Origin of the sequence: Natrinema sp. DC36, assembly GCF_020405225.1 — an archaeon.
Taxonomy (GTDB): Archaea; Halobacteriota; Halobacteria; order Halobacteriales; family Natrialbaceae; genus Natrinema.
In genome coordinates this window covers 948,096-1,005,766 of the sequence record NZ_CP084472.1, presented here as the reverse complement: position 1 = coordinate 1,005,766, position 57,671 = coordinate 948,096, and the positions used below count along the sequence as shown (strand labels likewise).

General features: G+C 64.2%; 51 protein-coding genes and 1 pseudogene (1 of these 52 only partly in view). 28 read left to right on the top strand and 24 right to left on the bottom strand.

Going from position 1 to position 57,671, the window contains the following annotated elements; genetic code table 11:
* Positions 1 to 251: 251 nt before the first annotated feature.
* The 11 genes from LDH74_RS05410 (at position 252) to LDH74_RS05360 (ending at position 11,633) form a co-directional block, all read left to right on the top strand.
* Positions 252 to 1,142, top strand: a complete 891-nt coding sequence (locus LDH74_RS05410; protein WP_226041503.1) for a helix-turn-helix domain-containing protein — start codon at positions 252 to 254, stop codon at positions 1,140 to 1,142.
* 92 nt (positions 1,143 to 1,234) lie between these two features.
* Positions 1,235 to 1,456 (top strand): hypothetical protein, encoded by a 222-nt coding sequence (locus tag LDH74_RS05405; RefSeq protein WP_226041502.1) that lies wholly within the window; start codon positions 1,235 to 1,237, stop codon positions 1,454 to 1,456.
* A gap of 181 nt (positions 1,457 to 1,637) precedes the next feature.
* The gene (locus tag LDH74_RS05400; RefSeq protein WP_226041501.1) at positions 1,638 to 2,231 is read left to right on the top strand and encodes a CPBP family intramembrane glutamic endopeptidase; all 594 of its coding nucleotides are present in this window, start codon (positions 1,638 to 1,640) and stop codon (positions 2,229 to 2,231) included.
* 404 nt (positions 2,232 to 2,635) lie between these two features.
* Positions 2,636 to 3,529 (top strand): 1,4-dihydroxy-2-naphthoyl-CoA synthase, encoded by an 894-nt coding sequence (locus tag LDH74_RS05395; protein ID WP_226041500.1) that lies wholly within the window; start codon positions 2,636 to 2,638, stop codon positions 3,527 to 3,529.
* Positions 3,530 to 3,575: 46 nt separating this feature from the next.
* Positions 3,576 to 4,799 carry an iron transporter gene (locus tag LDH74_RS05390; RefSeq protein WP_226041499.1) on the top strand — a complete coding sequence of 408 codons (1,224 nt, stop codon included), beginning with the start codon at positions 3,576 to 3,578 and terminating at the stop codon, positions 4,797 to 4,799.
* 73 nt (positions 4,800 to 4,872) lie between these two features.
* Entirely contained in the window at positions 4,873 to 5,817 is a 945-nt protein-coding gene (locus tag LDH74_RS05385) for a 1,4-dihydroxy-2-naphthoate polyprenyltransferase (protein ID WP_226041498.1), read from the top strand.
* Positions 5,814 to 6,926 (top strand): o-succinylbenzoate synthase, encoded by a 1,113-nt coding sequence (locus tag LDH74_RS05380; RefSeq protein ID WP_226041497.1) that lies wholly within the window; start codon positions 5,814 to 5,816, stop codon positions 6,924 to 6,926. The genes LDH74_RS05385 and LDH74_RS05380 overlap by 4 nt, the downstream gene beginning before the upstream one ends.
* A complete protein-coding gene (locus LDH74_RS05375) occupies positions 6,923 to 8,458 on the top strand; it encodes a class I adenylate-forming enzyme family protein (RefSeq protein ID WP_226041496.1) in 1,536 nt (511 codons plus the stop codon). Before LDH74_RS05380 ends, LDH74_RS05375 begins: the two co-directional genes overlap by 4 nt.
* Positions 8,459 to 8,748: 290 nt before the next feature.
* Entirely contained in the window at positions 8,749 to 10,338 is a 1,590-nt protein-coding gene (locus tag LDH74_RS05370; RefSeq protein WP_226041495.1) for a BCCT family transporter, read from the top strand.
* A gap of 53 nt (positions 10,339 to 10,391) precedes the next feature.
* Complete coding sequence (locus tag LDH74_RS05365) at positions 10,392 to 11,210, top strand: NRDE family protein (RefSeq protein ID WP_226041494.1); 819 nt, start codon at positions 10,392 to 10,394, stop codon at positions 11,208 to 11,210.
* Between the two features lie 72 nt (positions 11,211 to 11,282).
* Positions 11,283 to 11,633, top strand: coding sequence for a MarR family transcriptional regulator (locus LDH74_RS05360; protein ID WP_180841169.1), 351 nt, complete (start codon positions 11,283 to 11,285; stop codon positions 11,631 to 11,633).
* A 156-nt stretch (positions 11,634 to 11,789) separates the two neighbouring features.
* Here LDH74_RS05360 and LDH74_RS05355 read toward each other — a convergent pair whose 3' ends face one another.
* From LDH74_RS05355 to gatC, 4 genes are all read right to left on the bottom strand, one after another.
* Complete coding sequence (locus LDH74_RS05355; protein ID WP_226041493.1) at positions 11,790 to 12,569, bottom strand: formate/nitrite transporter family protein; 780 nt, start codon at positions 12,567 to 12,569, stop codon at positions 11,790 to 11,792.
* A gap of 212 nt (positions 12,570 to 12,781) precedes the next feature.
* Positions 12,782 to 13,195, bottom strand: a complete 414-nt coding sequence (locus tag LDH74_RS05350) for a hypothetical protein (protein ID WP_226041492.1) — start codon at positions 13,193 to 13,195, stop codon at positions 12,782 to 12,784.
* Positions 13,196 to 13,323: 128 nt separating this feature from the next.
* A complete protein-coding gene (gene gatA, locus LDH74_RS05345; RefSeq protein ID WP_226041491.1) occupies positions 13,324 to 14,595 on the bottom strand; it encodes an Asp-tRNA(Asn)/Glu-tRNA(Gln) amidotransferase subunit GatA in 1,272 nt (423 codons plus the stop codon).
* A gap of 2 nt (positions 14,596 to 14,597) precedes the next feature.
* Positions 14,598 to 14,876: an Asp-tRNA(Asn)/Glu-tRNA(Gln) amidotransferase subunit GatC gene (gene gatC / locus LDH74_RS05340; protein ID WP_098727167.1), complete on the bottom strand. Its 279-nt coding sequence runs from the start codon at positions 14,874 to 14,876 to the stop codon at positions 14,598 to 14,600.
* A 342-nt stretch (positions 14,877 to 15,218) separates the two neighbouring features.
* Between gatC and LDH74_RS26430 the strand changes: the two genes are divergently transcribed.
* Entirely contained in the window at positions 15,219 to 15,344 is a 126-nt protein-coding gene (locus LDH74_RS26430) for a hypothetical protein (protein WP_255680957.1), read from the top strand.
* A 96-nt stretch (positions 15,345 to 15,440) separates the two neighbouring features.
* Complete coding sequence (locus LDH74_RS05335; protein WP_226041490.1) at positions 15,441 to 16,361, top strand: alpha/beta hydrolase; 921 nt, start codon at positions 15,441 to 15,443, stop codon at positions 16,359 to 16,361.
* A 236-nt stretch (positions 16,362 to 16,597) separates the two neighbouring features.
* On the opposite strand, the gene nirK is transcribed toward LDH74_RS05335, so the two are convergent.
* The 5 genes and pseudogenes from nirK to LDH74_RS05310 form a co-directional block, all read right to left on the bottom strand.
* Positions 16,598 to 17,695 (bottom strand): copper-containing nitrite reductase, encoded by a 1,098-nt coding sequence (nirK, locus tag LDH74_RS05330; RefSeq protein ID WP_226041489.1) that lies wholly within the window; start codon positions 17,693 to 17,695, stop codon positions 16,598 to 16,600.
* 254 nt (positions 17,696 to 17,949) lie between these two features.
* Positions 17,950 to 18,060 (bottom strand): annotated as a pseudogene (locus LDH74_RS05325) (UbiA family prenyltransferase); the annotation flags it as partial.
* Positions 18,061 to 18,212: 152 nt separating this feature from the next.
* Positions 18,213 to 18,506, bottom strand: coding sequence for a DUF2249 domain-containing protein (locus LDH74_RS05320; protein ID WP_226041488.1), 294 nt, complete (start codon positions 18,504 to 18,506; stop codon positions 18,213 to 18,215).
* 39 nt (positions 18,507 to 18,545) lie between these two features.
* Complete coding sequence (locus LDH74_RS05315) at positions 18,546 to 18,779, bottom strand: DUF2249 domain-containing protein (protein ID WP_226042504.1); 234 nt, start codon at positions 18,777 to 18,779, stop codon at positions 18,546 to 18,548.
* 117 nt (positions 18,780 to 18,896) lie between these two features.
* Entirely contained in the window at positions 18,897 to 19,124 is a 228-nt protein-coding gene (locus LDH74_RS05310) for a DUF2249 domain-containing protein (RefSeq protein WP_226041487.1), read from the bottom strand.
* A gap of 135 nt (positions 19,125 to 19,259) precedes the next feature.
* On the opposite strand from LDH74_RS05310, the gene LDH74_RS05305 reads away from it, so the two are divergent.
* From LDH74_RS05305 to LDH74_RS05280, 6 genes are all read left to right on the top strand, one after another.
* Positions 19,260 to 19,934 carry a helix-turn-helix domain-containing protein gene (locus LDH74_RS05305; RefSeq protein WP_226041486.1) on the top strand — a complete coding sequence of 225 codons (675 nt, stop codon included), beginning with the start codon at positions 19,260 to 19,262 and terminating at the stop codon, positions 19,932 to 19,934.
* A gap of 436 nt (positions 19,935 to 20,370) precedes the next feature.
* Entirely contained in the window at positions 20,371 to 22,020 is a 1,650-nt protein-coding gene (locus tag LDH74_RS05300; RefSeq protein WP_226041485.1) for a 4Fe-4S ferredoxin N-terminal domain-containing protein, read from the top strand.
* Positions 22,017 to 23,369: an NrfD/PsrC family molybdoenzyme membrane anchor subunit gene (gene nrfD / locus LDH74_RS05295; protein ID WP_226041484.1), complete on the top strand. Its 1,353-nt coding sequence runs from the start codon at positions 22,017 to 22,019 to the stop codon at positions 23,367 to 23,369. Before LDH74_RS05300 ends, nrfD begins: the two co-directional genes overlap by 4 nt.
* Positions 23,366 to 23,677 (top strand): hypothetical protein, encoded by a 312-nt coding sequence (locus LDH74_RS05290; protein WP_098727179.1) that lies wholly within the window; start codon positions 23,366 to 23,368, stop codon positions 23,675 to 23,677. Before nrfD ends, LDH74_RS05290 begins: the two co-directional genes overlap by 4 nt.
* A gap of 137 nt (positions 23,678 to 23,814) precedes the next feature.
* Positions 23,815 to 24,906 (top strand): P-loop NTPase, encoded by a 1,092-nt coding sequence (locus tag LDH74_RS05285; protein ID WP_226041483.1) that lies wholly within the window; start codon positions 23,815 to 23,817, stop codon positions 24,904 to 24,906.
* 109 nt (positions 24,907 to 25,015) lie between these two features.
* Entirely contained in the window at positions 25,016 to 25,342 is a 327-nt protein-coding gene (locus tag LDH74_RS05280; RefSeq protein ID WP_226041482.1) for a cupin domain-containing protein, read from the top strand.
* A 16-nt stretch (positions 25,343 to 25,358) separates the two neighbouring features.
* Here LDH74_RS05280 and LDH74_RS05275 read toward each other — a convergent pair whose 3' ends face one another.
* A complete protein-coding gene (locus tag LDH74_RS05275) occupies positions 25,359 to 26,501 on the bottom strand; it encodes an asparagine synthase-related protein (protein WP_226041481.1) in 1,143 nt (380 codons plus the stop codon).
* The gene (locus tag LDH74_RS05270; protein WP_226041480.1) at positions 26,498 to 27,181 is read right to left on the bottom strand and encodes a PHP domain-containing protein; all 684 of its coding nucleotides are present in this window, start codon (positions 27,179 to 27,181) and stop codon (positions 26,498 to 26,500) included. Before LDH74_RS05270 ends, LDH74_RS05275 begins: the two co-directional genes overlap by 4 nt.
* Before the next feature lie 130 nt (positions 27,182 to 27,311).
* Between LDH74_RS05270 and purL the strand changes: the two genes are divergently transcribed.
* Positions 27,312 to 29,489, top strand: a complete 2,178-nt coding sequence (gene purL, locus LDH74_RS05265) for a phosphoribosylformylglycinamidine synthase subunit PurL (RefSeq protein ID WP_226041479.1) — start codon at positions 27,312 to 27,314, stop codon at positions 29,487 to 29,489.
* A gap of 116 nt (positions 29,490 to 29,605) precedes the next feature.
* On the top strand, positions 29,606 to 30,193 hold the full coding sequence (locus tag LDH74_RS05260; RefSeq protein WP_226041478.1) for a response regulator: 588 nt from the start codon (positions 29,606 to 29,608) through the stop codon (positions 30,191 to 30,193).
* 187 nt (positions 30,194 to 30,380) lie between these two features.
* On the opposite strand, the gene LDH74_RS05255 is transcribed toward LDH74_RS05260, so the two are convergent.
* Complete coding sequence (locus tag LDH74_RS05255) at positions 30,381 to 32,237, bottom strand: PAS domain-containing protein (RefSeq protein WP_226041477.1); 1,857 nt, start codon at positions 32,235 to 32,237, stop codon at positions 30,381 to 30,383.
* 1,037 nt (positions 32,238 to 33,274) lie between these two features.
* On the opposite strand from LDH74_RS05255, the gene LDH74_RS05250 reads away from it, so the two are divergent.
* The 3 genes from LDH74_RS05250 (at position 33,275) to katG (ending at position 38,764) form a co-directional block, all read left to right on the top strand.
* Positions 33,275 to 34,744, top strand: coding sequence for a flippase (locus tag LDH74_RS05250; RefSeq protein ID WP_226041476.1), 1,470 nt, complete (start codon positions 33,275 to 33,277; stop codon positions 34,742 to 34,744).
* 93 nt (positions 34,745 to 34,837) lie between these two features.
* Positions 34,838 to 36,181, top strand: a complete 1,344-nt coding sequence (locus tag LDH74_RS05245) for a RimK family alpha-L-glutamate ligase (RefSeq protein ID WP_226041475.1) — start codon at positions 34,838 to 34,840, stop codon at positions 36,179 to 36,181.
* Positions 36,182 to 36,628: 447 nt separating this feature from the next.
* On the top strand, positions 36,629 to 38,764 hold the full coding sequence (katG, locus tag LDH74_RS05240; protein ID WP_226041474.1) for a catalase/peroxidase HPI: 2,136 nt from the start codon (positions 36,629 to 36,631) through the stop codon (positions 38,762 to 38,764).
* A 96-nt stretch (positions 38,765 to 38,860) separates the two neighbouring features.
* Here the strand turns inward: katG and LDH74_RS05235 are convergent, their stop codons facing one another.
* The 5 genes from LDH74_RS05235 to LDH74_RS05215 form a co-directional block, all read right to left on the bottom strand.
* Positions 38,861 to 40,126 (bottom strand): hypothetical protein, encoded by a 1,266-nt coding sequence (locus tag LDH74_RS05235; RefSeq protein WP_226041473.1) that lies wholly within the window; start codon positions 40,124 to 40,126, stop codon positions 38,861 to 38,863.
* Between the two features lie 317 nt (positions 40,127 to 40,443).
* Positions 40,444 to 41,034: a DNA-3-methyladenine glycosylase 2 family protein gene (locus LDH74_RS05230; RefSeq protein ID WP_226041472.1), complete on the bottom strand. Its 591-nt coding sequence runs from the start codon at positions 41,032 to 41,034 to the stop codon at positions 40,444 to 40,446.
* A 79-nt stretch (positions 41,035 to 41,113) separates the two neighbouring features.
* On the bottom strand, positions 41,114 to 43,492 hold the full coding sequence (locus LDH74_RS05225) for a cation-translocating P-type ATPase (RefSeq protein WP_226041471.1): 2,379 nt from the start codon (positions 43,490 to 43,492) through the stop codon (positions 41,114 to 41,116).
* A 66-nt stretch (positions 43,493 to 43,558) separates the two neighbouring features.
* Positions 43,559 to 44,302 (bottom strand): helix-turn-helix domain-containing protein, encoded by a 744-nt coding sequence (locus tag LDH74_RS05220; protein ID WP_226041470.1) that lies wholly within the window; start codon positions 44,300 to 44,302, stop codon positions 43,559 to 43,561.
* Positions 44,303 to 44,559: 257 nt separating this feature from the next.
* Positions 44,560 to 44,955 carry a CopG family transcriptional regulator gene (locus tag LDH74_RS05215; protein WP_226041469.1) on the bottom strand — a complete coding sequence of 132 codons (396 nt, stop codon included), beginning with the start codon at positions 44,953 to 44,955 and terminating at the stop codon, positions 44,560 to 44,562.
* 103 nt (positions 44,956 to 45,058) lie between these two features.
* Here LDH74_RS05215 and LDH74_RS05210 point away from each other — a divergent pair, with 103 nt between their 5' ends.
* Positions 45,059 to 45,871, top strand: coding sequence for a hypothetical protein (locus LDH74_RS05210; protein ID WP_226041468.1), 813 nt, complete (start codon positions 45,059 to 45,061; stop codon positions 45,869 to 45,871).
* Between the two features lie 386 nt (positions 45,872 to 46,257).
* Here LDH74_RS05210 and LDH74_RS05205 read toward each other — a convergent pair whose 3' ends face one another.
* Positions 46,258 to 47,403, bottom strand: coding sequence for an acyl-CoA dehydrogenase family protein (locus LDH74_RS05205; protein ID WP_226041467.1), 1,146 nt, complete (start codon positions 47,401 to 47,403; stop codon positions 46,258 to 46,260).
* A gap of 114 nt (positions 47,404 to 47,517) precedes the next feature.
* On the opposite strand from LDH74_RS05205, the gene LDH74_RS05200 reads away from it, so the two are divergent.
* Positions 47,518 to 49,491 carry a 3-hydroxyacyl-CoA dehydrogenase/enoyl-CoA hydratase family protein gene (locus LDH74_RS05200; protein ID WP_226041466.1) on the top strand — a complete coding sequence of 658 codons (1,974 nt, stop codon included), beginning with the start codon at positions 47,518 to 47,520 and terminating at the stop codon, positions 49,489 to 49,491.
* Positions 49,492 to 49,751: 260 nt separating this feature from the next.
* Positions 49,752 to 50,324, top strand: coding sequence for a HalX domain-containing protein (locus tag LDH74_RS05195; protein WP_226041465.1), 573 nt, complete (start codon positions 49,752 to 49,754; stop codon positions 50,322 to 50,324).
* Here LDH74_RS05195 and LDH74_RS05190 read toward each other — a convergent pair.
* From LDH74_RS05190 to LDH74_RS05165, 6 genes are all read right to left on the bottom strand, one after another.
* Complete coding sequence (locus LDH74_RS05190; protein WP_226041464.1) at positions 50,321 to 52,321, bottom strand: PAS domain S-box protein; 2,001 nt, start codon at positions 52,319 to 52,321, stop codon at positions 50,321 to 50,323. The genes LDH74_RS05195 and LDH74_RS05190 overlap by 4 nt on opposite strands.
* Before the next feature lie 167 nt (positions 52,322 to 52,488).
* Positions 52,489 to 53,640, bottom strand: a complete 1,152-nt coding sequence (locus tag LDH74_RS05185) for an acyl-CoA dehydrogenase (RefSeq protein WP_226041463.1) — start codon at positions 53,638 to 53,640, stop codon at positions 52,489 to 52,491.
* A gap of 103 nt (positions 53,641 to 53,743) precedes the next feature.
* On the bottom strand, positions 53,744 to 54,190 hold the full coding sequence (locus LDH74_RS05180) for a hypothetical protein (RefSeq protein ID WP_226041462.1): 447 nt from the start codon (positions 54,188 to 54,190) through the stop codon (positions 53,744 to 53,746).
* A 121-nt stretch (positions 54,191 to 54,311) separates the two neighbouring features.
* The gene (locus LDH74_RS05175) at positions 54,312 to 54,689 is read right to left on the bottom strand and encodes a cupin domain-containing protein (RefSeq protein ID WP_226041461.1); all 378 of its coding nucleotides are present in this window, start codon (positions 54,687 to 54,689) and stop codon (positions 54,312 to 54,314) included.
* Between the two features lie 146 nt (positions 54,690 to 54,835).
* A complete protein-coding gene (locus LDH74_RS05170; protein WP_098727199.1) occupies positions 54,836 to 55,261 on the bottom strand; it encodes a CopG family ribbon-helix-helix protein in 426 nt (141 codons plus the stop codon).
* Between the two features lie 118 nt (positions 55,262 to 55,379).
* On the bottom strand, positions 55,380 to 56,150 hold the full coding sequence (locus LDH74_RS05165; RefSeq protein WP_226041460.1) for a creatininase family protein: 771 nt from the start codon (positions 56,148 to 56,150) through the stop codon (positions 55,380 to 55,382).
* A gap of 745 nt (positions 56,151 to 56,895) precedes the next feature.
* On the opposite strand from LDH74_RS05165, the gene LDH74_RS05160 reads away from it, so the two are divergent.
* Positions 56,896 to 57,671: the 5' portion of a hypothetical protein gene (locus LDH74_RS05160; protein ID WP_226041459.1), read on the top strand. The gene runs 31 nt beyond the window's last position; 776 of the gene's 807 nt are visible here — the first part of the coding sequence; its start codon is at positions 56,896 to 56,898; its stop codon lies off the right edge, out of view.

Below are 57,671 nucleotides of genomic sequence, written 5' to 3'. Positions count from 1 at the left end.
CAGCACTCGCTGGCGCGGAAATCCGATCTGTATCCAGAAGTTGAGATTGGGACACTCAATGCATGAGGTGGAGGACTGCATTTTGGTTCGTCATGGTGTAGTTCACAACTAGTATGAAGCGATAACGCCGGCAGACGGATGGCACGTATCACCGGCTCCACCCAGATGATCTCGACGACATCGGCTACTATGTTTGAATGCGCTGTTGACCATGACAACTGACTTTGATCTCCGACCGGGTATACTGAAGTATGACCTCTGAAGAGAAATCAATTACCACTGATAAAGAACCGAGTACGGACCCCGCAGACGCATTCGGAGCACTCAGCGATCCTCTCAGAGTCGATATTCTTCAGGCATTGGGAGGCTATCATCGTGAAACTGAATACGAGAAGACCATCGGATTCGCAGATCTCCGCAGGCGTGTCGGAGTTGAGGATTCCGGACGGTTTCGCTACCACTTGAAACAGCTTCACGGTAATTTCGTTGAGAAGGTTGATGGTGGATGTCGGCTCACGTATGCTGGTATGAAGATCGTTGCGGCTATTCTCATGGGGACATACACCGACGTAATAACAAAGGATGCGACAGAACTTGATAGCGATTGCTTTGTTTGCGACAATCCGGCTGTAGCGACGTACGAGAATGGAACCTGTATAGTTTCCTGTGCCAACGATCATCCGCTGTTTGGCTGGCAGGTTCCACCGACCGCCGCCGCTGACGCAACGCTTCCCGAGATCGTCGACGTGGCGGAGTTGCTGGCACGACAGGGAATGGAACGCACGCTCAACGGGTACTGTCCAGAATGCTATCACACTATTGAGCCAGAGGTGCTAGCAGAACAGACGGAACCCCCCGTTTTTCGTGCCCAGTGTGAGACTTGTGGTGCGCGGTTGATTAGTCCTGTTGGATACTGCCTCTTGGCAGACCCCCGTGTAGCAGCATTTTATCAACGACATGGACATGACCTCAACAAGTACTATATCTGGGATCTTCCCTTCATCCAAAATGAGGATCTATGTACTCTCGTCGGAGAAAGCCCGGTGCGTGTCGAAATCAATGTTTCTGTAGCGGGTGAAACGCTCACAGCAACAGTCGACGAAACAGGGCACGTTACTGACTACCAACTCGTCGGAGAATGAAAGATATATTACAGAAAAAACGTTCTCCGAGAGCTTATAATATGACGGACCAATGTCGAAATATGCGTTCGAATATGAGAAAGCGACGGCACGTGTCCGACGCAACGTGGCTCAAGTTGAGTAGTAAAACTCTGAACGGAATGATGGTCGCTGCGCTCCTTGCTACAGCAGCGTCCTTCTTCCTCATCTCCTCTGGGATGCCCGAAACAGCGACCATACCAATCGCCTCCGTCATCGTCGTGATGGCAGTCGGATTTGCTTTGGTCAAGGTTTTCGAGCATTTCAGAGTCGAAGGCGCACCGCTGACTGCATAATCGGACTTTCAGCACGCCTAGACTACCGTTTTCTTGCAGATAGATGTCGAGCAATAGGTCGAGAGTCTCCTCTTGGTTTCCATCGGGAGGATCAGTAGCTCGATTTACGACTGCTGCCATCCTCACGTGGATAGTCGTTGAAGTTGGCCTGCGTCGCGGTGTTGTGTGGATACTCGCGGATATGGTTGGAAATGTTCGCGGAGCAGACGTGATTCTTCTCGCTGTTGGATTTCCACTGCTCGCATATGGAATCGCTCGCTGGGGAATGCGACGAGGGATTGCCCCTTCGGAGTGGGACTACGATGTTTCGCTTCGACCGATTGGACTCGCCCTCGCAGGCGTTGTCATGTACTATGCCATTAGTGGAGCGGTTACCGTAGGGTACACGCAGATCGTCGGTACGCCTCAATCGGCAGCTGCCAGTGCTGCTCTTGCAGAAAGCGTCGGTGGGTCACTCTGGATAGCTGCCATGCTCTTTCTCGCCAATGGACTTATCGTTCCGATCACAGAAGAACTCGCGTGGAGGGGGGTAATTCAGACGGCACTCATGGACTCATACGGCACCTATGTAGGTGGGATACTCACAGCAGTTGCCTTCGTCGGAAAACATCTTATTGTGGACGGTGGTGCTTCGGTTCTCCGTTTGGTCTCATTGGTTATCCTTGGATTCATTTTGTGCGGGTTGCGATCGCGGTATGGAACAGCTAGCAGTACGGTTGCCCACCTACTGGTGAACAGTATCTCAACCGCGTCAGTTGTTTTCATCGCTCTCTGAGCGGAGCAGTTAAGCAGCACACCGTCACGTAACTGACGCGCTCTGATCTTTGCTGTACCCATCCCACCGCTTCGGTGCTGGCAGGATACGAATGAACAGCGTGCAAACAGGGGGGTGACTGGTAACCGTAGAAAACATCGTTCAAAGACAGTAACCGAAGAAAATCACTAACTCAAGTATCTTAGCATGGAGTTTTCCGAATGATCGCGGTGAAATCCTATCGCGAGTGGCCAGCCTACGATTCGACACCGCTGTCCGATCAGAGTTCACTTAGCAGTCTCGAAGAGGGTGTCGGACTGTCGAAAATTGTTACTAGGGGACCATCTAAATCCTATACCGCTATATCAAATCGATCGAATCGCGACGAGAACCTATTTCACGTCCCGCACACCACACTCGAGCAAATGGTTTCGGAACGCTTCGACCCGGAGCAGTGGGAGCCGGTCGCAGACCTGAACGACGAGTTCGAGGACATCACGTACCACCGGGCGGTCGACTCTGGAACGGTCCGGATCGCGTTCGACCGACCCGATGTCCGCAACGCCTTTCGGCCGGGGACCGTCGACGAACTGTACGACGCGCTGGATCACGCCAAGCGCCAGACGGACGTGGGCTGTATCCTTCTGACCGGCAACGGTCCGTCCTCGAAGGACGGCGGCTGGGCCTTCTGTTCCGGCGGCGACCAGACGATCCGCGGCGAGGACGGCTATCAGTACGAAGGGGATGAAGAACGGGCATCCGAGCAGGGGAGGCTACACATCCTCGAGGTCCAGCGTCTCATCCGACACATTCCGAAGGTCGTCGTCTGCGTCGTCCCAGGATGGGCCGTCGGCGGCGGCCACTCGCTGCACGTCGTCTGCGATCTCACGCTCGCGAGCGAAGAACACGCGAAGTTCCTCCAGACCGACCCGGACGTAGCGAGCTACGACGCCGGCTTCGGCTCCGCGTACCTCGCCAAACAGATCGGCCAGAAGAAGGCCCGCGAGGTGTTCTTCCTCGGGAAAACCTACGACGCCGCGGAGGCCGCGGAGATGGGCATGGTCAACGAAGCCGTTCCCCACGACGAACTCGAGGAGACCGCCCTCGAGTGGGGCGAGCGCATCAACGCGAAGAGCCCGACGGCGATGCGGATGCTCAAGTACGCGTTCAACATGACCGACGACGGGATGGTCGGCCAGCAGGTCTTCGCGGGCGAGGCGACGCGGCTGGGATACATGACCGACGAGGCGAAGGAGGGACGGGATGCCTTCGTCGAGGGTCGCGATCCCGATTTCGACGACTACCCGTGGCACTACTGAGTGGCCGGGCACCTGCCTGCCCGTCTCTCGAGTAATTCAACCGGCTATGAATCGACGAACGTACCTCCGGCGGACGGCCGTTCTCCCGGCTGTACTCACCGTTACAGGCTGTACAGCGCCGGGTATCGGAGCGAACGAGGGTAACGAGAGCAGCGGCGACCGCGAAACCGGAGCCGAACGCGACGGCGATGATGCCACGGGATCCGCGCCGATTCCGATGATCGAGAACCCGCCGGACGCGGTCTATCTCCCCGGCCACCGGAAATCGATGCGAGCGCTCGAGCCGGTGCAGACCGGCGACTACGCGCTGGCACCGTTGCTCACGTACCCGCATCCGTTCTGGCTCGTCACCGGAACCGATCGCCAACTCGTCGAACCCGACGGCAGCCGCGGGGTCCACCTGATGATCATCGTCTGGGACTCGGCGACGGAACGCGTGCTTCCCGTCGACGGCGCGCCCCGAGTGACGATCGACGGCGAGGACGACTGGCGGCGACGATCGTCGCTGTGGCCCATGCTCTCCCAGGAAATGGGGCTTCACTTCGGGGACAACGTCTCCCTCCCGAACGATGGTACCTACGCCGTCACGGTCGAACTGCCCCCCGTTTCGATGCGGCGAACCGGTGCGTTCGCGGGACGCTTCGGCGAGACCGAGACGGCGACGTTCGAATTCACCTACGACGACGCCTTCCGCGAGGAAGTCGTCGACGGCATCGAACTACTGGCGCGAGAGCGCTGGGGACAGCGGGGAGCACTCGAGCCCATGACCTCCGATAGCGACGGAGAAAACGGGGGGATGCATTCCGAGGTGCCGTACTCCGCACTGCCGCCCGCTGACGACTATCCCGGAGCTCAGTTGGTCGATCCGGACGCGGACTCCGGGACGGGTTCGGCCGACGGAGTGCCGAGGAGCGGCGACGCATCGTTCGTCGCCACGCTGCTCGAGTCCGGTTCGCGGCTGGCCGACGGCGACGACCGGTACCTGCTCGTCTCACCGCGGACGCCGTACAACCGTGTGCCGCTCACAAACATGTCGCTGCGCGCCGGGATCGAACGCGACGGGGAACAGGCCGTCGACGACCCGCTCGAGCTCACGCAAACGCTCGATAGCGAGTTCGGGTTCCACTACGGAGAGTCCATCGCGGACGCGCGACCGGGCGATTCGGTAACGCTCACGATCGAATCACCGCCGCAAACGGCACGACACCAGGGATACGAGACCGCGTTCGTCGAGATGGAGCCGCTCGAGCTGGTGGTTCCCGAACCGTAATTTCACTGCCGACGGGGCGTCGGTCGGCTCGCAATGCCAACGTTGACACTCTCTCGAGTGGGACACTCGATTCATGAGTTCGGCCGAGGTCGAGATTTCACGGACGAAGGCGTGGCTGATGGCGGCCCGCCCCCAGACCTTGCCCGCGGCTGCGGCCCCGATCATCGTGGGGACGGGGCTAGCAGCCGACGAGGGGGTGTTCGCGCTGGTGCCGGCGGTGATGGCGTTCGTCGGGTCGGCGCTGATACAGATCGGAACGAACTTCGCGAACGACTACTACGACGCGGTCAATGGTGCCGACACGGCGGATCGCGAGGGCTTTACCCGAGTAACGCAGTCGGGGCTCATCTCGCCCGAGCAGGTCAAACTCGCGACCGTCGTGACGTTCGGGCTAGCGATACTCACCGGGACCTACCTCGTCTACGTCGGCGGGCTTCCGATCCTCGTGATCGGGCTCGTGAGCGTCTTCTGCGGCTGGGCCTACACGGGCGGCCCCTACCCGCTGGGCTATCACGGACTGGGCGACCTCTTCGTGTTCGTCTTCTTCGGCCTCGTCGCCGTGACCGGGACCTACTACGTCCAGGCCGCGGCCGTCCTCGCGGAGCCGCTGGCCACGACGATCCCCGACGGAACCGTCCCGCGCGAAGCCGTCGCAGCGAGCCTTCCCGTCGCCGGGATCTCGACGGCTATCCTCGTCGTGAACAACATTCGCGATCTGGAGACCGACGCCGAGACCGGTAAACGGACGCTCGCGGTCCGGCTCGGCTACCGGTGGAGCCGCCTCGAGTACGTGACCATGCTCGCGCTCGCCTACGCCGTCCCGGTCTGGTTCTGGCTCGCAGCCGGCTTCGGCCCCAGCGTACTGCTCCCGCTCGTCACGCTGCCCTACGCCGCGATGGTCGCCCGAACCGTCTGGACGCGAACCGACGGTGAAGCGCTCAACCCCGCGCTCGAGGGGACCGGCAAACTCCTCGCGATGTACGCGATCTGTTTCGCGGGGGGGCTGGTGGTCCTATGAGTCAGACCGACGACCTCTCGCTCGGGTACCGATCGTTTTCGCTGCCCCTCGCCGAACCGCTGAAGACGGCCGACGGGACGATCGACTCGCGGGACGGATTTCTCGTCCGGCTGGTCGACGAGAGTGGCGCTACCGATGCGAACGGAACCGGCAGCGGAGTCCCGCCCGAATCCGCCGTCGGATACGGCGAAGCCACGCCGCTTCAGGGGTGGACCGAGTCCCTCGAAGACTGCGAACGGGCACTCGAGCGCGCTCGGGACGCACTTCGGACGGCCAGTCCGAGCGAGGCGCTCGAGGCGGTCGACCGGCAAGTCGCGGCCAGACACGCGCTCTCGCTCGCGCTCGCGGACCTGCAGGCGACCCGCGAATCGACGCCGCTGTACCGCTATCTCGGCCAGGGGCCGATGGTGGGTCGGGTTCCAGTCAACGCGACAATCGGCGATGGCACACCCGCGGAAACGGTATCCGAAGCGCGTCGGGCGGTCGATCGCGGCTTCGATTGCTGCAAGCTGAAGGTGGGGATCCGAAGCGTCGAAGCGGACATCGAGCGCGTTCGTCGCGTTCGCGACGCCGTCGGCTCGAACGTCGAACTGCGAGCCGACGCCAACGAGGCCTGGACCTACGAGGAAGCGGAATCCGCGCTCGACGCCTTCGCGGATCTGGGTGTTTCGATTCTCGAACAGCCGCTGCCCGCCGGCGCGCTCGAGGGACACGCCGATCTCCGGGCGATGAGTCGCGGCGTCTCGATCGCGCTCGACGAGGGGCTGCTCGAGCACGGCGTCGACTCGATCTGCGAGGCCGACGCGGCGGACGTCGTCGTCCTGAAGCCGATGGCGCTCGGCGGGATCGACGTGGCCCGGAAAGTCGCGGCCTGGCTGACCGAACTCGATATCACGCCGCTGGTGACGACGACGATCGACGGGGTCGTCGCGCGCACGGGCGCAGTTCACCTCGCGGCGGCGATCCCTGACGTGCCGGCCTGCGGGCTCGCGACCGGCGAACTGCTCGCGGCGGATCTCGGGCGGGATCCCGTGTTGCTCGAGAAGGGGTCGGCGGTCGTCCCGCAGGCGAAGGGACTCGGCGTCTCTGACGTCTGGGGTGACAGATGAACGAACCGGTTGACTGGCCGACGCGTGACCTGCTGTCTCACCGCGCATCGACGACCCCGGACGCAACAGCTCTCATCGACGCCGACGAGGACAAAAAGTGGACCTACGGGGAGTTTGACCGTCGTGTCGATGCTGTCACGGAGCGGCTCGAGAACACCGTTTACGGCCCCGATGATCGCCTCGGCGTGCTCATGGGGACGCGAGTTGCGTTCGCCACGGTGTATTTCGCAGCGATGCGCCGCGGCGTCACGGTCGTTCCGCTGAACGTCCGCGAAACGACCGCCGAAATCGCGTCGAAGGCGAGCCGTCTCGCCCTCGATGCAGTCGTCTGCGAGTCGGAGACTGAAGCGCTCGCGCTCGAGACCGTCGACTGTCCCGTCGTCTCCGTCGACGATCCCGGACACGACGATGTTGGATCGCTACAGCCGATCACCGAGGCGTACGCGATCCCAGTCCCGCTCAAGCGGAATCGAACTCACATGCTCATGTTCACCTCGGGAACCTCGGGCGAGCCGAAGGCTGTTCGCCTGACGGTTGGTAACCTCGTCGCCAGCGCGACCGCCTCGGCGTTCCGGCTCGGCGTCCTGCCGGACGATCGGTGGCTCTGCTGTCTGCCGATGTACCACATGGGTGGACTGGCTCCGGTCGTCCGGTCGACGCTCTACGGAACGACCGCCGTGATCCAGCGCGAGTTCGATCCCCGGGAAACGGCCCGCATTATCGACGACTGCGATATCACGGGTATTTCGCTCGTCCCGACGATGTGCAAGCGCCTGCTCGATGCCGGCTGGACGCCACCTGCCACGCTCCGATTCGTCCTGTTGGGCGGTGCGCCGGCCTCGCGGGAGTTGCTCGAGCGGTGTCGGGAGCGGGGAGTTCCGGTTCACCCGACATACGGTATGACCGAAACGGCGTCACAAGTCTCGACGGTGCGGCCGACAGACGCGTTCTCGCACCCGGGAACGGTCGGCCAGCCGCTGGGGTGCACCGATGTCTCGATCGTCGATGAGAACGGTGCGATCGTCGACACGGGAGAAACCGGTGAACTCGTCGTCTCGGGACCGACGGTGACGCCGGGCTATCTCGACGACGAGCACACCGAGTCGGCGTTCGGCGAGCGCGGGCTACACACTGGTGATGCCGGTTACCGCGACGAGGACGGTCGGCTATGGATCTCTAACCGGATCGACGACCGGATCGTCACCGGCGGCGAGAACGTCGATCCGGGCGAGGTGGTCGCGACACTCCGATCGCATCCCCGCGTCGACGACGCCGCGGTCGTCGGGCTCCCCGACGAGGAGTGGGGTGAACGGGTCGCGGCGCTCGTCGTTCCCGACCCCGAGATCGAGTCGGTCGGGCGGCTCGAGCAGTCGCTGCTCGCTCACTGCGACGATCGCCTCGCCGGGTTCAAGCGACCGAAGACGATCGGGTTCGCCGACGGGCTTCCCCGGACGGCGTCGGGAACCGTCGATCGCAACGCGGTTCGGGATCGGCTGCTCGAGGACGGCATCGACCTGACCGAGTCGCCGTGAGCCGGCGGTTGCCGTCGTCGAGTGACGCCCGACTGCCCGAGGGACGGAGTCCCGCTCCGTTTCCGTCGAGGAGGACGGTCTCGAGACGGCACGGTCGAGTGTGGTAACGGCTCTGGAGACGGTCCCGAGACAAAGAGTATATCAGTATTTAGCTGCGGAATACGGGCACATCTGATGGTAGCTCACAAAATTGTGAGTAGTGACATCACGCGGTCGAAGATCACGCGGCCAACCAACTGTGGTGTTGACAGCGCTCTCAGTGTCGACGGCGCTCTCGGGGGTGTCGATCGATGAACGCGGGGAAACTCCTCGGCCTCGAGGACGCGTCGCGGGCGGAGCGGGCCCTCTTCTTCGTGACGATGGGCGTGATGCTCTCGCTCGGCGGGTTCGGCTTTCTCCGGCCGTCGCTGCTGAGCAGCGTTCTCACCGGTGCGAAGGGATGGATACTCACCTACTTCGGCTGGTGGTTCATCCTCCTCGGATTCGTCCTGCTCGTCGCCGTTTTCGCCTTCACGGCCTCGCGATACGGTCGGCTCCGTATCGGCGGCCCCGACGCTGAACCGGAGTTCGGACTCTTTTCGTGGCTATCGATGGTGTTCACCGTCGGGTTCGGTGCCTCGGTTCTCATCTGGGGCGTCGCGGAACCGGTGTCGATCGTCCAGCATCCGCCGCCGGATCCCGCCCCCGTCCAGGGCGCGTCAGCCGAGTCGATGGCGCTGGCCTTCATGTTCATTCACGAGGTGTTTCCGGGGCTGGCGATGTGGTATCTCCCCGTCGCGATCGCCTTCGGCATCGTGGTCTACACGGACGGCGTCGGCGAGTACAAGATCAGTTCGATGCTCACCGGCGTCGTCGACAAAGATCGCATCCCCGGGCTCTACTGGCTGGTCGATCTGGCGGCGCTCATCGCCACGATCGGCGGTATCTCGACGACGCTCGGCTTCAGCGCACAGACGATGTCCGCGATCCTCGGACGCGTGTTCGGACTCGACGCGACGGTCCTGACCTACGCGGTGTTCGCTCTGATCGGCGCCGTCTTCCTCGCCGACGTCTGGCTCGGTCTCCGGAAAGGGATCCGCAACGCGGCTCGAGCGACGGTGGTGCTCATCGGCGTCGCGATGGCCCTGCTCGTGGTGGTCGGACCGACGCTCTACATGCTCGAGTTGAGCCTGGACGCGACGGGCGTCTGGCTCAGCGATATGTTCCGACTGACGCTGTACACCGCGCCGGGAGCAGAGGGCAACTGGGCGGTCAACTGGACCGGCTTCTGGTGGGCCTGGTGGGCCGCCTGGAGCATCTTCGTCGGCAGTTTCGTCGCCCGCGTCTCGAAAGGGCGGACCATCCGGGAGATGTTCGCCGTGCTCGTCGTCGTCCCGACGGTCTTCACGTGGATCCAGCACGGCCTCATCGGCGGCTGGGTGCTCGCGCCGGGCTATCAGGAGCCGGTTGCCGAAGCGATGGCCTCGGCGGGAAATCCCGCGGCCATCGCGAGAGCGCTCGAGATCACGCCGTTCGGCACGGTGCTCGCGGTGCTGTTCGTCCTCATCATCGCCGGCTACATCATCACCTCCCTCGACTCGGCGGTGTTCATGATCTCGGCGATCACGCTCGGTGACGAGAACCCGAACCCGCGAAACCGCGCGTGGTGGGGCGCGCTGCTCGCGCTCTTCGGGATGATGTCGCTCCGACTCGAGGAGTTCAGCGCCATCGAGTCGCTCTCGGTAACGATGGCGCTCCCGTTCTCGCTGTTCCTGTTGCTCATCCTGTATGGCAGTTACGTCGTCGCCCGGGACTACGTTCGGGACAACGAGAGGGATAAACTGGGTCCCCAGACGGTCCGCCGGCAGAGAACTACCCGTAGCGTGACCGACGACGATTGATCGAGTGACCGTGCGGAATCGGAGTTAAGACGCTGGCGTCCCTACGCCGATCCGTGTGTACGCTCACGCTCGCCTGGCAGGTCTTCGACGACGCGCCGGTCGCGGTCGCCGCGAACCGAGACGAGGCGCTCGAGCGCGAGGCGCTGTCGCCCGCGGTCTACAGTGAGGAGCCGCTGATCGTCGCGCCGAGCGACGCCGAGGCCGGCGGCACGTGGATCGGCTACAACGAGTTCGGCGTCTTCGTCGGCATCACGAACAAGTGGACCGACACCGATCTCGCCGGCGAGCGCTCTCGAGGATTGCTCGTCGCCGACGTACTCGAGGCTCGCTCCGCCGCGGACGCGAAATCGGTCGTTCGGGCGGCGACCGACGCCGACGAGTACGACGGTTTCTACCTCGTCGTGGCCGACGCGGCGGACGCGTACTGTTACGAGTGGGACGGTACGCTCTCCCTGACCGAGTTCGAGCCGGGTGTTCACGTCGTCGTCAACGTCGCCGTCGACAACGAGATCGACGTGCCGTCGGTCCGACCAGATGCGGGCCGAGAGCAGGCGGCGAACGCGAACGCAGTGCGAGAGGCGCTCGCGGCCGAGCCCGGAGAGACCGCTGCGGAGTGGCTCGAGCGGGCGGGTGACGTGCTCGGTGACCACGAGTACGGCGTCTGTATCCATCGAAACGGGTTCGGGACGCGATCGTCGTCGCTGATCGCGCTCGGTCCGGAGACGGGCCGATACGCCTTCGCACCGGGGCCGCCGTGTCGAACGAGCTACGACGACGTATCCGTCGGAGCCAGCGACGGTGCGACCGATCCCGAACACGGGGGCCACGAGACCGACGAGGACTCTGCGCTCGACGGGGAAGGGCACATTTAAGCGGCTCGCTCCATCTCGTATGGGTATGGACGCACTCCTGCCTGTAGCGACGCACACGGCGAGGTGGTCACCGTGAGCGTTACCGCGGCCGAAGCCGAACTCTCCGAGGACGAGCGGGCCGGGCTCGAGCTCGTCCGCGAGTCCGGCGGCATCCACCAGAGCGACTTCTGGAAGGAACTGGACGTCTCCTCGCGCAAAGGCAGCCGAATCGTCGAGTCGCTCGTCGAGAAAGAGCTCGTCGACCGCGAGGAAACCGTGTACGACGGCCACAACACCTACTACGTCTCACCGACCGCTCGAGACCTCGATTTCACGCTCCTGATGGCCGGCGACATGCTCTCGCCCTTTATCGGCGAGGAGGAGGTCGACCCCAACAGCGACGCCTTCTCGCAGTGGATCATGAACCTCGCGTACGAGGAGTAGTCGGCCGTCGATCGACCGGTCTCGAGAGACGGAACTCGCTGTGCCGTCATTTCCGCACACCTCTCGACTGCGCAGCGCCGGCTGTCGCGTATTCCGTCGGCGATCGATACCGCGGTCGGTGTCCCGGATCGCCACGGTTCGTCCGGGTTCGGCCCGTCACTCATTCGAACCCTTCACCTGCGCGATGTGAGTAAACGTGACCAGACCGATTCCGCCGACGAAGTTTCCCGCAGTCGCGATGACGACCGTCTCGGCCAGCGCCCAGTACCCGATACCGGCATCGAACAGGAACCCGAAAAACACGTGAATCGCGGTGACGATCACGTGATCGAACGGGCCGAGAGCCAGCAGGAACCCGACGATGTACGCCAGTGTAATTCGGCTTCGGACGCTGTTGACGGCCTCGAGGAGGTACGAGAGGAGGCTCACGAGCGCGCCGCCGATGATGGCGCTCGCGAACATCCCCCGCATCGGCCGGTGGACGATCCCTTCGGCGGTCCGGGACAGCGCGTGTGCCGACCCCGACGGGAGGACGCCGTCGACGGCGAAGACGAACGCGAAGAGGAACCCCCCGATGAGATTGACGACGAGGGTGACGGTCCACAGTCGAAGGAGCGGGCCGAGCAGCCAGGACCCGTCCTCATCGACCGCCTTCGCAGCCGGGTCGAAGAAGTTCTCGTTGAACAGTTCCGTTCGGCCGACGACCAGGAAGACGACGCCGACGGCGAAGGTCAGCGCTCCCGCGATATGTGCAACGTCGCCGAACCGGGGTTCGACCAGTCCGTCGACGACCCCGAGCGTCGCGATACCGAAGACGATCGTGAATCCCGCGATAAAGCTGGTCGCCGTCAGCTCGAGCAGTGATTGATCGAGTCGCCGTTCGCCTTCCTCGACTGCCCGTTCGAATATCTCGTCGGGGTCCGGAGCGATGGGCACACCCTGATTACCCTTCGCTGATAGATAACGGCTCGACATGAATACGCCGTGGCAATCGAGAGCTCGAGGTGGCTACGGAACGATCTCGAACGAACGCGTTCCGTCGTCTCGAGCGTGAGAGTGGTCAGTGCTGATAGATAGTTCCCTCGAACGATCGCAGGGAGCGCCGCTCGAGTTCCGTCAACGGACGTCCACCGGCGGTGCCGGCGGGACTACTCGTAGGGGTCGAACCGTTCGATGAGAACGAAGGGGTCGCGTTCGCGGTTATAGTACGAGACGTCGCCGTCGAGGGCTTCGATGAGTCGCCGGTGGACCTCGCGTGCGGCTCGACCCTCGTCGGGCGCCAGGTGATGCTGCCCGCGCATGTCCGTCCAGAACCCACCGTCGAGCCAGAGCAGCGTTTCGTCGTTCGACTGATAGACGACCTCTCCCTCCTCCGTGAGTCCGTCGACCGCGAGCTGGCGACCGGAGAGCTGTGCGCGTGCGAGAACGGCGATGAGCTGACGGCGAGAGACGGGAGCGTGTAACGCGACGTCGTCGACGGTGTCGGCGAAGTACTCCTCGACGAGGTCGCACGCTCTCGAGAACTCGTCGAATTCGACTTCCTGGTTCTGTGAGAGTTTCATGAGAGTCTCCTGCAGTGATCCGTTCGGTATGGTCCTAATTGACAGAACTGTATAAAAATGTATCTGTCGACGAAGATAGAGACGCGGCCGAATCGGGCGAGAAGTGAGTCGCGGTCGTCGCGGTCCGTTCAGGCGAGCGCGCTCGCGGCGCGAATCAACTGCTCCTCGCCGAACGCGGGACCGATGAGCTGGAGTCCGACGGGGAGGCCGTCGGTCTCGCCCGCCGGAACCGATATCGCGGGCAGGTCGGCGAGGTTCACTGGAACGGTGTTCGCGTCGGCGAGATACAACTGGAGGGGGTCGTCCAGGCTCTCGCCGAGTTCGAACGGTGGAACCGGCATCGTGGGACTCGCGAGCACGTCGGCCTCCGAGAGGGCCTCGTCGAAGTCCCGTTTGACCCACGCGCGAGCGTCCTGGGCCTTCTTGTAGTACTTGTCGTGGTAGCCCGCCGAAAGCGCGTAGGTCCCCAGCAAGATCCGGCGCTTGACCTCGTCACCGAACCCTTCCTCACGAGCTTCTGCGAAGGCCTCGTTCCAGTTCCCGTCGTAGCCGCCAGAACGGCCGTAGCGGACGCCGTCGAAGCGCGCGAGATTGGACGACGCCTCGGACATCGCGATCACGTAGTAGGCTTCGACGGCGTGTTCGACCGAGGGCAGGCTGACCTCGTGGTACTCCGCGCCGCGGTCCTCGAGGTCGCCCACTGCCGCCCAGAACGTCTCGACGACGCCCTCGTCGGCACCCTCGAGCAGCTCCGTCGGAACGCCGATCCGGAGGCCGTCGACGTCGCCGGTCGCAGCGTCGGCGTAGCGTTCGCCCTCGAGTTGGGGTGGACGCGTCGTTGCATCCCGCTCGTCGCTCCCGGCGATCACGTCGAGCAACCCCGCGGCGTCCTCGACGGTCTCGCCGAAGGGACCGATCTGCTCTAAGCTGTTGCCGTAGGCGACGAGGCCGTATCGGGAGACCAGCCCGTACGTGGGCTTGATACCGACGACGCCGCAGAAGGCGGCCGGGCAGCGGACCGAGCCGCCGGTGTCGGAGCCCAGCGCGAGGTCGGCCTCGCCGGCGGCGACGGCGGCCGCCGAACCGCCCGAGGAGCCACCGGGAACGTGGCCCGGCGCGGCGGGGTTGTCCGTCGCGCCGAAGTGAGAGGTCTCGGTGGTCGTCCCCATCCCGAACTCGTCCATGTTAGATTTGCCGACGATGGTCGCCCCGGCCTCCTTCAGTCGGGAGACGACCGTCGCGTCGTAGGGCGGGACGTACTCCTCGAGCATCCGGGAGCCGCAGGTCGTCCGGACGCCTGCCGTCGAAATGTTGTCTTTGACCGCGACCGTTTTGCCGGCCAGCGGGCCGTCGTCGTCGCCCTCGATCCGTTCTTCCGTGATGAAAATATTCTCCGACATGATTACGAGACGTTGGGCCCCTTGAAGTAGCCATCCTCGGTCTCCGGCGCGTTCCGGAGCGCCTCCTCGCTGTCGAGCGAGGGACGTTCCTCGTCCGGTCGCATCACGTTCGCGAGATCGGCGTCGCGATCGACTTCCGGCACCTCGTCTAGGGTTTCGAAGTACTCGAGGATGTCCGCGAACTGCCCGGCGAACCGGTCGACCTCGTCGTCGTCGAGGTCGACGCGAGCCAGCTCCGCGACGTGGCGGACCTCCTCGGGACTGACGGCGTCGTCGCTCATACGTGTTCGCACCGGCCTCCGGAGAGTAAGGGTTTCGATACCGCCCCACCCCGCGCGCCGAACCGAGGAGACGAAACGGGTGATCAAATCGCCGTCGGCTCCGCGGACAGCGTCCGAAATCGATTTCGCGAGCGACTCGAGGCCGAGTAGCGCCACTCCCTCGAGCGAGACGATCCGCAACCGTCAGTCACGGTTCGCATCGTCGATCGGTCCCGCCGCGTTTGAAACGGGGACGAGACTGCGATCTCAATACGATATTACCTCGTTCTAATAGAGAACTAACCGCGCAGACGATGCGGCTAATAGGTTCATACTCAAGAGAGTTGTCACGGGACGAAACGTATGGACTGCGATAACTGCGAGGCAGACGAGGTTGCGTACACGCTAACGACCTACGTCGAGTCCGACGTCGGGGAGAGCGTCGACCTCCACTTCTGCTCGACCGATTGTCTCCGCGTCTGGACGTGATGAACCGCCGGACCGGATCGGAACGCTCGAAGAGCGAGCCCTGCCGGGACAGTCCTCCCGGATCAACGTGACGACAGACGGAACAGGAGACGTCTCATGGAAACGAACGGACGGTCGATGGCGACGGATGCGGAAGTCGGAGCCGCAGTCCCGTCGGCGGTCGACGCGGAGTCGACTCGCCGACGGGTCAACGGGATCGAGTTACACGTCGTCACCGCCGGCGATCGAGCGGATCCGCTGGTCGTCTTGCTCCACGGCTTTCCCGAGTACTGGTACGGGTGGCGGACGCAAATCGCGCCGCTCGTCGACGCCGGCTATCGCGTCCTCGCTCCCGATCAGCGAGGGTACAATCGCAGCGAGAAGCCAGACGGGGTTCGAGCGTACCGAACGGATGAACTCGCACGAGACGTCGTCGCCCTGATCGCGACCGAGGAACGCGACGCCGCCCACGTCGTCGGCCACGACTGGGGCGGGGTCGTCGCCTGGGAGGTCGCGTGTCGGTTCCCCGGGGCCGTCGACCGCCTCGCCGTCGTCAACGCGCCGCATCCGACCGCGTATCGTCGGCAGCTACTCGCGAACCTCGAGCAACTGCGCCGGAGCTGGTACGCCGTCTGTTTTCAGCCGCCGTGGCTCCCCGAATTCGCGTGTCGGTACGACGAGTACCGCCTGCTCGAGCGAGCGCTTCGAGAGACGGCCGCGACGGGAACGTTCACCGAGGCTGATCTGGCCCGGTACCGACGGGCCTGGAGCCGGGACCGCGCGCTCACCGGGATGCTCAACTGGTACCGGGCGGCCGCGCGAGATCCACCGAACCCGCCGATCGACCGCGTCGCCGCGCCGACGCTCGTCGTCTGGGGCGAAGACGATACGACGCTCGTCCCCGCGCTGGCGGTCGACAGCGCCGCGTTCTGTACGGAGCGCCGCCTCGAGATGCTGCCGGGAGTGAGTCACTGGGTCCCCCACGAGGAACCCGAGCGACTGACGGAACTGTTGCTCGAGCACGCTAGCGGGGAGTAGTCTCCTCGGTTGTCGGCTGGCGTGCCACACTCGGTTGCGTGTGACCGGATACCAGGCTCGCGTTACCCGACCGTAGCGCGTTCAGGAGTGGGATCGCATGACGTGGGCGACTCTGACTGCACGAGTGGACGAGTGACGGACGGTGTGCCAAGACGGGAGTGTCTCGACGGTGGAAAGAGGGGGTCGGGCGGTCGTTCTCCGCTCGAGGCTGTTCGCGGCGGGATACCTACTCCCGCTCACGGATCCTCGTCGTAGACGTCGGGGTTCTCCTCGCCATGGACGTTGACGACGCCGAGCGCGCCGCGGTGGACGACCCGCGAGAGGGCGTGGTCGACGAGCTTGACCGGCCCAGGGACGGGGAACTCCATCTCAGCGGCGGTGGTGGTACCCGGCGGGACGGGGGTCGTTTCGACGTTGTTGGCGGGGTCGCTCAGCAGGTCGCCGCTGCGGTAGAGGTTGCTCCAGACGTTGCCGATCGGGTGGAACGAACTCAGCAGGTTGGGGCCGCCGTTGGCGAAGTAGACCCGGGCGGTCTCGCCGGTGTTGGTCTGCATGGGGCCGACGCCGTCTTCGGTGAAGCCGTAGGCCTGGCCGTTGAAGACGACGTAGGTGGGTTCTTCGCGCATCATCGCGTCGTGATCGAACGGATGGTGGCCCTCTTCGCCGACCTCGCCGGCGGTGTAGATCTCGTGCTGGCCGAGGTAGAGCTCGTTGTCGACCTCGGGGAGGCCGTCTTCGGGTTCGACGAGGATCGAACCGAACATGCCGCTACTGATGTGGTAGTCCATGGCCGGGACCGCACAGTGGTAGATGAACACGCCTGGGTACTCCGCGCGGAATTTGATCTGGGTCGGGTCATCGTCGGGGGCGATCGTCGTCGCGTCAGCACCGCCGCCGGGGCCGTAGACCGCGTGGAAGTCGACGTTGTGCATCACCATGTTCATGTCCTCGGGGACGTCGAAGGTGAGATTGACCGTGTCACCCTGGCGGACCCGAACCATCGGCCCCGGCACCTGCCCCTCGAAGGTCATGTAGTCGAACGTGACCCCGGGTTCGATCTCCGCGGTCACTCGCTCGGTCTGAAGCGTGATGTCGTGCGTGCGGGGCTCGCTCCAGTCGACCGGCGCCGGAACGTCCGTCGGATCTCGCGCGATCCGGTCGACGTCGACTGACTTCGCTGCCGCCAGTCCCTCCTTCTCCTTCTCGCCGCCGTTCTGGCCGCTGTTTGCTTCGGTGCCCGATTCGTCACCGCCGAGGCAGCCGGCGACTGCGACCGCTCCAGCTGCACCCATCGCCTGCAGGAACCGTCGTCGGTGAGCGTTGTGTTGGGTCATCGTCTTACATCTGAAGAGAAGGGAGACAACCGTTCAATAGCAGCGACGATTCCCGAGAACCGGTAATAGAATTGGCACTTCCCGCTATACTGTGGGCTACTATATACTCCTCAGAAAACTGCCGACGGGAGCGGGTGACGACGTGGCGTTCGACGGCAGTTGGCCGGCGATTACGAGCGTCTCGAGGACGATCGCGAGAAGGATCGCGCCGAGGTAGTAGTTCGAGACGTAAAACGAACGGAGCGCGACCTCGTCGGTCGGTCGGCCGTCCGGTTCATCCGCCGATCGCGGTCGCGTTCGTACACGTGATTGAACGTCCCGTTCGCGCCGATCGCGAGGACGCCACCGGCGAGCGTCGCGGAGACGGCAGTCCCGAGCGCGACGAGAACGTAGGCCGCGATCGTCGTCGCTGCGAGCAGGTCCGCAAATTGCCGTCGGTTGAGGTCATCAATCATCTGGTATCGGTAGTATCGTCTCGTCGGTGGTCGTGAGGGTGCCCCACGAAGTCGGTTTCCGGTTACGCGTCGTCTATCGTCTCGAGCGACGCTTTCGTCCGCCAGATGACGGTCACGATGTCGTCATCGCGTTCGACTGGTTCGTAGGTATAGCCGCGGCCGTCCAGTTTCGGAAACAGAAACTGGGGGACGCGGTCGTTTCGCTGGACCAGAACCGTCTCCGCGGGGAGTTCGGCGAGCGTCTCGAGGGTCCGTTTCAGCGGCTCCGGGGGACCGAGCGAGCGAACGTCGATCGTTTCCCGCGGTCGGTCGGACGGTGCGTCCGTGCGGTCGACGATGGCTGCTGTCGTGGGCATGGCGGTGTCGGTAGCGATATCTCGACCGAATGCGATCGGTCAGGCCTCCAGCTTCGGGAATCGGGCGACGAACTCGTCAGGGGCGTGTTGTTCGACCTCGTACCCGTCGGCGTCGAAGCTCTCGACTTCGGCCTGGAACTCGTAGAACAGCGGCTTGGGCTCGTGATCGTTGACGATCGTGAGCGTCTCGCCCGGCTCGAGGGCCTCGAACTCGTCGTGGATGGTCGGGTGGCGGTTCACCGGTTGAATGTCTCTGATGTCGAGTCGCGTCATGTACTGGTGCATCGGAACGGCTTCCGCATGGCAATTCGTGCGAACATGTTCGGGATGGCCGATCGATCGCGAACCGTCGCCGCGTCTCACACGGTCGACGAAGTGGCTCGAGCGGTGCTACACGTGTTCGATACGCACGTGCCAGACGTCGCCCTCGCGTCGCTCGCTCTCGTGAGCGAATCCGCGGTCGTGGAGTTCGTCGTAGAGCGGAACCGGTTCGAACGGCACGATCAGTCGTAACTGACCGCCGCGTTCGAGCGACTCGAGTGTCGCAACGATGTCGTCGAACGGCGGTCCGTCGATCTCACGGATGTCGAGCGTTCGTTCTGTGGATTCGATCGTCATCGAACCGTCGTTCGGTCCGCGGCGAGTTGGCCGTTCGTCCGAACGTGTTCGTGGCAGTCGATCTTCCCGCGACGCGGGAATTTGCCGAACATATTCGTCACCGCCAGTATATAGCTCCGAACGGAACACGTTCGTATGGCCCACGCAACCCTCACGCTCACGATGCCCGAGTCGATCTGGATTCAACAGATTTCGACGGACTTCCCCGAATCGACCTTTCGGGTCCTCGCGGCCGTTCCCGGCTCAGACACCGGCTTCGCCCTCGTCCGAATCGCCGGTGCGGAAACCCCTGCGGTGGTCGAAGCCATGGAGGAACACCCCCAGATCACCGAACTCTCGCTCGCCCAGTGGAGCGACGACGAGGCGACGGTCCACTTCGAGACCACCGCACCGCTCCTCTTGTTCTCCTCTCGAGAGTCGGGGATGCCGATTGAATTGCCGATCGAAATCCAGGACGGCGAGGCGACGATCGACGTCACCGGCTCCCGCGAGCGACTGGCCGAACTCGCCGAACAGCTCGAACACTTCGGCCTCCAGTATCGGATCGATCACGTCCGCGAGCGGCTCCACGAGAGCCAACTCCTCTCGGACCGTCAACTCGAGGTGATCGTCGCCGCCGTCGAAGCCGGCTACTACGACACCCCGCGGCGCTGTTCACTGACGGAGCTGGCCGGCCACCTCGAGATCGCCAAGTCCACGTGTAGCGAAACGATCCACCGGGCAGAGGAAGCGATTATCAAGCGGTTCGTCGACGACATCCCGGGCGTCACCGAGGAGGAGAATCTCGAGGAACAGATCGCGAGTCAATAATTCGAGGGGAAAGATTCGAATTACGTCGGTACTCCCCTTCCGTCTGCATCGTTCCAGTCGGACGACCCGTGGGAATCGGCAGTCTGTCGAACGCTGGGGTTCCTGCAATCGAACCGAGTGTGAGACGCAGCTTTGCGCCGGTTTCCCAGCCTCGAACTCCGGGAGGAAGCAATGAAATCCTCCCTCCTGATGCGTCGGGGCTTCCGTCACAGAAGCTCGCCCGTCCAGTTGGTTCGATACTCGGTTCCACCGCCGGTTGACTTATACAACCGAACATAATCGGTTCGATTCTCACGGTGTGGAAATCGGCTCACTCCTTCATGCGAGTACGGTTATGAGACGAGGAATGAGGATCCACAAATGAACGATTTGAAGTGCATGCCGTCGAGTATTCTCGGCATGACACCAGTGTCATATACAGAGGTGTTCTGATCTAATGAGCACGGACGATGAATCATTCCACCCCCTCGGAGACGAGTGGGAAGGCGAACTCGAGACGATGCTCGACGATACCGAGTACGACAGCCAGCTCGGTATGGATATGGCCCGCGACGCGATGCGGGTCACCAAGGGCGAACTCTCCGAAGCCGACTTCCACGAGAAGTATCACGAGGACGTGATGGAGGAGTTCGGCGAGGACGAGCGACCGACCAAGGAGGCCTACGAGGCGGCCCAGGAGGAGGCGAAGGGCACGTTCTCCCGAATGGTCGACAAGTTCGACGGCGACGGCGACGAAACCCGTCGCGAGACGATGAAGAAGATGGGCGTCGGCGCGGCGGCCGTCGGTCTCGGTGCGTTCGGCACCGTCAGCGACGGTCCCGAGCACAGCGTGGCCGAAGGCCCGCGCCAGGAGACCACCGAGGAGCGCGACACCCAGTGGGGGATGACGATCGACCTCGAGCGGTGTGACGGCTGTCTCTCCTGTATGACGGCCTGTTCCGAGGAGAACGATCTCGACCAGGGCGTCAACTGGATGTACGTCATGGCCTGGGAGGACGAGCTCCACCACGGCCAGGAGGAAGACACCGAGCACGACGTCTACACCGACTTCAACATGGGGAGCGACTTCAACATGCTCGTGCGACCGTGCCAGCACTGCACGGACGCTCCTTGCGAGAAGGTCTGCCCGACGACGGCGCGTCACACGCGCGACAAGGACGGACTGGTTCTCACCGACTACGACGTCTGTATCGGCTGCCGGTACTGTCAGGTCGCCTGCCCCTACGGCGTCAACTACTTCCAGTGGGACGAACCCGATACGGCCTACGAGAACATCCCAGAGGGTCGCGATGCCGACGACCCCGATCAGATCACGCACGCCGAGTACGAATACGGCGAGCGCTGGGTCGACAGTCGCGCGCCTCGCGGGACGATGAGCAAGTGTACGATGTGTCCGTCCATGCAGGACGGCAGACAGGGAGAAGACAAGATCGGGACGACCGCCTGCGAGTCGGCCTGTCCGCCGGGCGCGATCCAGTTCGGCAACGTCAAAGACGAGAAGAGCGATCCGTCCCAGCACCGCGAGCACCCGGTCAAGAGTCGCGCGGTCATTCACCTGACGAACGCCACTGAAAGCAGCAAACAAGCTCCGTCGGCTGACCAGATTAACAGCGCCCTCAGTGAGGGCGACGATCTCGAGACCGCGATCGAGAATATCGAGGGCCTCACCGTGGACATCCTCGCGGTCATGAAGGCGATCGAAATCGTCAGTGAGGGCACCGAGCCCGGCGACAAGGAGAACAACTCCATTCTCCAGAACCAACAGGAAATCCTCTCCGCGGTCGAGGCCTTCCAACAGTACGTCGCCCTCGACACCGAGGAGGCGTACACCGAACTGAGACTCGGCGATGGCAGCGAACAGCAGGCCCAGTTCCGACTCGAGCAGTACACGGGCAACCCGAGTTCGTTCCAACTGCTCGAAGACATCGGAACGAACCCGAACATCACCTACCTCGGCCAACAGCCCGGTCCGGAGGCCCATCAGGTCGACGGACCGACCGACTACGAGGACGTCGACCTGCTCGACGAGCGTCAGAAAGACCTCGACGAGGGCACGGTCGGGCGCATTGACGGGGTGTCCTTATGAGCACGAAGGAGCCAACGGAAGCGGACATCCTTCGTCCGATCAACACGCTCACGACGAAGTACTTCATCATGTACGGTGTCGCTGCACTGGGCCTCGTCGCCTTCCTCATCGCCTGGGCCTACCAGCTCCAACAGGGCCTGATCGTCACCGGCCTCGGCGACTGGGGAAGCGGTGGCGGCTCGACCTGGGGACTGTACATCGGCGCGTTCATCTGGTGGGTCGGCGTCGCTCACGGCGGGATCATCCTCTCGGCCGCCGTCCGCCTGCTCAATATGGACCGGTACATGCCGGTCGCTCGACTCGCAGAGATGACGACGATCGGCGGCCTCTCGGCCGCCGGCTTCTACATCCTGGTCCACATGGGACGTCCGGACCGGATGGTGACGAGCGTCATCGGTCACTACCACATCACGGTCAACAACTCACCGCTGGTGTGGGACGTCACCGTCATCACGGCCTACTTCGTGCTGTCGGCGACCTATCTCGGCCTGACGCTGCGCTACGACGTCAACCGCCTACGTGACGATCTGCCGGACAAGTTCGAACCGATCTACAAGATACTGACTATCGGCTACAGCAAGAAGGAAGACAAGGTCATCGATCGGATGGTCTGGTGGCTCGCCGCCGCAGTCATCATCATGGCCCCGCTCTTGCTCCACGGCGGCGTGATCCCGTGGCTGTTCGCACTCCTGCCGGCGATGCCCGGCTGGACCGGTGCGATTCAGGGGCCGATGTTCCTCAGTATCGCGCTGATGTCGGCGATCAGCGGCATCATGATCATCTCCTACGCGTTCCGCCGAGCCTACGACTGGGATCACATCATCACCGACGACATCTTCCGCGGACTGCTCCTGTGGCTCGGATTCTTCACCCTGCTGTTCCTGTGGTTCCAGTTGCAGACGATCATTAACGGCGTCTTCCTCGGACCGACCAACAAGGCGGTCGCGATCGAGGCGAAGATCGGCCACCCGGTCTACCAGGTTGCGATGACGATGATCTTCGGCACGCTCGTCTACATCTTCCTGCAGGGGATCCGTCCGGCCCTGTTCAGTAAGAAGCGAGCGCTCCTCGCCAGCGGTATCATCCTCGCCGGGACCCTGACCGAGAAGATCCTGTTCGTCGTCGAGGGATTCCTGCACCCGACGTTCGACATCTACGCCAATACGCCCGGGACCTACTTCCCGAGCCTTATCGAGTGGCTCTCGCTCGTCGGAACGACTGCGCTGGTTGCACTTTTATTCCTCAACCTCTCGAAGCTCGTTCCCGTGGTCGAACTCCACGCGGTCGAACACCTGCGCGGCGACCACGCACACGATGACGAAGCGACCGAACCCGAGGTGGAAGCATGAACGCAGCACTGACAGCGATCCCATCGGAACTCCTGTACCACGGCTACGACGGCACCGCCGGCTTCACCGGCTTCGCCAACGAGGGGACCTGGATCATCTTCGCGGTCATCCTGGTTCCGGTCTACATCATGCTCGCGGCGTGGTTCCTCGGTGAACCCCGCGACACGAAGACCGGGCTACTCGGCGTGAGCTACCTCGTCGGACTGACGACGTCGATGTGGGTCGGGATGTTCGTCCTGACCGTTCTGATCGGCATCGTCTTCTACGGCGGCCCGCCGGAGCCGATCAGCGGCGTCGGCCCGCCGTAACCGTCGCCGTCTCACGACGAACACCGATTCATTTTTCGCGACCGACAGCCCGTGAGCGGTGCCGTTCGGCAGCCATTCGGTCCCGAACCATCACACGTATCCCGTTCCACATCCTTTCTCCGATTAACACAGCCACTATGAGCATTACAGAACACGAACTCGAGATCAAACTCGAGGACGTCGAAGATCCGGACATCGGCGAGGACATCGTCTCGCTCGGACTGGTCAACGACGTCGTAATCGACGACGAGACGGCCCGCGTTTCGCTCGCGTTCAACGCGCCCTACGCTCCCTCCGAGATGGCGATCGGGAATCAGATCCGCGACGTCATCGAGGACGCCGGCCTCGAGCCCGACCTGCGGGCCCACGTCGGCGAGGAGCACGGGTTCGACGACGAGGTCCTCCCGAAAGTGCGCAACGTCATCGCCGTCTCCTCCGGCAAAGGTGGCGTCGGCAAGACGACGGTCGCGGCCAACCTCGCGGCCGGGCTCGAGAAACGCGGTGCGATGGTCGGCCTGCTCGACGCCGACATTCACGGGCCGAACGTGCCGCAGATCCTCCCGCCCGAGAGCGACCCCGGGGTCACGCCCAACGAGGAAATCGTGCCGCCACGCTCGGACGGCGTCCGCGTCATCAGTATGGGCATGATGATGGAGGACGACGACGATCCCGCAATCTTGCGCGGGCCGATGGTCAACAAGTTCATGATGAAGTTCCTCGAGGGCGTCGAGTGGGGACGGCTCGATTACCTCATCGTCGACCTCCCGCCGGGGACCGGCGACGCGACGCTGAACCTGTTGCAGTCGATGCCGGTGACCGGATCGGTCGTCGTCACGACGCCTCAGGAGATGGCGTTAGACGACACCCGAAAGGGAATTCAGATGTTCAACAAACACGACACGCCGGTGTTCGGCGTCGTCGAGAACATGAGTTCGTTTATCTGCCCGTCCTGTGGCGACCAGCACGGGCTGTTCGGGACCGGCGGTGCGGATACCATCGTCGACAAGTACGACGTTCCGTTGCTGGGAAAGATCCCGATCCACCCCGATTTCGGAGCCGACGGCAGCGAGGGGGCGCTCGTCAAGGACGACGGCAGCGAGGTCCAGAGCCATCTCGAGGACCTCGTCGGCGAGGTCGCCGATCGAATCGGCGAGGCCAACCGGCGCACGGTCTCGGAAAACATTACCCAGGAACCGGCGAACAAGCTGCCGACCGAGACGGAAGACTGATCGCTCGATCGCCGCGCGCTCCCGGTTGGGCTTATCACCGAATCCGAGTTCTCAGACCCGATTCTCTTTTCCCCTGCCATTATAGCGTCGTCCGTCGAATCGAGAAGGGATGCTCGATACGTACGCCGATTCGATCGACGACCTCGAGCCCGCCGACGGTGAGGTCGAAACCGCGGAACTGGTCGTCAGCGACGACGTCCTCGTGAAGGCGTTCGCGCTCGGACCGGGTGCTGAACTCGAGGCCCACGAACACGCGGAGAGCACGAACGTCTTCCACGTGCTCGAGGGGACAGTCACGGTGATTCAGGACGATGAGCGCGAGGAAATCGACGCGCCCGGAGTCGTCCACCACGAGCGCGGTGTCGACCACGGTGCGGAAAACGAGACCGACGAGCGGGTGGTCTTTACTGCGAGCCTCTGTCCGATGCCGTCCTGAGGGGGCAGTGCCGCAGTCAGTCGGAGCCTACCCGCGTTTCCGCGTCCTCGAGCAGTGACGAGATGTACTTCCCGACGTGATCGTCCATCCGGCGCTTGTAGTCGGCCTGCCGGGCGAGTCGATCGAGTTCGCGGGCGACGAGGCTACCGTACTGGACCGCCTTCTTGTCCCTGCTGGCGACCTCGGTCGGCAGATGCCGGTCCGCAACTCGTCGGAACCCGCGCTTTCGCTCGTCCGCGTCGGCCAGTAGCTCGTCCGGCAGTCGGAGCGCCGCCTCGACCACGGTGTCGTGGAGGAAGGGCGCGACCGGCTCGAGACCAGTCGCCTCGATCGTCAGCACGTCCCGCGGCAGTTGGTCCGGGAGGCTTCGAATTCCCTCGCGGACGGCTCCGCGGACGGTCTCGGCCTCGACCCGGTGGTCGAGCCGCACGACCTTCTCGTAGCCGCCGAACAGTTCGTCGGCTCCTTGGCCGACGGCGAGCGCGTCGAACCCGTCCGCGGCGACGCGCTCGCCGACCAAATAGAGGGGGAGCGCGATCTGGACGTCCATCGCGTTCGTGCGGCCGGTCGCACGCGCCACCTCCGGAACGGCGCGCTCGAGGTCGGCCGGCTCGAGGTCGACGACCGTGAGCTCGCGGCCCATCGCGTCGGCGGCCGTCCGCGCGGCCGCGACGTCGTGACTGTCGGGGAAGCCGACGACGTACAGCGGCGCGTCGAGCAGTTCGGCGACCAGCGCCGAGTCGACGCCACCGGAGAAGGCGACAGCGATATCGCGATCGTCCTGCCGAACGCTCGCGGTCGCCGTCTCGATTGCGCCCTCGAGGTCATCGATCGCGGCTTCGTGGTCCGATACGGGGGCCGGATCGGGGAGCGCCCAGCAGGATTCGGCGTCGGGAACGGGACCGTCCGCGGCTGCCACCGCACCGGCTGGAAAGAGGACCGGGTCCTCGAGCGCGGTCGGCTCGAACGCCCACGTCGGTCCCGCGCGCGCGAAACTCGATTCTGCTTCGACGAACAGCGGAACTCTTCCGAGTACGTCGCGAACGAACCGGCCGTCGATTTCCCCCCCGAAGCCGGCCGTTCCCGGAAGCGGGTCGCCGCGCTCGAGCGCGTCGCGAACGATCGGCGGCTCGGCACCGCGAAGCGTTGTGTCGGTCATCGGATAAGATTGAAAACGCGACCCACACGTCGCGTGACGCCACCGGCAAACTGTCGAATGCTGATCCGCCACGGCGTTCGCTTCCCTTCGACGGTCGTCCGACCCGCCGCGATCGCCTCGAGGATCGCCTCGGCGGAGCGGTCGTCGGCGTCGACGCGGGTGATCGCTTGCCCGACCATCTCGCTGATATGCGCGTCGCTCCCGGCGGTCATCGGCAGATTTCTGGACCTGGCGTAGCGTTCGGCCTGCCGGTTCGCCCGACCGGTGAACAGCCGGGAGTTGTAGACCTCGATCGCGTCGCCGAGCGCGAGCTGTTCGCGGGAGATCCGCGCCATCACGCCGTGGCGCGACTCCTGGAACGGGTGGGGAACCACGGCCAGTCCGCCCTGGTCGTGGATTGCCTCGAGCGTCGATTCGAAGGAGAGCCCCGGTGGAACCGCTTCCTCGAGGCCGAGTCCGAGGACGTGGCCCGCCTTGCTCGAGATCTCCATCCCCGGAATGCCCACGAGGCCGTAGTCGGGGGCCAGCTCGGCGGCCTCGAGGCTCGCGTCGATCTCGTCGTGGTCCGTGACCGCGATCGCGTCGAGACCGACGGCCTCGGCCTGCTCCAAAATGAGCTCGACCGGGTCGCGACCGTCGTAGGACAACGACGAATGCGTGTGAAGTTCGACCGACAGCACGGACGGACGTTTAGCGGGGCTGATGAAAAACGACTCGGTCCGCAAATTTCGATTCCGGCTATCGGCCGAATGTATCCACGTTCGTGCGTATAGAAACCCATTTACCGGCCGACTTTCACCACCTAGATGAATGAGTCTTGCCGATTCGGACCGCGAACTCGTCGTCTCCGAGCTGGGACGGGAACCGACTCGAGCGGAGGCGGCGCTGTTCGAGAACCTCTGGAGCGAGCACTGCGCGTACCGCTCCTCGCGACCGTTGCTGTCGGCGTTCGACAGCGAGGGCGAGCAAGTCGTCGTCGGGCCGGGCGACGACGCGGCGGTCGTCGCGTTGCCGTCGACTGACGCCGACGGCGATCGCACCGGCGGGCGCACAGACGACGAGCGGACGTACATCACGATGGGCATCGAGAGCCACAACCACCCCTCCTACGTGGACCCGGTCGACGGCGCGGCGACGGGCGTCGGCGGCATCGTCCGGGACACGCTCTCGATGGGCGCGTATCCGATCGCGCTCGCGGACTCGCTGTACTTCGGCGAGTTCGACGACGACCACTCGCGGTACCTGTTCGAGGGCGTCGTCGAGGGAATCAGCCACTACGGCAACTGTATCGGCGTCCCGACGGTCGCCGGCAGCGTCGACTTCCACCCCGATTACGAGGGGAATCCGCTGGTCAACGTGGCCTGCGTCGGGCTGACGAACGAGGAGCGACTCGTCACCGCCGAAGCGCAGGAGCCGGGCAACAAACTGGTCCTCGTCGGGAACGCTACCGGCCGCGACGGGCTCGGCGGCGCGAGTTTTGCTAGCGAGGACCTCGCCGAAGACGCCGAGACGGCGGATCGGCCCGCGGTGCAGGTCGGCGATCCGTACGCCGAAAAGCTGCTTATCGAGGCCAACGAGCAACTCGTCGACGACGGCCTGATCGAGTCCGCCCGCGACCTCGGCGCGGCCGGCCTCGGCGGGGCCTCGAGCGAGATGGTCGCCAAGGCTGACCTCGGCGCCCGTATCGAACTCGAGCGAGTTCACCAGCGCGAGCCGAACATGAACGCGATGGAGATCCTACTCGCCGAGTCTCAGGAGCGAATGTGTTACGAGGTTAAGCCGGAGAACGTCGACCGCGTGCGCGAGATCGTCGAGCGGTTCGATCTCGGCTGTTCGGTCATCGGCGAGGTCACCGACGAAAACTACACGTGTCTCTTCGAGGGAGAAACGGTCGTCGACGTCGACGCATACTTCCTCGGCGAGGGCGCGCCGATGAACGATCTCGAGACCGAAGACCTCGAAGAGCCGGCGACGGACCTGCCCGACGCGGATCTCGAGACGACGTTCGATGCCGTCGTCTCGAGTCCGAACACCGCCTCGAAGCGGTGGGTCTACCGGCAGTACGACCACGAGGTCGGCGTGCGGACGAGCGTCGGGCCGGGCGACGACGCGGCGATCATCGCGGTGCGAGAAGCCGAGCAAGGACTCGCGATTTCCGCCGGTGCCGCGCCGAACTGGACCGCCGTCGCGCCCTACGAGGGTGCTCGCGCGATCGCGCTCGAGAACGCGACGAACATCGCGGCGAAGGGCGCGACGCCGCTGGCCGCAGTGGACTGCCTTAACGGCGGCAACCCGGAGAAACCGGATGTCTACGGCGGCTTCACCGACATCGTCGATGGCCTCGCGGAGATGTGCGAGACGCTGTCGACGCCGGTCGTCGGCGGGAACGTCTCGCTGTACAACGACTCCGTCACGGGGCCGATTCCGCCGACGCCGACGCTGGCGATGGTCGGCTCCAAGGACGGCTACGACGCGCCGCCGCTGTCGGTCGAGTCCGAGGGCGATCTGGTCCTCGTCGGTGATCTCGGCCTCGAGCGGGACGAGTTCCGGCTCGGCGGCTCCGAGTACCTCGCGCGCTTCGACGGCAGCGATCGGTTCCCCGGCCTCCCCGACGATCCCGCGAGCGTCGTCGAGACGCTGGCGGCGGTCGCGAACGATAACTCGACGCTAGCCGTTCACGACGTTAGCCACGGCGGCCTCGCCGTCGCGCTCGCCGAAATGGTTGGCGACGACGCCGGGCTCGAGGTGTCGATCCCGGCGGCGGATCCCGCGGGCGCGCTGTTCCACGAACAGCCGGGCCGCGCGCTGATCCAGACCAAATCGGTCGCGGCCGTTCGCGAGGCGTTCGACGGCGTCGGACCGGTCGTCGAACTCGGGACGGCGACCGACGACGGTCGGCTCGCGATCGATCTCGGCGATCGAACGCTCGAGACCGACGCGACCGCGATCCGCGAGCGACGCGCGACGATCGAACGCGAACTCGAGTGACGGGACCGATCGAGAGTCTCCGAACCGATTCGACGGATTTTTCGCCGTATTGTCCGGTATATTGATATACGACCGGGCCGATTCGTCCAACGAACCGCCAGACTGGAGGAAGTTCGATGTCCACAGACACCCCGTCCGTCCTGATCGTCGAAGACGAGCCCGACCTCGCGAACCTCTACGCCGCGTGGCTCGAGGACGACTGCGACGTCGAGACGGCCTACGACGGCAGCGAAGCGCTCGAGGCGATCGACGGCGCGATCGACGTCGTCCTCCTCGATCGTCGGATGCCCGGTCTCTCGGGCGATACCGTCCTCGAGACCATTCGAGAGCAGTCACTCGAGTGCCGGGTCGCGATGGTGACGGCGGTCGAACCCGATTTCGACATCGTCGAGCTCGGATTCGACGATTACCTCGTCAAGCCCGTCTCGAAGGACGAACTGGTCGACATCATCGACCAGCTGCTCCTCCGAGCGACCCACGACGAGCAGCTCCAGGAGTTCTTCGCACTCGCCTCCAAGAAGGCGCTGCTGGACGACCAGAAGACCGAGTCCGAACGCCGGTCCAGCCAGGAGTACGCCGAACTTGAGGACCGAATGGCCGTCCTTCGCGTGCAGGTCAACGACACGATGCGGGAACTCCTGGAACAGGACAGCTATCGGGAGCTCTGTCAGGACATTGCTCGCGAATCCGTCTTTCAGGAGTAGCGGGATCATACAGCGTGGTGAGACGGGGGGTATCAACCGACGAGTCGAAGAAATCGTCCACGCGGAAACGTCCTCATGCGGAATCGACCCAATGCGGAATCGACCCAATGCGGAATCAGCACAACGCTGAATCGGCCCAACGCTGAATCGGACCCACCCGTAACACCGACTCGAGCGCCCGGGTCGGTTACTCGAGTCGTCGTTCGAGCGTCGTGATGTCTCGGATTTCGATCCGCGTGCCGCCGTTCTGGCCGTTGGTGACGGTACACTCCCAGTCGTGGGCTTCGGCGATGGCCCGAACGAGCGCGAGGCCGAGGCTGTCGACTGCGGTGTCGTCGTCGGCGGTCGGATCGAGGACGCGTTCGTGTGCGTTCGGCGGGATCTCCGCGGCGTCGTCGAGCACGAAGAAGCCGCGACTGCCGCCGTTCTCGAAGCCGATCAGCCCGATCTGGATCGTCACGCCGCCGTCTGCCCGCGCGGCGGCGCTGTCGAACGCCGTCTCGAGCAGGTGGACGAACCGATCGGGGTCCGCCCGGAGCGTGGCCGGGGCGTCGACGACGAGCGCGTCCGCTTCGAGGCGAGACTCCCCGACGGCGTCGTCGATCGCCGGCTCGACCTCGAGCCGGGTACGGGTGCCGATGGCCGTGGCGTTGCGGGCGAACTCCCGAACGTCGTCGACGAGACGCTCGGCTCGGTCGAGAGTCGTTTCGACGGTGTCCTCCGCGAGGGGATACTCCCACTCGTCGGCACCGTCGTCCTCGAGCGCGTCAGCGACGGCCTCGAGCTGGCGCTGCAGGTCGTTCGAGAGCACGTCGGCGACGGCTTCGAGGCGCTCGGTCTGGCGCTCGAGTTCGGCCGTGCGGTCTCTGAGGATCCGGTCTCGGTCGGCTCGATCGAGGGCGGCCCGCGTGTTTTCGACCAGCGTCGAGATGAGGTCGACGTCGCTCTCGTCGAACCGGTGGGGCTCGAGCGAGCCCGTCATGAGCACGCCGTGGGTCCCGATCGGTGCGATAATCTCCGAGCGCAGCGGCGTATCGGGGTTGTAGATGTCGTCGACGGTCTCGAGGTCGTCGAACAGTTCGACGCCGCCGGCCTCGAAGACGTCCCAGACGAGCCCCTCTCCGGGATTGAACCGCGGGAGGCCACCGAACTCGTCGTGCGCGCCGGCGGTGCCGGCGACCGGCTCGAGGTAGCCCTGCTCCTGCTCGAGCAGCCAGATGCCGCTGATGGGGAGATCGAGCAGGTCGCTACCGGAGTGGACGGCGATCGCGCAGATTTCCTCGGGGTCGTCGGACTCGAGGAGCCACCGGGTGACCTCGTGCAACGACGTGACGACGCGATCGTACTCGTGTCGGTCGGTAACGTCCCGGACGACGACGGCGACGGTCGCCCTGTTGTCCTCGACGGGGACGAACCGGAACTCGCCCATTCGATCGGTGCCGTCCGGTCCGACGTAGGGGAGTTCCAGCTGGCGACGGCCGGCGTTGCCGACGTCAACGTCGGCGATCGCTCGGCCGATCTCGACGGCGCGTTCGTCGTCGATCCCCGCTAGTTCGGTCAGGGTCTCGACGTGCTCGCCGACGAGTTGCGATCGGTCGATGCCGAGGACCGACTCGGTCGCGCCGTTGGCGGTGACGATCTCGCGGTTGCGATCGAGCGTCACGACGGCGTCCCGGATCGCCTCGACGACCGCGGCGTGCTGGGCCAGCGTCGTCTCCTGGGCCTTCCGCTCGCTGACATCCCGCATGTACACCGAGAGGCCGGTCTCGGAGGGGTAGGCTCTGGCCTCGAACCACGTCTCGAGGGGCGTGTGATAGATTTCGAACGAGACCGGCACCTGCTCGTCCATCGCGTGGTGGAAGCCGTCCGGGAACTGCGTCTCGACGGTCTGGGGGAACTCGTCCCACATGACCCGACCGATCAGCTCCTCGCGCGAGCGTTTCAGCAGCGTTTCGGCTCGCTCGTTGAGATAGGTGAACCGGAAGCCGGTATCGAGGGCGAAGAAGGCGTCGGTAACTCGGTCGACGATCGGAACGGATCGCATCGTCACGGCTCTCCACCCCCGCCCCACGAAGGAGTCGTCTCCCCCTTCCGCTCGAGGCAATCGCCTCTCACAGCCGTTTGCATCATCGACAGACAGTTAACACATAGTTCGTCCAACCCCTATTTCAGTGTCGTGGCCGTGGCGTGTGACTCACCCACACGTGTTCGACGCGTTCACCACGACCGAATCGACTGAGAGCCGACGGTATCGCACGCGAAAACGTGACTGATTGCGCCACGCCGAGTCAGTGACCGGCTCGAGAACCAGCTGATCAGCATAGAGAAATTGCATATCACTCCGGGCCGGCCAACGGACGAGCGGTGGCGCGCGCTGTGTCGCGGCGAACTGATTGGTGAGCCGCGACCCGACACTGCGCGAGGGATGAGTGAGCGAGCCTGAGAGTGAACGTTAGCGCGGGACCGACGGTCCCGCGAACCATACGAACGGTGCGCGGTTCGGAGCGATCGTCGGGAGCGAGAACCGCGAGGTGAACGGGGAACGGAGTGACCCGTGAACGGGCCTTCGGCCCGTGAGTAGAAATCGGCTGGGGAGGGCGTGGCGATTCCCTGTTGTCACGATAGCAGGACGCTTCGTCTCTTACATTCCCATCAAAACCGACTGCTCCATTCACATGTATCGTGACACTCAGCGGGAATATTGGAGACGTTCGGAGCATCGGAATAGAGGACCGAGAGACACGACCGAGTCGAGAATCACGAACCGCCTGCTTAGCGACGATACACCCCATCAGTTGCTCTAGGAGGTGTTCCATAGTCCGTCCACCAGCGTTTTGGCCCCGTGTATGGATCGCTTTCGATCGTTTGCGTGACGGTACACCCGGGTTGTACTCCGTCGATCCGGCGCGCAGGTCGTTTCGGATCCGTTCGTCGGACCGATCCCGTCACGGTCTCTGTTGCGGCCCATTTCCCCGTGTTGTCGCCGCATTACAAATGTCCGATCCCTCGAGTGGACGACCACGTTGGTCGAGTTCATCGTCGCATCTGTCGGTCGCGCGTCTCTCACCGACCCAGTCTACTATGAATAGGGAAGACCACATCGTCAGCGGCTTCAAGACAACGCTCGCCGCGCGCGCCGTCTACATGCTCTCGAGCGCGCTGTTGATGTTCGTCCTGGCGCGGTACCTGCTCGAGCCGGACGGCTACGGCGCGCTCTACTGGGCGATCGGCGTGTTGGCGATCATCCAACTGTTCGCGGACCTCGGCCTCAGCCGATCCGTCGCGCGGTATATCTCCGAGTACCGCGAGGCGGATCCGGGCCAGATCCCGTACCTGCTCAGGTCCACGGTCACGGTGAAGCTCGTTCTGATCGCGTTCGTCTCCTACGCCCTGTTGCTGTTTCACGAGCAGATCGCGGTCGCGCTCGGCGCACCGGACGCGACCCCGTTTCTCGCCGCGGGCGTGCTCTATCTCGGCGTCTTTTCTTTTAGCGCGTTCGCGCGGGTGGCGTTACAGGGCTTCAACCACCTCGGCTACAGCGCGCTCATTCAGGCGATCAGCGGCGCTGCCCGACTCGTCTTCGTCGTCGCGTTCGTCCTCGCCGGGTTCGGTGCGCTCGGCGCGTTCTTCGGGTACATCGTCGGCTACGCCATCGCCGCCGTCATCGGGATGGGAATCCTCTACTACGGATTCTACGTCCGATACGACGCCGCGGACGAATACGAGGACGGCCTCTCGCGCCGCCTTCTCGAGTACAGCGTTCCCCTGACGGCGACCCAGAGCGCGAACGTCATCGACAAACAGATCGACATCGTGCTGGTCGGGGCCTTCATCAATCCGGCCGCGGTCGCGTTTTACACCCTCGCGAAGCAGATCACCGAGTTCGTTCTCGCGCCGGCTGCGTCGCTCGGCTTCACCATCTCGCCGAACTTCGGCGAACAGAAGGCGGCCGGCGAACTCGAGGAAGCCAGACGGATCTACGAGACCTCGCTGACCAACATCCTATTGCTCTACATTCCGGCAGCGGCCGGCCTCACGATCGTCGCGGGACCGCTCTTGACGATGGTGTTCGGGGCCGATTACGCTGGCGCGATTCCCGTCCTGCAGGTGCTCGCCGGATTCGTCGTGCTACAGGCGATCACGAACCTGACCAGCGATAGCCTGGACTATCTGGGTCGCGCTCGCGCTCGAGCGGTCGCGAAGGGCGCGACGGCGCTGGCCAATCTCGGACTGAACATCGCGTTGATTCCGGTGATCGGCGTCGTGGGGGCGGCGATCGCGACGGTGGCGACCCACTCGGTGTACGTCGCAGTCAACCTCTACATCGTCCACACCGAACTCGGCCTGCACGTGGGACGGATCGCGCGGACGACGGGGCTGATCTGTGTGATTACGGGCGTTATGGCGGGCGCCGTCTTGCTCGTGACGCCGCTGGTCTCGAATCTGCTCATGCTGTTCGGGGCGATCGCTCTCGGTGCCGTCACCTGGGCCGTGCTGGCGGTGCTAAGCGGGCTGGTCGATCCAGGACAGGTTCGGTCGGTAATCGGGTGACGTCGGTTCGAACCGTCCGGACGTTCCCCATCCAATCCCGCGATCACTGAATGAACTATCAACGCTTATCCGACGGCTCGGTCTCTAGTTCGTATGGCTGTTGCCGATCCCGTGACCGTCGGGGTACTGAGTCTCCATACGAGCAAGGAAACCAAGGCGATTCTCAACGCCGTCGAGGATCTCGGACACGACACCGAGTGGCTTCGCACCGAGAACACGTCGGTTAGCGTCACCGATGGGAGTCCCACCCTCGAGCCGGCGGTGGACGTCATCGCGAACAGGGTGCTCCTGTCGAACACCGAACAGCCCGCCGAGGAACTCGGGCTGGTAAACGCCTTCTCTCAGCTGCTTCCGACACTCAACGAACCGATGGCGGTGATGACGGCGATCCACAAGCTCTCGACGGCGACCGCGCTCGCGTCGAACGACGTGCGGACGCCGGACGTGACGCTCGCGTTGAGCGGCGAGCAGTTGAACGCTGCGCGGGACCGCTACGGCGAGGAGGCCGTCTACAAGACCGCCATCGGCACCCACGGCGGTGGGACGTGGAAGGTCGGCCCCGACGACCCGATCAACGCCAAGGTCGGTAACCGGTACGCCTTCCTGCAGGAACTCGTCGATCAGGAGGACGTTCGCCACCGCGACCTTCGCGTCTACGTCGTCGGCGGCGAGGTCGTGGCCGCGATGTATCGCTACGCGCCGGACAACGACTGGCGAACCAACGTCGCGCTCGGCGGATCGGTCGAGGACGCGACCGACGACCTCCCCGACGAAGCCCGCGAAATGGCCCAGCGAGCGTCGGATATCGTCGGCCTCGACTACGCCGGCGTCGACCTCGTCGAGGGCGACGAGGGCTGGTTCGTCCTCGAGGTTAACCCGACGGCGGGATTCAAGGGTCTCTACGAGGCGACGCAGGTCAGCCCGGCGCCCTACATCGCGAAACTGGCGATCGAGCGCGCCGGCGGCGAGGTTGACGACGATCGGGTTCGAGACCTCTCGCACGTCCTCGACGATTCCCGACCGGCGGCCCAGCCCCCGGATGTGCGGGGACAGGATACGGAACCCGCGGTGATCGGCTACACGGAGGAAGTCATTCTCTCGGGGACCAGCGGGTCGAAGACGGTTCTCGCGAAGTCCGACACCGGTGCCACGCGGACGAGCATCGACACCAGTCTCGCCGCCGACATCGGGGCCGGCCCGATCAAGTCCATCACCCGCATTCGATCCGGTAGCAGCAAACAGTCCAAGAGCCGCCCCGTCGTCGACGTCGTCGTCGGGGTCGGCGGCAACCAACACACCGTCACGGCCAGCGTCGAGGACCGAAGCCACATGGATTACCCCGTCTTGCTCGGACGAGATATCCTCGGAAACTATCAGGTCGACGTGAGCCGCCGGATCGACGCCGACGCATCTGATACGCCCGAAGAGGAAGAGTAACATCGTCCTGCCGATCGGAAACGGCGCGTCCGGCCCGGAGAGCGTAACGGCACGGCGCTCTCGAGCGTGGGTTCCCGGACGACGATCACAACGCCGACGCCGACGCGACCCGCGGGAGAAATCCCGCACCGAGACCGACCCGTCGCCGCGGGTCGGGACCGAGCGCCAGCCGTTCGAATGGGCTCTAATCGTGGTCTTTTTCTCGTCCTACCGGCATCGATCGGTTCGGAACGGACGCTGACTGCGCGGTCGCTCGCGGCGACCGGTGGCAATAGTAGTGAGATTTGTTTACAGTATCGGAAATAATATGGGGCGAATCGACAACTAGAAGTAGCGATCGGTACATCTATATTTCTCGGATCCAATCCTTCTCTCGGAGAGAGCATCCATGGCAAACGAGAATTTGGCAGACAACGTAACCGACGGTATTTCCGAGGTGAGCCGACAATGAGCGGACGGCAGCAGAATCACGAGTGGTGGCCGGACAAACTGAATCTGGATATCCTCGACGACAACGCCGGCGATCTCAGTCCGATGGACGAGGACTTCGACTACGCCGAGGAGTTCCAGCAACTCGACCTCGAGGAGGTAAAGGCCGACATCGAGGAGCTGATGACGACGTCCCAGGACTGGTGGCCAGCTGACTACGGCCACTACGGGCCGCTGTTCATCCGGATGGCCTGGCACAGCGCCGGCACGTACCGTACCACGGACGGTCGGGGCGGTGCGACGGGCGGGACGCAGCGCTTTGCGCCCCTCAACAGTTGGCCCGATAACGTGAACCTCGACAAGGCGCGCCGGCTGCTGGAGCCGGTCAAGCGGAAGTACGGTCGCAAGCTCTCGTGGGCCGACCTGATCGTCCTGACCGGGAACGTCGCCCTCGAGTCGATGGGCTTCGAGACGTTCGGCTTCGCCGGCGGTCGCGAAGACGACTTCAAGTCCGACGAGGCGGTCTATTGGGGGCCCGAGACCGAGTGGGAGGGCTCCGAGCGCTTCAGCGATGACGGTGAACTCGAGGAGCCACTCGGCGCCACCGTGATGGGGCTGATCTACGTAAACCCCGAGGGCCCGGACGGCGAGCCGGACCCGCTCGGGTCGGCCGATCGGATTCGAGAAGCGTTCGGTCGCATGGCGATGAACGACGAGGAGACGGCCGCGCTCATCGCCGGCGGGCACACGTTCGGCAAGTCCCACGGCGCGCGCGACACCGACGACATGGGCCCCGAGCCCGAGGCGGCTCCAATCGAGGACCAGAGCCTCGGCTGGACCAAGTCCGGTAAGGGCCCCGACACGGTCACCAGCGGCATCGAGGGCGCCTGGAACAGCACGCCCACCATGTGGGACACCTCCTTCCTCGACACGCTGCTCGACAACGAGTGGGAGTTGACGGAGAGCCCCGCCGGCGCCAACCAGTGGGAGCCGGTCGACGCGTCGTCGAAGCAGACCGTGCCGGACGCCCACGACTCCTCGAAGAAGCACGCGCCGATGATGATGACGACGGACCTCGCCCTCAAACGGGATCCGGAGTTCCGAGAGATCATCGAGCGCTTCCGCGAGAACCCTCACGAGTTCCAGGAGGCCTTCGCGAAGGCGTGGTACAAGCTGATCCACCGCGACATGGGCCCGCCGTCCCGGTTCCTCGGCCCGGAGGTTCCGGACGAGGAGATGCTGTGGCAGGATCCGATCCCCGACGCCGACTACGACCTGATCGGCGAAGCGGAAATCGCGGAACTCAAAGAAGCGATTCTCGATTCGGAGCTGTCCCGCTCCCAGTTGGTCAAGACCGCCTGGGCGTCCGCGTCGACCTACCGCAAAAGCGACAAGCGCGGCGGCGCGAACGGCGCTCGCATCCGTCTCGAACCGCAGAAGAACTGGGAGGTCAACGAGCCCGAGCAGCTCGCGACCGTCCTGGAGACGCTCGAGGGGATCCAGGAAGAGTTCAACGGCTCGCGATCCGACGACGTGCGGGTCTCGCTCGCCGACCTCATCGTGCTGGGCGGCAACGCGGCCATCGAGCAGGCCGCGGCCGACGCCGGCTACGACGTGACGGTCCCGTTCGAACCGGGACGGACGGACGCCTCACAGGAACAGACGGACGTCGAGTCCTTCGAGGCGCTCAAACCGAAAGCCGACGGGTTCCGTAATTACTACGAGGGCGAACACGACCAACCGCCCGAGGACTTGCTGGTCGACAGGTCGGACCTGCTGAACCTGACGGCGTCCGAAATGACCGTGCTGGTCGGCGGTATGCGCGCGCTGGGCGCGACCTACCCGGACTCGGATCTGGGCATCCTCACCGACCGGCCGGGGACGCTGACCAACGACTTCTTCGAGACCCTGCTCGACATGGACCTCGAGTGGGAGAAGTCCTCGGAGTCCGAAGACGTCTACGAGCTGCGCAACCGCGAAACGGACGAACTCGAGGGGACGGCGTCCCGCGTGGACCTCGTCTTCGGCTCGAACTCCCGGCTGCGAGCCATCTCGGAAGTCTACGGAAGCGACGACGCGGAAGAGAAGTTCGTACGCGACTTCGTGGACACGTGGAGCAAGGTCATGAAGCTGGACCGCTTCGACCTCGAGTGATCGAGCGGTCGCGCCGTTGACGCATCGCTGACGACCGATCGCGTTCGCTGGGACCGATCATCACCCGGTCGCGGACCCCCGCCGCGACCGGCTTCTCTATTCGCTTCGGATGACGACCTCGTCGTCCGTGATCTCCAGTATCTGCGAGGACTCGACCGGGTAGTCGTCGTCGCCGTGGCCGCCCCAGTCCATGCGCGCTTTGAGCCGATCCGTCAGGCCGGGCTCCGGATCGACGTACGCCGTCTGGCCCTCGACTTCGGCGACCATGCCGATCTGCTGGCCCGACTCGTCGACGACGTCTTTCCCCTGGTCGCCGTGAGAGAGTTCCATCGCCGACGGCTCCGCCGTTCCCATCTCGGCGTCAGCTCCGGTACCCGCCGTCGTCTCGTCCATCGCTCCAGGTTCCATTTCGCCGGTTCCCATGGACTCGTACTCGTCGACATCGATGATCTCGCCCTCGAGCACCTCGCTGGTGAGCACTTCGGACTCGATCAGTTCGGTGTCCTCGAGCATGTACCGCATCCGCAGTCGTTCGGTGAGCTCTTCTTCGATCGTCCGGCGCTCGAGGAGTTCGCTCTGGACGGCGTCTCCCTCGGTCCGCTGGCTCTGGATGACCTCCTGCTTGACCACGTCGTCGGGCGTCACGTTCGAGCGGACGACGTCGCTCTCGAGGATGGATCGCTGGACGCTCTCGAGTTCGATGTCCGTCTGGATGTCGTCTCGCTCGAGCTCCTCGTCCTGCTCGATATCGACGTCGACGACCTCGCTCTCGACGATATAGCGTTCGATCTCCTCGATGGTGTCCAGATGCGTTTCGTCGACGGTCACCTCGATCATGTCGTCGGAGACGAATTCCGTCTCGACGATGTCGCGGCTCACCAGTTCGGAGTCGACGACGTCCCGCTCGACCAGATCGGTGTCGACCACCTCGCTCTCGATCGTGTCCCGTTCGACGACCTCCCGCTCGACGACCTGCGTTTCGACGATTTCGGTCGTTACCGTCTCGCCGCTCCGCAGCGAGTCCTCGAGTTCGTCACGGCCGAGATCGGCGCGTTCGAACGCGTGTTCGCGCTCGACGATCTCGAAGAAGCCCATCTCCTCGCCGGTCGGCTCCTCCTCGTGGTAGACGAATACGAGATTGTCGTCGTCGAATCGCTGCTCGAACTCGTCCCAGGTGTACTCCTCGTGGTGCTCGTCCATCTCGTCGCGCCGGGCGAAGGAGTGGCCGTGGTCCTCGCTGTCTTGAACCCTGACCGGAACGGCGTCGCGCGCCTCGGCCCACTCTCGGATTCGCTCGGGGTCGGTGGTCATTCGCCGCTGCTCGGCTTCGCCAGTCTCCGTGGAGGATGTATCGTTTACCATCTCCCGTGGCACTGGGACCGATCCGTACTTCAGTCAACAGGGCCATCCCGTCGGATCAGTGTCTCGTTTCTCGAGACCCCTCGTTCGGCCGGCAGTGTCCGGGTCGTAATCCGTAATTGTCGTCTCTGCCGGTAACCGTTTCACGGCCCGAGACGCGTGTAGGACGTGCTTACCGCTCGAGAGAATCGGGGCGTGATTCGAACTCCCTTGCCCCCCTCTTCATCACCACGCGGTGATATCTGACGGCCTGCCCTGGAACCGGGACGCGGGACCGATCGAGTCGGTACGAATTCCGTCAGGTCGGAGATCGAACGGGTTCAATCCGACTCGTATTCGGCCCAGATGTACCGCGTGGCGACGCTCCGATACGGCCGCCACGGCTCGGCGATTTCGCGCATCTCCGCGCGGGTCAGCTCCTCGCCGTCGCCGTACAGCTGCTCGATCCCGCGGCGAACGGCGAGGTCACCGAGGGGAAGCACGTCCGGACGCTCGAGGACGAACAGGAGGTACATGCGTGCGGTCCACGCGCCGATCCCCTTGATATCGGTGAGGAGGTCGACGACCTCGTCGTCAGTGTATGAGGCCAATCCAGTTTGCGTGTAATCGTTCTCTCGAAAGGCGCAGGCGGCGTTTTGCACGTACTCGACCTTGTTCCGGGAGAGCCCCGCATCCCGGAGAGCTGCCTCGTCCGCGGCCAAGACGGACGCCGGCGTCACGTCGCCCTCGAGGAGGTCGAACACGCGCTCGCGGACGGCCGCCGCGCTCGCGGTGGAGAGCTGCTGGTTGATGATCGAGATACAGAGCCGCTCGTACTCGTCCCAGTCCGGTTCGGCGTAGGGGTCGTGCCGGTCGAGGAGCCCCGCCATAACGGGGTCCTCGCGGAGGACGGCGTGTGCCTCTTCGTTCATGCGAAGGTACGGATACGGGAGTACAGTACCGAGAGCGCATATGCGTCTCGGTCGGCAGTGACGATCGGAGCGGCGCGACTCACTCGAGGTCCGGGTGCGTCTCGGGTTCGACGTTCGCGAGTCGCATCGCGTTGCCGGTCACGCCGAGGCTCATGCCCATGTCGCCGACGACGACCGCCAGCGCGACGCTCACCAGCCCGAGCGGTACGCCGAGCGCGAGCAGGGCCTTCACGCCGAGGCTCGCCCAGACGTTCTGTCGGATGACGCCGTTGGCCGTGTGGGACAGTTCGTACAGGTACGGCAGCTTTCCGATGTCGTCACCCATCAACGCGATGTCCGCCGTCTCGAGGGCGGTGTCGGTGCCCACTGCACCCATCGCGATGCCGACCTCGGCGGTCGCCAGCGCGGGCGCGTCGTTGATCCCGTCGCCGACCATCGCCACGTCGCCGGACGTCGCCTGCAACGCTTCGACGGCGGCGACCTTCTCGTCGGGCAGAAGTTCGGCGCGGTAGTCGTCGACGCCGACCTGCTCGGCGATCGCCCGCGCAGTCCCCTCGTTGTCGCCGGTCAGCATCACGACGCGCTCCACGCCGAGTTCCCGCAGGCGCTCGACCGCCCGCCCCGAGGCGGGGCGCACCTCGTCGGCGATCGCGATCGCCCCCAACAGCCCCGTCTCCGTCCCGACGAGGACGACGGTCTTGCCCTCGCGCTCGAGCGCGGCGAGCGTCTCTCCGTCGAACGACCCGCTGCCGGATTCGACTGTGTCAGTGGATACGACACCACCGTCGGTCGCACTCCGTTCCCGCGAGAGGTCGAACCCCAGCTCTTCGAACAGCGCGGGCTTGCCCGCGTAGTACGTCTCGCCGCCGATCTCGCCGCGAATTCCCTTGCCGGTCAAGCTCTCGAACCCCGTCGGTTCGGGCAGATCGGTCGCGCCCGCCTCGTCGGCCCGGGCGAGGATTGCCGCGGCGATGGGATGCTCGCTTCGTCGCTCCAGTCCGGCGGCGTGACGGAGGAGCGTCGCCTCGTCGGTGTCGCCGACCGGAACGACATCGGTGACGGCGAGTTCGCCTTTCGTGAGCGTGCCGGTCTTGTCGAGGGCAACGGCATCGACCTCGCCCATCGCCTCGAGGTGGTTGCCGCCCTTGATCAGGACGCCGTTCTTCGCGGCGCTGGTGATACCCGAGACCACCGAGACGGGCGTCGAGATGACGAACGCGCAGGGACAGGCGATCACCAGTAACGTGAGACCGCGAACGAACCACGTCCCCCAGTCGCCGGCGAACACGAGCTCGTAGCCGGCGACACCTGCGGTGACGGGATTGGTGATAACGAGCGGGGGGACGACGGCGGTCAGGATCGCCAGCACGACCACGACGGGCGTGTAGTAGCCCGCGAACCGATCGACGAACTGCTCGGTCTCGGTCTGCTCGGCCTGTGCACCCTGCACCAGCTCGATGATCCGCGAGAGCGTCGAATCGCCCGCCGATGAAGTGACTTCGACCTCGAGGTAGCCCTCCTCGGTGATGGCGCCGGCGTACACCTCGTCCCCGACTGACTTGTCGACGGGGACGCTCTCGCCGGTGATCGGCGACTCGTCGACCGCGCTCTCGCCCTCGACGACCGTCCCGTCGAGCGGGATCTTGTCGCCGGGCCGAACGACGACGGTCTCGCCGACCGCCACGTCGTCCGCGTCGACGATCACCTCCTCGCCGTCGCGCAGAACGGTCGCCTCGTCCGGCGAGAGCTCCATCAACTCGCGCAGGGAGTCCCGCGCCCGGTCCATCGCGTAATCCTCGAGCAACTCGGCGATGCTAAAGAGAACGGCCAGCGTCGCGGCCTCGACGAAGTAACCGATGCCGGTCGCGGCGATGATCGCCGTCCCCATCAGTAGGTCGATGTCGAGGCTCCGATTTTTCGCGGAGTAGTAGCCGCTCCGGACGACGGGGACGCCGCTGACGGCGACCGCACCGAGGAAGAGGAGATCTGCGACGTGAAGCGGATACTCGAGGACGCTCGCAACCGCGACGTTCCCGCCCGTCAGGAGGAACTCGAAGCCCAGCCCGAGGGCGACGAACACTGCGCCGAGCCACGTTTTCTTCGCGCGGGGGCTCGTCCAGACCTCCGACGGCGGTGCGACGTCGACACCGTCGGCGCTCGAGGCCGACTCGGTCGCCGCATCGTCGTCGTCCGTTCCCCCGGTGACCTCGTAGCCGGCACCGTTGATCGCGTCGACCACGTCAGCCTCGCTGGTTCGATCGGGATCGTACGTGACCGTGGCCGTCCCGGTGGTCGGATTGAGGTCGGCGTTGACGACCCCGTCGACGCGCCCGAGACTCTTGTCAACCTTCCCCGCACAGGACGGACAGTCCATCTCGGGGACGGCGAGTCGAGCGGTCAATTCCCGTCGCTGGCCGCCCCCCTCCGTTCCCCTCGTCGCGTTCGATTCATCACTCATTACTTCAGAGTAGGGGCGTCAGTTCGATAAGCCTTCGTTGGAATATTCCAATGGTCTTTGGGGCCGCTAGAGCGGTGTCGACGGCCCGTCGACCAGTTGCTCGCTCGCGACGTGGTGCTTGGCCAGGTGTTCTTCGGCCCGGCGAAGCCGATAGGTAAGCGTCGACCGCGGAATGTCGAGGTGGTCCGCGAGGTCGCCGGCGTCGATTTCGCGAGGCGATTCGTAGTAGCCGTGTTCCACGGCGGCTCGGAGCGCGGCCTCCTGCTCGGGGGCGAGGCCGTTCGCGTCGCCCGTCGGCGCATCGGTATCCGTCGTTGCCGCTCGAAGCATTTCCATCCGGGCGCGGTCACCGAGCGCGGCCTCGAGAACATCGAAGAACGCCGCCGTGTCGCCCTCGCCGGAGTGGACGATCCGCCAGGTGTAATGGCGTCCCTCGTGGCGGGTCTCGAACAGCACACCGTCCCCGAAGTGGTCGCGCGCGATGTGCGGAACGGACGCGCACTCCGGGGTGCGCTCCCAGTCGGAGTAGAGGACGAGCGTGTCGTCGGTGCGGTCGAGCACCTGCGTGGTCTGGGTCGCACCGCAGTCGTCGGTCGCGAGGCAGTCCGCGTAGTAGTCGCTGGTGAGGAAGGCGTCCTCGATGTCCTCGAGCGCGTCCGGCGTGCCGGTGGCGTGGTCGACCCGCCAGAGGCGGTCGTCGGTGGCGTGCAGCGACAGCGAACGGACCCGGGCGTCGGGGTGGTCGGCGAGCGCGTCCGCCACCCCGTTGCAGCCGGGTTCGTACTCGAGGGCGAAGACGAACTCTCTCATACCGAGAGAAAGGGGTCGACGCGACAAAGGGTTTCCCGCCCGCTTCCGTCGTCGGCGCCTCGAGGCGGCCATGATCGGTCACGTCTTTACGCATGCGGTCTTGGTCGCGCTGTCGCTGGTGATTGTGGTCGTCTGCGGAACTGAAGTAGCCGACGGCGTCATCGAACCGTTCTCGTGCCTTGTCGAAGCCGCTACGAATCGTTCAATACGGGTGAAGCACATAGCGAGTGCCCCTCTCGGAGGTTCTTGGCAGACCGTCACTCCTCGCCGTCCCGGATGACCATCACCTTGACCCGATTGACGCCGTCAAAGTCGCGGAGTCGGTAGGTGAGGTTACGTACCTGCTCGGCTGGTCCCCGACAAAACAGCGATTCGAGGCACCACTCCCCTTGGTGCGTATGACTCGTGTTGAGGATAACGTCTTGGTATCCGTGTTGGACTGCGTGGAGTTCCCGTATCACCTCGTGGTGGCGATAATCGAACGCGACGAGCGCGACGACCTCCCCGCTCGTCTCTCCGAGGCGGGAGTGAGACTCGATATACTCCTGCATCGCTTCTCGGACCGCTCGCGACCTGTTTTCGATGTCCTGCTCTTGCCAGACTCGGTCGAACTCTTCGATTACTTCGTCTGGAATATTGAAACTCGTTCGCATAGGTACCGGCTCGTCGGGATTCTACAAGAGGTTCTCGTATGACGATTCACCCGTTTCGGTATTAACAACCGTTATTCACGTCGGTATCGGATTCTCAATCGGGATGTTACACGGCGAAGCGCTCGGTCTCTTCCTCGGAGCGGTCGCCCTCGGTGCCGTTCATGGCATCGAACCAGGTCACGGATGGCCCGTTGCCGCCTCGTACGCTCTCGACCAGACGAACAAGTGGGTGTACGGGTTCGCGGCGAGTCTCATCATCGGCGTCGGCCACCTTATCAGCAGTATCGCGATGGTGGGTGTGTTTTTCTACGCGAAGGGGTACTTCAACCTCACGCAGGTCAACGAGCCGATGACGATACTCGGTGGTATCCAAATCGGCGGGCCAGTCAGTCTCGTCGCTGGTGTCTTGCTCATCGCGCTTGGGATTCGTGAATACTCCCACGGACCTTCTCACGGCAGTCACGATGATGACGGCCACTCCGCCCATCACAGCCACGACCACCAACACGATCCGAACGAGCATTCCAGCCATTCGCACGACCACAACGATGGGCGAGTAAGCAGTACGAAAGGGTTCGTTCCCTTCGGCGGTGGGAACTCTCACTCACACGATGACCCCGAAGAGACCGCTGACCGCGGCCTCTTCGGGATCGCGTGGTTCGCGTTCGTTCTCGGGTTCGCCCACGAAGAGGAGTTCGAGATTATCGCGCTCTGTGCCGGGTCAAACCATTGCCTCGAACTGATGAGTGCGTACGCCCTCACCGTCATCGTGAGTATCGTCGGACTGACGATGCTATTGATTGCAGGCTACCAACATTCCGAGGAGACGGTCGAGCAGTACACGCCGTACCTCCCAGCGTTTTCCGCAACTGTCCTCATCGTCATGGGATTTGGTTTCATCATCGGAGTATTCTAACTCGCCTGTTCGATTCGCGTGCACGTTCCGCCACCTAATTCACCGTATTTAGGCCGAAACCAAGGCCTTGTGAGGAGTTCTATTACGCTCAACTAAACGAAAATCAGTGGCCGTGAGCGCGACTCGAGCGACTGCGAGAGTCGCGCGATTCGGGGAAGGGCAGGCAGTCCACCCAAGCACGACCGCGAGCGAACCCGGAGGGTGAGCGAGCGGGCCGACGACTGACCCGGAACGAAAGCGCGGTGCGAAGCGCCGCGGAAAGGCGAGCGGCAAAGCCGCGAGCCAAGTGGAGGTGAAGGAGGAGTGCTTTTGATCGAAATTTTGCCGAGGGAGCGGCCGAAGGCCGCGACCGCAGAGCAAAATTTCGTGACGTGAAATTTCGTTCCTTACTCGTCGAGGAGTTCCCGCGCGATAACGTTCTTCTGGATCTCGGTGGTGCCCTCGTAGATCTGGGTGATCTTCGAGTCGCGGTAGAAGCGCTCGACGGGGAAGTCGTTGACGTAGCCGGCACCGCCGTGGATCTGGACGGCCTCGTTGGAGACGTCGACGGCGACGCGGGAGGCGTACTCCTTGGCCATCGAGGCGAGCTTGGTGATGTCGTTGCCCTGGTCGACGTTCCAGGCGGCCTTGTAGGTCAGGTTGCGCGCGGCCTCGGTCTCGGTGGCCATCTCGGCGAGTTTGTGCTGGATGGCCTGGAACTCCGAGATCGACTGGCCGAACTGCTCGCGGTCCTGGGCGTACTCGCGGGCGGCCTCGAGCGCGCCCTTGGCGATGCCCAGGCCCTGTGCGGCGACGCCGGTCCGAGTGGCGTCGAAGAACTGCATCTGCTGGAGGAAGGCGGCGTCCTCGTCGCCGACGAGGTTCTCCTGGGGCACGCGGACGTCGTCGAAGATGAGCTCGGCGGTGTCGGAGGCTCGGATGCCGAGTTTGCCCGTGATCTTGTCCGAACTGAAGCCGTCGCGGTCGGACTCGACGATGATCTGGCTGAAACCGCCGTAGCGGCTGTCGGCGTCGGGATCGGTCTTACAGAGCACGACGAAGAAGTCGCCGACGGTGCCGTTGGTGATCCACATCTTGTTGCCGTTGATCACCCACTCGTCGCCGTCCTTCTCGGCGCGCGTCGAGACGGAGGAGACGTCCGACCCGGTGTCGGGCTCGGAAATCGCCGCGCCGGAGATCTTCTCGCCCAGCGCGACGGGCTCGAGGAAGCGCTCCTTCTGGTCTTCGGTTCCGAACTCCCTGATGGCCTCGGTGCCGAACGAGCAGGCCATGATCGAGAGCGCGATTCCGGCGTCGTGGGAGAACAGCTCCTCGGCGATGAGCGCCGACTCGAGGGTCGAGTAGCCGGCACCGCCGTACTCCATCGGGATCGAGGTGCCGACCAGGCCCATCTCGGCGGCCTTGTCGACGATCTCGTGGGGGAACTTCTCTTCGCTGTCGTACTCCTCCGCGTTGGGGACGATCTCGTTTTCGGCGAACCGACGAACCTCGCCGCGGATTTGCTCCTGTTCTTCGCTGAGTCCGAATTCCATGCACAACCGTTACTATTGCAGCGATAAAGAACTTTGTAACCGTCTGTAAACGGAAGTGTAGTTTCCATCATGCGAGGGGAAACGTTGAAACGCGTCCGAATAGGATTCGTAAGCATGGACCTGGAGGATATCAACACTGTCGCAGTTCTAGGTGCGGGTAACATGGGCCACGGTATCGCGGAGGTCGCCGCGATCGCGGGCTACGACGTGAACATGCGCGATATCAAAGACGAGTTCGTCCAGAACGGCTACGACCAGATCGAGTGGTCACTGGGCAAGCTCGCCGAGAACGATCAACTCTCCGAAGCGGACGCCGACGCCGCTCTGGAGCGAGTGACCCCCGTCGTCGACATGTCGGAGGCCGTCGCCGACGCCGACGTCGTCATCGAGGCCGTCCCCGAGCAGATGGAGATCAAGAAGGACGTCTACACCGAACTCGAGGAGGCCGCCCCCGATCACGCGATCTTCGCGACGAACACCTCGAGCCTCTCGATTACCGACCTCGCGGAGTTCACCGAGCGACCGGAGCGGTTCTGTGGCATGCACTTCTTCAATCCGCCGGTTCGGATGCAGCTGGTCGAAGTGATCTCGGGTGCCGAGAGCGCCGAGGAGACGCTCGCGGTCGTCGAGGATCTCGCCGAAGATCTGGGGAAGACGCCGGTCCGCGTCCACAAGGACTCGCCCGGATTCATCGTCAACCGTATTCTCGTGCCGCTGATGAACGAGGCCGCGTGGCTCGTCAGCAACGACGAGGCGACCATCGCCGAGGTCGACTCGACGACGAAGTACGACATGGGCCTGCCGATGGGCAGCTTCGAACTCGGCGATCAGGTCGGCAACGACGTCAGTTACCACGTCCTCGAGTACATGCACGAGGTACTGGGCGAGGCCTACGAGCCGGCTCCGCTCCTGGCGGAGAAGGTCGAAAACGAGGAGTTCGGAAAGAAGTCGGGCAAGGGGTTCTACGACTACGAGGACGGCGAGGGCGTCCAGATCCCGACCGACGAGCAGTCGGAGTTCGTCAAGAAGCGGCTCCTCGCGACGATGGCCAACGAGGCGGCCAAGCTGATCGGCGGCGACGTCGCCCCGCCGGAGTCGATCGACGAGGCGGTCCAGCTCGGGGCCGGCTTCCCCGACGGTCCGGTCAAACTCGTCGACGACTACGGCCTCACAGAGCTACACGAGACGCTCGAGGAGGCCTACGACCAGACCGGCCACGAGCGCTATGCGCCCGCCGAGTACCTCGCGGAACGCGCCGGACGCGGCGGCTTCTACGAGATCGATGGTGACTCGGACGCGGTCGACTTCGAGGCGATCCGCGTCGAGTATCCCGGCGACATGGTCGGCCACATCGTCCTCGACCGGCCACACCGGATGAACACCATCAGCGACGAGCTCCTCGAGGAGCTCTCGGCGGCGATCGATCTGCTCGAAGACGACGACGAGGTGCGTTCGATCCTCGTCACCGGCGAGGGTGAGAAGGCGTTCTCCGCGGGCGCGGACGTCCAGAGCATGGCCGGCGACGGTGCCGACCCGATCGAGGGCCAGGAGCTGTCGCGACTGGGACAGTCGACCTTCGGCGAACTCGAGGCCTGCGATCTACCAGTCATTGCGGGGATCGACGGCTTCTGTCTCGGCGGCGGGATGGAGCTGGCGACCTGTGCGGATATGCGCGTCGCGAGCGAGCGCTCCCAGTTCGGCCAGCCCGAACTCGACCTCGGACTACTCCCCGGCTGGGGCGGGACGCAGCGACTGAAACACATCATCGGAGAGGGCCGCGCGAAGGAGATCATCCTCACCGCCGAGCGCTACGACGCCGAGACGATGGCCGACTACGGCTTCGTCAACGAAGTCGTCGACAACGACGGGCTCGAAGCGCGCGCGCTCGAGCTGGCGACCGATCTCGCCGGCGGGCCGCCGATCGCCCAGAAGTTCACCAAGCGCGCGATGCTCGCCGGTCGTGACGATACCGAAGCCGGACTGGAGTACGAGGCGTCCGCGTTCGGTCATCTGATGGCGACCGACGACCTGATGGAGGGTATTACGGCCTTCATGGGAGACGGAGAGCCGAACTTCCAGGGGGAGTAAGACTGACTGTTGTCGGTCAGTTCCGGCGCAACCGCAGGACGGTTCGCGGTTGCTCCGGGACAGTAGAACACCAGACCGTATAAGCCAACCACCGACGAACGGAGCGTCGGGTTCGTCATGGCAGATGGTTATCAAACCGGGCCCCAGAACTGACCCGTAGTAATTTTGAACAGTTGACATCTGGTCGCGAGATTTATCACAGAGAGGTACCATTGGTGACGCGTGGCTGTAACCGATGAAGAGAATGGAGGGGTCCCCCAATGAGTGACGGGCCCGAGGTGCTCGTCGTCGACGACGAGGCTCGGCTCGCGGACCTGTTCGCCGCCTGGCTACAGGCCGACTGGGACGTCGAAACGGCCTACGACGGTGAAGAGGCGCTCGAGAAGATGGCCGACTCCGTCGAAGTCGTGCTTCTCGACCGGCGGATGCCCGGTCTCTCCGGCGACGAAGTCCTCGAGCAGATCCGCGAGCAGGGCTACGATTCGCGGGTGGTTATGGTGACGGCGGTCGATCCGGACTTCGACATCATCGAGATGGGGTTCGACGACTACCTCGTCAAACCGGTCTCGAAGGACGAACTCGTCGATATGGTCGACGACGTCGCCGACCGTTCCGACTACGAGTCCGATATACAGGAGTACTACGCGCTCGTCTCGAAGAAGGCGCTACTGGAGTCCGAGAAGGCCGACCGAGAACTCGCGAACAACGAGGAGTATCAGGACCTCACCGACCGCGTCGCGGAGCTCGAGCAGCGCGTCGACGAGACGGTCTCCGGAATGTCCTCCCACGACGATTTCGTCGGCGCATTTCAAGACCTCCAGTCCGAGAACTAGACGCCGATTTCGAACTCGAACCGAGCCCCTCCACTCTCGCTTTCGGTCGCGACGACCGACCATCCGTGTCCGGTAGCGACTTCTCTGACGATCCAGAGCCCGATTCCGAGCCCCTCCGTCGACGACGAAACTGACGGATCGAAGATTTCGTCTCGGAGTTCTTCGGGGAGTCCCTCTCCGTCGTCTTCGATGAAGAATCCCCGGGCGCGTCCGTCCCGTTGGCGACGGCCGTCTCGCCTGTCACGCTCGTCTCCCCCGTCTCGCTCGAGCGGTCCGACGCGAACGGTCTCGGTCGTGTCACCGTGTTCGATACTGTTCCGGAAGCAGTTCTCGAGGAGCCGCAGGAGTCGCGAACGGTCGGCCTCGATCGTCATCGTGCCCGTGACCGACAGCGTCGCCTCCGCGGTCGAGACGTGATCCCACGCGTCGTGAGCGATCGACTCGAGATCGGTGGGGTCGGTGTCTGCGGCCCAGTCGCCCTCGCGGGCGATGGCCAGTACGTCCTCGATGATCGACTCCATCCGATCGAGTCCCTCGCGGGTCTTTTCGGCGTGCTCGACGTCCCCGGTCTCCTCGAGGAGTTCGAGGTAGCCTTGAGCGACGCCGAGCGGATTGCGGAGGTCGTGGCTGACGATCCGAGCGAACGTATCGAGTCGCTCGTTGCGTTCGCGAAGTTTTCGTTCGCTTCGCTTTCGCTCCGTGATGTTGCGGAGGACGCCCACCGAGCCGAGAAACTCGCCGTCGGGAACGAGGACCGCGATCTGGGCCTCGCAGGGGATCCGCTCGCCGGCTTTCGTCTCGAGCGGCAGTTCGATGGTTTCGGTGTGGTTCTCGGCCTCGAGTAGCGATCGGATGAGGGCCGTCGCGGCGGTGACGTCCTCGCGATCGAACAGGATCGACGCGTGTTCACCGAGCAGCCCCTCGCGGCTGTAGCCGGTCATCTCGACGAGAGCGTCGTTGACGGTCGTGAAGTGACCCGCGTCGTCGAGGACGTACATTCCGTCGCCGGCCGTTTCGACGAGTCGCTCGTACCGGTGGAGGGCGCGTTCTCGCTGGTCGAGGCGGCCGCGAACGGCGATCGTCTCGAGGACGTGGGACGCGGTCGCGGCGATCACCTGGATCGCATCCCGTTCGCGTGCGGAAATCGGCTCCGTCGCGTAGACGACCGTCACTCCGTACAGCTCACCGCGCGCCGCGAGGGGTGCAACGGCGACCGATCGAGCGCCGCGCTCGAACGCACGGTCACCGAACGGGACGGCATCGCTATCGTCTTCGCCGTACCGCCGATACTGAATCTCCCCACTGTGTATCGCTCGCTCGAGCAGCGGCTGCTCGCCGTCGCCGATACTGACGGTTCGGTGGAGCGACCACGCCATCGCCTCGGGATCCGACAGCCACGGGACGATCCCGCGTTCGCCGCGGTCGTACTCGCCGACCCAGGCGAACGCGAATCGATCGCTGCCGGTCAACTCCTCGCGGAGCACCCGTTCGACTACCAGCGGCGAGGTCGCGTCGACCAGCCGGCGGCGAACGGCACCGACGATTCCGGCGAGCTCAGCGGGCAACTCTCCGACTGACGCCGCCGTCTCGGTCGTGAGATCGCTCGTGTTCGGGTCGCCCGCTCTCGGGAGTGCCGCGCTCGAGCCGTCGTCGAGTCGATCGGTGATGGCGGCCGCCAGCTGCGCTCCCGGTTCGATCTCCGCAGCCCGGACGATCACTTCGCTCAACACCCCACCACCGTCGTCGCTCGCCCCCCAGGAGACGAACGTCGGCGTCTCCGGGGCCTCGGACTCGACGGTATCGACGAGCGCCGGCACGTCCGACACCGTGCTCGCGTCGATGACGACCGCGTCGATCCCTTCCCGCTCGAGTCGGTCGATCGCCGCTGCGGGCCGCTGGGCGATGACGACGTCGACAGGGGCGTCCGTCAGCGAGAGCGTGACGGCCGCTCGTGTCGAACGATCGCCGCTCACACAGAGCACACGTGGCCGACTCATAACGGGAGAGTGTGGACAAGTGTCATCTCGAGCACCACAGTAGTTAGTCTGCTCGATCTCATGTTATCGACCGAGATTGTTCTTTCGGCCGACGTGTGACAGTGGCGTCGCCGTGGGTGACTGCCGAATCGGGTCGTCGCTGCGGTCGACGGGACCGCAGCCGTCGATCAGGGAGCCTGTCCGTAAATGAGGTTGCGCTGAATTTCGTTCGCCCCCTCGTAGATGACCGGGATACGGGCGTCGCGGAAGACGCGGGCGATCCGTCGCTCGTCGAGGATCGAGCGGCCGCCGTGGAACTGCATGCTCTGCTCGGACACCTCGACGGCCGTCTCGGTCGCCTTCGTCTTCGCCATCGCGGCCCAGTACCCCGCGTTGTCTTCGTTCGCGACCTTCTCGCGGGCGCGCCAGGTGAGCGTTCGGGCGCTCTCGAACTCGAGGAGCATGTCGGCCAGGCCGTGCTGGACGGCCTGGAAGTCGCTGATCGTCTTCCCGAACTCCTCGCGGTCGTGTGTGAACTCCCAGGCCTCCTCGATGGCGGCCGCCGCGATGCCAAGCCCGTGACCGGCGACGGCGACGCGACCGTGATTGAAGAAGTCCGCGAGCAGCATGAAGCCGTCACCCTCCTCGCCGATCAGGTTTTCTTCGGGAACCCGGCAATCGTCGAACTCGATGTGCGCCTGCTTCGAGGCGCGCATCGCCATCTTCTCGGGGATGTGCTCGGCTTCGTAGCCGTCGGTATCGGTCGGGACGATGATCATCGAGTGGTTCCCGTAGGGATTGTCCTCGTCGTCTCCGGTGCGGGCGTAGAGCGTTATCCAGTCCGCTTCGACCCCGTTGCCGATCCAGTACTTCTCGCCGTTGATGACGTACTCGTCGCCATCTTTCTCCGCTCGGGTCTGCATCCCCGAGAGATCGCTGCCCGTGTCGGGTTCCGACACCGCCAGCCCCGAACGCTGTTCTCCTTCCGCCACCGGTCGGATATACTCCTCGCACTGCTCGTCGGTGCCGTGTTCGTAGGTAATCTCGCAGCCGAAACTCGCCAACTGCAACGTCAGCGCGATCCCCGCGTCGGCCCGGTAGAACTCCTCCGTGATCGCGAGCAACTGCGCCAGATCGAGCCCCCGGCCACCCCACTCTTCTGGAATGTCCTGTGCAACGAGGTCTGCTTCCTGGCCAGCCTCGAGGATCTCCTCGGGGTACTCGCCGGACTGAAAGTACTCCTGAGCAGTAGGTTTGATCCGTTCGCGGGCGAACTCGCGGGCCTCGGCCTTGACGTCTCGAGCGTGCTCCGGAACGATGCTCTCGTCGAGTAGCTCCATGTCCCGTGAAACGGTCGCACGGTGCAAATAGCCGCGGTCGAACAATGCAACCTGAGAAGACGCTGCGCGCGACGTGGTTCGACGGCGCATCGCCGGGTCGTCCCTAGCCGAACATCCGCGCGAGGTCGTCGACAGATGTCGCCGCGTCCGCGTGGTCCTCGAGCAGGGTGATATCCCAGACGAGATCGGCGAGCAGGTGAGCGTAGAGAACGCCGCCGGTGACGATGGCGAGGGGAACGCTGGCGATGGCGATCACCGGGACCGCGATTCCGGTCAGGACGACGTGGCTCAACAGTCGCGAGAGGACACCGACGTCACCGGGCTCGAAAATTTTCGACTGGTCCGTGACGGCCGCACCCGGATCGGTGAGACAGAACCGAACGGCGTCCCAGTCGCCGGTCTTGAGACGAGCGATGAGGAAGTGATCGAGATCGATGAAGACGCCGACTGCGGTGCCGTAGGCGACGACGGCCGCGGCGGGGACCGACTGGCCGAAGAGCGTTATCGACGGGAGCAGTGCGGTCAGAACCCCGGCGACGACGAGCGACACGGCCGCGTGATGTTTCGAGTAGATCGAGACTCACCTACGGGAGGTGACGACGCGGGGCCACTAAACCGTCCTGCCTCTTTGCGGTTCCAGACGCCACGGCCGTCCCGTCACCGAGCGAGACCTACCCGGCGAATCCCGACAGGAGCCACTCGTCGCCGTCGCCCTCGTCGTCAGCGATGCTCGGCGCGCTCACGAGAACGAACGCGCTTTCGCTGTCGCCGTTGCGGATCTGTCGGGTCGATGACGGCGGGATCCACAGCGCGTCGCCGGTTTCCATCGCGACCGGTTCGTCGTCGACGACGACCGTCGCCTCCCCCTCGATGAGGACGTAGATCTCCTCGTGGTCGTTGTCCGTGTGATCGTGGGGCTTGCTCTTCCAGCCCGGATCGCAGCGAGCCACCGTTACCCCAACCTGCTCCGTTTCGAGCGGATCGCTCAGTACGTGCATCGCGCTCGAGACCTGCTCGACCTCCTCGTAGTTGACCTTCCGGTATGTCATACGGACCCTTACGTGAGGACGACAGTAAAACTATACTGTTGACTGGCTTTGTTTGCGGAATTCGCCGAAATTTCCCGTCACTCACCCATCACGAATTCTGGGTAGTGGTATGTGCGGTCCGCGTCGTCCAGATTCGTCTCGCGATCCTACCCCTGAGCGAGCGGATCGAAACTGTCGACCGGCATGACCGAGTAGTCGACCGTCAGCGCGTCCTTGGTCGCTCGAATCTTTCCGACGAACGCCGAGATATCCTCGAGTTCTCCCTCGAGGACGAACAGTTCCATGCAGTAGTGGTTACCGACGTGGCTGTGAAAGTTCGACGCGACGAGACTTTCGTGTTCGTGGCGCAGGTGCATCATCCGTTCCTCGACGCTCGTCGTCTCGTAATCGAACAACACCGTGACGATTCCCATCAGATCGCGCTCTTCCAGCCGGGTATCCTCGAACTCGCCCAACAGGTTTCGCGAGGCCTCCCTGACGACTTCGCTCCGACCGGTATACCCGTGCTCTTCGGCGAACTGATCGAGCCGCTCCAAGAGTTCGTCCGGCATCGAAACGCTGACAACTGCCATATAATAAACTTTCCGCTGCAGCTATTAAGGATTATCATCACGAGCGGCCGTCGATGCGCCTCGAGAACCGACTGGGACAGCGGTGCTTGCTTCCAGTGTAGCCGCGTTTCCTTCCAGCTCAAACGTGCTCCCGTGGAAGCAGGTCCTCGAACTCCTGGGCCGCCAGCCACTCACAGAGCCGGACGAGCTGGTCACTCGCCGCCTCGAACAGTTGCTCACCCTTCGCCGCCGTCGCATCCGTCTGATCGCCCAACACGCCGTTGTTCGTATTGTCGGCCGCGTCGTAGAACGTTCGCGAGCCGTGTTTGATCGTCTCGGCCGCTTCGACGTCCGGGATTCCGGTGTCCCTGGCCTCCTCGAGTCGGTCGTCGTGAACTAACTCCGGCTCGAGGTACTGGATCAGGGCGGTCTCCTTCGGGCCGCCGTGGGGGCCGTTCTGTTCGAACAGGTCGTCGACGAGTTCCGGGATCGAATCGTTCCACATCCACTCGATTGCGTAGGCGACTTCGTCCTGCCGAAGGCGTGCCCCGACCTCGCGCAGGTGGGGGACGTTCCCGCCGTGGGCGTTGACGTAGATCACCCGGTCGATCCCGTGCGACGTGAGGTTTCGAGTCAGCGATTCCATATACTGTCGGAACGCCGGCGGCTCGACCCACATCGTCCCGTGGAACTGCCGATGGTGGCCGCTGACGCCGACGTTGATCGTCGGCGTACAGAGGTAGCCCGTCCGATCCGCGACCGCCCGCGCGAACGCTTCGCCGATCAGGTGATCTGTCGCCTCCGGCAGGTGCGGCCCGTGCTGTTCCGTCGATCCCAGTGGGACCAGTGCGAGCGATTCCGATTCGAAATACGACTCGAGGTCGGGCCACGCTTCGTCGCCGAGGTACATGGGAGCGTTTCGTGTGCGAACCACCAATAACGTGTGGCTGACGGCAGCCCCGCGAGCGAACCCGGATCGGACGCCGATCGCAGTCCCAGCGTCGAATCCGACGGAGCCGGGATGCGAATTCGGGGCGCCGGCGGCGTCGACGCGTCGAACTCGGTAATTGTTGGTTACCGAGCCCGGCGGTGTTCGTGGGGGTTCCCGGTCTCTCTACCCGACCCATTCCGTCGAGATGAACGAATCGACACAAAATTCCGAGGATTATTTTGAACAGTTGGCTATGAAACGGTTGTTCGTCCAATCGATTCGCCCCACAGTTGGAGTATCGAGATCCGCTGAGCGCTGGCAACGACGGCCACTTACCGTGTCGAAACCGGTCGCGTTCGGCCGTGATAACCCCCACCCGTCCGACGAACCGTCGACCAGCCCCTATGAGTGAAACTGGACAGGTTCGGCCAGTCGGTGCCGCCAGTCGTTCTCACTCGATTGATAGCTGTTCGCCGCCGATTCCGAACTCGGTCACAAAGCGCGTTTATCGCCCGCCGGCTCGAGGGTCGTCTCGCGATCGCTCGCCGGAACTGCTGTCGTCCGGGACCGAACCCGTCACGATCTGTCACGGTACGGTCGTCGCGCAATTCGCCGTAACGGACACTTCAATCGTCGAGGCGACGGCGATCGGAACCGGTTGGTTTCGTGACCGATTAATACGCACTCAATTACGAAAGGCGGTCGGCACCAACCACGATTGCACATGGCACCACTGTACCCCGCTCAAGCACAGGTTCCGGACTGGCTACAGGACCCGATCGCGGAGCTGATCACGTTCCTCCCGCGGATCATCGGCGCGCTGGTGATCCTCTTCATCGGCTGGATCATCGGCCGACTAGCCGCGCGCGTCGTCCGACGGATCGCCGACGGCGTCGAACTCGACCGAATGGTCCTCGAGACGCCGCTGGGGCGCGTCCTCGGCGGCACCGAACAGGCCGTCTCGAGCGCGTTCGGATCGCTGGCCAAGTGGTTCGTCTACGCGCTCGCGTTCCTCGCGGCGGCGAACGCGTTGGCGATCCCGTTGCTGTCGGAGTGGATCGCGACGGCGGTCTCGTACCTGCCGGCGTTCATCGCGGGACTGCTCGTCATCACCATCGGGTTCGTCGTCGCGGACTTCATCGGCGACGCCATCGAACGAACGCAGGCGGCGACCCAGTCCGCCTACGCCAGCTGGTTCGCGACCGGAACGCGGATGTTCCTCTACTTCACGGCGGTCGTCATCGGTCTCGACACGATGGGAATCGACGTCGGCATCCTCTACGTGTTCGCACGAGCGCTCGCGTGGGGGCTCGGCGCGGCGATTGCCATCGGCGCCGGCATCGCGTTCGGCTGGGGCGGCAAGGACTACGTCGCCGAGAACATCGGTGGCTGGATGAGCCGAACGAGCAGCGTCACCCCGAGCGACGACGAGTCCAGCGGGAGCCGATCCCGAAGCAGCGAGCGGGCCGGAAGCAGTCCGAGCACCGACCGCGAGCCCGG

Excerpts from the sequence above, each read along its gene's own strand:
- gatA (WP_226041491.1), bottom strand. The coding sequence starts at position 14,595 with ATGTCGGAGAATATTTTCATCACGGAAGAACGGATCGAGGGCGACGAC.
- LDH74_RS05400 (WP_226041501.1), top strand. The coding sequence starts at position 1,638 with ATGGTTGGAAATGTTCGCGGAGCAGACGTGATTCTTCTCGCTGTTGGA.
- LDH74_RS05250 (WP_226041476.1), top strand. The coding sequence starts at position 33,275 with ATGAATAGGGAAGACCACATCGTCAGCGGCTTCAAGACAACGCTCGCC.
- LDH74_RS05170 (WP_098727199.1), bottom strand. The coding sequence starts at position 55,261 with ATGGCAGTTGTCAGCGTTTCGATGCCGGACGAACTCTTGGAGCGGCTC.
- LDH74_RS05385 (WP_226041498.1), top strand. The coding sequence starts at position 4,873 with ATGAGTTCGGCCGAGGTCGAGATTTCACGGACGAAGGCGTGGCTGATG.
- LDH74_RS05350 (WP_226041492.1), bottom strand. The coding sequence starts at position 13,195 with ATGAAACTCTCACAGAACCAGGAAGTCGAATTCGACGAGTTCTCGAGA.
- LDH74_RS05255 (WP_226041477.1), bottom strand. The coding sequence starts at position 32,237 with ATGCGATCCGTTCCGATCGTCGACCGAGTTACCGACGCCTTCTTCGCC.
- LDH74_RS05175 (WP_226041461.1), bottom strand. The coding sequence starts at position 54,689 with ATGACATACCGGAAGGTCAACTACGAGGAGGTCGAGCAGGTCTCGAGC.
- LDH74_RS05200 (WP_226041466.1), top strand. The coding sequence starts at position 47,518 with ATGGACCTGGAGGATATCAACACTGTCGCAGTTCTAGGTGCGGGTAAC.
- LDH74_RS05230 (WP_226041472.1), bottom strand. The coding sequence starts at position 41,034 with ATGAACGAAGAGGCACACGCCGTCCTCCGCGAGGACCCCGTTATGGCG.
- LDH74_RS05245 (WP_226041475.1), top strand. The coding sequence starts at position 34,838 with ATGGCTGTTGCCGATCCCGTGACCGTCGGGGTACTGAGTCTCCATACG.
- LDH74_RS05410 (WP_226041503.1), top strand. The coding sequence starts at position 252 with ATGACCTCTGAAGAGAAATCAATTACCACTGATAAAGAACCGAGTACG.
- LDH74_RS05375 (WP_226041496.1), top strand. The coding sequence starts at position 6,923 with ATGAACGAACCGGTTGACTGGCCGACGCGTGACCTGCTGTCTCACCGC.
- LDH74_RS05280 (WP_226041482.1), top strand. The coding sequence starts at position 25,016 with ATGCTCGATACGTACGCCGATTCGATCGACGACCTCGAGCCCGCCGAC.
- katG (WP_226041474.1), top strand. The coding sequence starts at position 36,629 with ATGAGCGGACGGCAGCAGAATCACGAGTGGTGGCCGGACAAACTGAAT.
- LDH74_RS05235 (WP_226041473.1), bottom strand. The coding sequence starts at position 40,126 with ATGGTAAACGATACATCCTCCACGGAGACTGGCGAAGCCGAGCAGCGG.
- LDH74_RS26430 (WP_255680957.1), top strand. The coding sequence starts at position 15,219 with ATGGACTGCGATAACTGCGAGGCAGACGAGGTTGCGTACACGCTAACG.
- LDH74_RS05315 (WP_226042504.1), bottom strand. The coding sequence starts at position 18,779 with ATGACGCGACTCGACATCAGAGACATTCAACCGGTGAACCGCCACCCG.
- LDH74_RS05380 (WP_226041497.1), top strand. The coding sequence starts at position 5,814 with ATGAGTCAGACCGACGACCTCTCGCTCGGGTACCGATCGTTTTCGCTG.
- LDH74_RS05260 (WP_226041478.1), top strand. The coding sequence starts at position 29,606 with ATGTCCACAGACACCCCGTCCGTCCTGATCGTCGAAGACGAGCCCGAC.
- LDH74_RS05395 (WP_226041500.1), top strand. The coding sequence starts at position 2,636 with ATGGTTTCGGAACGCTTCGACCCGGAGCAGTGGGAGCCGGTCGCAGAC.
- nirK (WP_226041489.1), bottom strand. The coding sequence starts at position 17,695 with ATGACCCAACACAACGCTCACCGACGACGGTTCCTGCAGGCGATGGGT.
- nrfD (WP_226041484.1), top strand. The coding sequence starts at position 22,017 with ATGAGCACGAAGGAGCCAACGGAAGCGGACATCCTTCGTCCGATCAAC.
- LDH74_RS05275 (WP_226041481.1), bottom strand. The coding sequence starts at position 26,501 with ATGACCGACACAACGCTTCGCGGTGCCGAGCCGCCGATCGTTCGCGAC.
- LDH74_RS05310 (WP_226041487.1), bottom strand. The coding sequence starts at position 19,124 with ATGACGATCGAATCCACAGAACGAACGCTCGACATCCGTGAGATCGAC.
- LDH74_RS05305 (WP_226041486.1), top strand. The coding sequence starts at position 19,260 with ATGGCCCACGCAACCCTCACGCTCACGATGCCCGAGTCGATCTGGATT.
- LDH74_RS05220 (WP_226041470.1), bottom strand. The coding sequence starts at position 44,302 with ATGAGAGAGTTCGTCTTCGCCCTCGAGTACGAACCCGGCTGCAACGGG.
- LDH74_RS05190 (WP_226041464.1), bottom strand. The coding sequence starts at position 52,321 with ATGAGTCGGCCACGTGTGCTCTGTGTGAGCGGCGATCGTTCGACACGA.
- LDH74_RS05165 (WP_226041460.1), bottom strand. The coding sequence starts at position 56,150 with ATGTACCTCGGCGACGAAGCGTGGCCCGACCTCGAGTCGTATTTCGAA.
- LDH74_RS05195 (WP_226041465.1), top strand. The coding sequence starts at position 49,752 with ATGAGTGACGGGCCCGAGGTGCTCGTCGTCGACGACGAGGCTCGGCTC.
- LDH74_RS05290 (WP_098727179.1), top strand. The coding sequence starts at position 23,366 with ATGAACGCAGCACTGACAGCGATCCCATCGGAACTCCTGTACCACGGC.
- LDH74_RS05285 (WP_226041483.1), top strand. The coding sequence starts at position 23,815 with ATGAGCATTACAGAACACGAACTCGAGATCAAACTCGAGGACGTCGAA.
- LDH74_RS05225 (WP_226041471.1), bottom strand. The coding sequence starts at position 43,492 with ATGAGTGATGAATCGAACGCGACGAGGGGAACGGAGGGGGGCGGCCAG.
- LDH74_RS05185 (WP_226041463.1), bottom strand. The coding sequence starts at position 53,640 with ATGGAGCTACTCGACGAGAGCATCGTTCCGGAGCACGCTCGAGACGTC.
- LDH74_RS05215 (WP_226041469.1), bottom strand. The coding sequence starts at position 44,955 with ATGCGAACGAGTTTCAATATTCCAGACGAAGTAATCGAAGAGTTCGAC.
- gatC (WP_098727167.1), bottom strand. The coding sequence starts at position 14,876 with ATGAGCGACGACGCCGTCAGTCCCGAGGAGGTCCGCCACGTCGCGGAG.
- LDH74_RS05335 (WP_226041490.1), top strand. The coding sequence starts at position 15,441 with ATGGAAACGAACGGACGGTCGATGGCGACGGATGCGGAAGTCGGAGCC.
- LDH74_RS05390 (WP_226041499.1), top strand. The coding sequence starts at position 3,576 with ATGAATCGACGAACGTACCTCCGGCGGACGGCCGTTCTCCCGGCTGTA.
- LDH74_RS05370 (WP_226041495.1), top strand. The coding sequence starts at position 8,749 with ATGAACGCGGGGAAACTCCTCGGCCTCGAGGACGCGTCGCGGGCGGAG.
- LDH74_RS05300 (WP_226041485.1), top strand. The coding sequence starts at position 20,371 with ATGAGCACGGACGATGAATCATTCCACCCCCTCGGAGACGAGTGGGAA.
- purL (WP_226041479.1), top strand. The coding sequence starts at position 27,312 with ATGAGTCTTGCCGATTCGGACCGCGAACTCGTCGTCTCCGAGCTGGGA.
- LDH74_RS05210 (WP_226041468.1), top strand. The coding sequence starts at position 45,059 with ATGTTACACGGCGAAGCGCTCGGTCTCTTCCTCGGAGCGGTCGCCCTC.
- LDH74_RS05320 (WP_226041488.1), bottom strand. The coding sequence starts at position 18,506 with ATGCCCACGACAGCAGCCATCGTCGACCGCACGGACGCACCGTCCGAC.
- LDH74_RS05205 (WP_226041467.1), bottom strand. The coding sequence starts at position 47,403 with ATGGAATTCGGACTCAGCGAAGAACAGGAGCAAATCCGCGGCGAGGTT.